Source organism: Candidatus Poribacteria bacterium (genome assembly GCA_009839745.1).
Classification (GTDB): domain Bacteria; phylum Poribacteria; class WGA-4E; order WGA-4E; family WGA-3G; genus WGA-3G.
The window spans coordinates 57,672-114,620 of sequence record VXPE01000108.1 but is presented as its reverse complement, the minus strand read 5'-3'; the positions used below and the strand labels follow the sequence as shown (position 1 = coordinate 114,620).

The 56,949-nt window shown below is 47.5% G+C and carries 55 protein-coding genes (1 of these 55 cut by a window edge); 30 read left to right on the top strand and 25 right to left on the bottom strand.

What is annotated here, in order from left to right; translation table 11 throughout:
- The 8 genes from F4X88_16555 to F4X88_16520 all read left to right on the top strand — a co-directional run.
- Positions 1 to 523, top strand: a 523-nt coding sequence (locus F4X88_16555; GenBank protein ID MYA57894.1) for a hypothetical protein, incomplete at its 5' end; no start/stop codon positions are given.
- Positions 524 to 722: 199 nt separating this feature from the next.
- Complete coding sequence (locus tag F4X88_16550) at positions 723 to 902, top strand: hypothetical protein (GenBank protein ID MYA57893.1); 180 nt, start codon at positions 723 to 725, stop codon at positions 900 to 902.
- Positions 895 to 1,884 carry a S49 family peptidase gene (locus tag F4X88_16545; protein MYA57892.1) on the top strand — a complete coding sequence of 330 codons (990 nt, stop codon included), beginning with the start codon at positions 895 to 897 and terminating at the stop codon, positions 1,882 to 1,884. Before F4X88_16550 ends, F4X88_16545 begins: the two co-directional genes overlap by 8 nt.
- A 500-nt stretch (positions 1,885 to 2,384) precedes the next feature.
- A complete protein-coding gene (locus F4X88_16540; GenBank protein MYA57891.1) occupies positions 2,385 to 5,156 on the top strand; it encodes a DUF1156 domain-containing protein in 2,772 nt (923 codons plus the stop codon).
- Positions 5,157 to 5,359: 203 nt separating this feature from the next.
- Positions 5,360 to 8,173 carry an ATP-binding protein gene (locus F4X88_16535; GenBank protein ID MYA57890.1) on the top strand — a complete coding sequence of 938 codons (2,814 nt, stop codon included), beginning with the start codon at positions 5,360 to 5,362 and terminating at the stop codon, positions 8,171 to 8,173.
- 302 nt (positions 8,174 to 8,475) lie between these two features.
- Positions 8,476 to 9,039, top strand: a complete 564-nt coding sequence (locus tag F4X88_16530; GenBank protein ID MYA57889.1) for a hypothetical protein — start codon at positions 8,476 to 8,478, stop codon at positions 9,037 to 9,039.
- 172 nt (positions 9,040 to 9,211) lie between these two features.
- A complete protein-coding gene (locus tag F4X88_16525) occupies positions 9,212 to 10,489 on the top strand; it encodes a hypothetical protein (protein ID MYA57888.1) in 1,278 nt (425 codons plus the stop codon).
- A 30-nt stretch (positions 10,490 to 10,519) separates the two neighbouring features.
- Positions 10,520 to 12,874 carry an AAA family ATPase gene (locus F4X88_16520; protein ID MYA57887.1) on the top strand — a complete coding sequence of 785 codons (2,355 nt, stop codon included), beginning with the start codon at positions 10,520 to 10,522 and terminating at the stop codon, positions 12,872 to 12,874.
- Between the two features lie 183 nt (positions 12,875 to 13,057).
- On the opposite strand, the gene F4X88_16515 is transcribed toward F4X88_16520, so the two are convergent.
- Complete coding sequence (locus F4X88_16515) at positions 13,058 to 13,891, bottom strand: ABC transporter permease (GenBank protein ID MYA57886.1); 834 nt, start codon at positions 13,889 to 13,891, stop codon at positions 13,058 to 13,060.
- A 143-nt stretch (positions 13,892 to 14,034) separates the two neighbouring features.
- A complete protein-coding gene (locus tag F4X88_16510; GenBank protein MYA57885.1) occupies positions 14,035 to 15,123 on the bottom strand; it encodes an ABC transporter permease in 1,089 nt (362 codons plus the stop codon).
- A 267-nt stretch (positions 15,124 to 15,390) separates the two neighbouring features.
- Here F4X88_16510 and F4X88_16505 point away from each other — a divergent pair, with 267 nt between their 5' ends.
- The 4 genes from F4X88_16505 (at position 15,391) to F4X88_16490 (ending at position 20,771) form a co-directional block, all read left to right on the top strand.
- A complete protein-coding gene (locus tag F4X88_16505) occupies positions 15,391 to 16,857 on the top strand; it encodes a DegT/DnrJ/EryC1/StrS family aminotransferase (GenBank protein ID MYA57884.1) in 1,467 nt (488 codons plus the stop codon).
- Positions 16,858 to 16,961: 104 nt separating this feature from the next.
- Positions 16,962 to 18,476 carry a glycerol-3-phosphate dehydrogenase/oxidase gene (locus F4X88_16500; GenBank protein MYA57883.1) on the top strand — a complete coding sequence of 505 codons (1,515 nt, stop codon included), beginning with the start codon at positions 16,962 to 16,964 and terminating at the stop codon, positions 18,474 to 18,476.
- Positions 18,477 to 18,620: 144 nt separating this feature from the next.
- Entirely contained in the window at positions 18,621 to 19,613 is a 993-nt protein-coding gene (locus F4X88_16495; protein ID MYA57882.1) for a DUF91 domain-containing protein, read from the top strand.
- 126 nt (positions 19,614 to 19,739) lie between these two features.
- Positions 19,740 to 20,771 carry a VWA domain-containing protein gene (locus F4X88_16490; protein MYA57881.1) on the top strand — a complete coding sequence of 344 codons (1,032 nt, stop codon included), beginning with the start codon at positions 19,740 to 19,742 and terminating at the stop codon, positions 20,769 to 20,771.
- A 39-nt stretch (positions 20,772 to 20,810) separates the two neighbouring features.
- Here the strand turns inward: F4X88_16490 and F4X88_16485 are convergent, their stop codons facing one another.
- The 5 genes from F4X88_16485 to F4X88_16465 all read right to left on the bottom strand — a co-directional run bounded on the left by F4X88_16485 (position 20,811) and on the right by F4X88_16465 (position 25,523).
- Positions 20,811 to 21,809 carry a branched-chain amino acid ABC transporter permease gene (locus F4X88_16485; GenBank protein ID MYA57880.1) on the bottom strand — a complete coding sequence of 333 codons (999 nt, stop codon included), beginning with the start codon at positions 21,807 to 21,809 and terminating at the stop codon, positions 20,811 to 20,813.
- A gap of 1 nt (position 21,810) precedes the next feature.
- Positions 21,811 to 22,707, bottom strand: coding sequence for a branched-chain amino acid ABC transporter permease (locus F4X88_16480; GenBank protein ID MYA57879.1), 897 nt, complete (start codon positions 22,705 to 22,707; stop codon positions 21,811 to 21,813).
- Positions 22,708 to 22,793: 86 nt separating this feature from the next.
- Entirely contained in the window at positions 22,794 to 23,981 is a 1,188-nt protein-coding gene (locus tag F4X88_16475) for an ABC transporter substrate-binding protein (GenBank protein MYA57878.1), read from the bottom strand.
- A 58-nt stretch (positions 23,982 to 24,039) separates the two neighbouring features.
- A complete protein-coding gene (locus F4X88_16470; GenBank protein MYA57877.1) occupies positions 24,040 to 24,831 on the bottom strand; it encodes a hypothetical protein in 792 nt (263 codons plus the stop codon).
- Between the two features lie 263 nt (positions 24,832 to 25,094).
- On the bottom strand, positions 25,095 to 25,523 hold the full coding sequence (locus F4X88_16465) for a phosphatase PAP2 family protein (protein MYA57876.1): 429 nt from the start codon (positions 25,521 to 25,523) through the stop codon (positions 25,095 to 25,097).
- Between the two features lie 281 nt (positions 25,524 to 25,804).
- On the opposite strand from F4X88_16465, the gene F4X88_16460 reads away from it, so the two are divergent.
- Positions 25,805 to 26,095: a helix-turn-helix domain-containing protein gene (locus F4X88_16460; protein ID MYA57875.1), complete on the top strand. Its 291-nt coding sequence runs from the start codon at positions 25,805 to 25,807 to the stop codon at positions 26,093 to 26,095.
- Positions 26,096 to 26,228: 133 nt separating this feature from the next.
- On the opposite strand, the gene F4X88_16455 is transcribed toward F4X88_16460, so the two are convergent.
- The gene (locus F4X88_16455) at positions 26,229 to 27,092 is read right to left on the bottom strand and encodes a LamG domain-containing protein (protein ID MYA57874.1); all 864 of its coding nucleotides are present in this window, start codon (positions 27,090 to 27,092) and stop codon (positions 26,229 to 26,231) included.
- Positions 27,093 to 27,263: 171 nt separating this feature from the next.
- Between F4X88_16455 and kdsB the strand changes: the two genes are divergently transcribed.
- From kdsB to F4X88_16425, 6 genes are all read left to right on the top strand, one after another.
- On the top strand, positions 27,264 to 27,995 hold the full coding sequence (gene kdsB / locus F4X88_16450; protein MYA57873.1) for a 3-deoxy-manno-octulosonate cytidylyltransferase: 732 nt from the start codon (positions 27,264 to 27,266) through the stop codon (positions 27,993 to 27,995).
- A gap of 10 nt (positions 27,996 to 28,005) precedes the next feature.
- Positions 28,006 to 29,640 (top strand): CTP synthase, encoded by a 1,635-nt coding sequence (locus F4X88_16445; GenBank protein MYA57872.1) that lies wholly within the window; start codon positions 28,006 to 28,008, stop codon positions 29,638 to 29,640.
- Entirely contained in the window at positions 29,637 to 30,887 is a 1,251-nt protein-coding gene (locus tag F4X88_16440) for a DUF2088 domain-containing protein (protein MYA57871.1), read from the top strand. Before F4X88_16445 ends, F4X88_16440 begins: the two co-directional genes overlap by 4 nt.
- Before the next feature lie 117 nt (positions 30,888 to 31,004).
- Positions 31,005 to 32,297, top strand: a complete 1,293-nt coding sequence (locus F4X88_16435; protein MYA57870.1) for a DUF2088 domain-containing protein — start codon at positions 31,005 to 31,007, stop codon at positions 32,295 to 32,297.
- On the top strand, positions 32,287 to 32,814 hold the full coding sequence (locus F4X88_16430; protein ID MYA57869.1) for a TRAP transporter small permease: 528 nt from the start codon (positions 32,287 to 32,289) through the stop codon (positions 32,812 to 32,814). Before F4X88_16435 ends, F4X88_16430 begins: the two co-directional genes overlap by 11 nt.
- Positions 32,814 to 34,100 carry a TRAP transporter large permease gene (locus F4X88_16425; protein ID MYA57868.1) on the top strand — a complete coding sequence of 429 codons (1,287 nt, stop codon included), beginning with the start codon at positions 32,814 to 32,816 and terminating at the stop codon, positions 34,098 to 34,100. Before F4X88_16430 ends, F4X88_16425 begins: the two co-directional genes overlap by 1 nt.
- A 286-nt stretch (positions 34,101 to 34,386) precedes the next feature.
- Here F4X88_16425 and F4X88_16420 read toward each other — a convergent pair whose 3' ends face one another.
- The 12 genes from F4X88_16420 to F4X88_16365 all read right to left on the bottom strand — a co-directional run bounded on the left by F4X88_16420 (position 34,387) and on the right by F4X88_16365 (position 43,768).
- Positions 34,387 to 35,181, bottom strand: a complete 795-nt coding sequence (locus tag F4X88_16420) for a LamG domain-containing protein (protein MYA57867.1) — start codon at positions 35,179 to 35,181, stop codon at positions 34,387 to 34,389.
- Positions 35,182 to 35,241: 60 nt separating this feature from the next.
- Positions 35,242 to 35,499: a hypothetical protein gene (locus F4X88_16415; GenBank protein ID MYA57866.1), complete on the bottom strand. Its 258-nt coding sequence runs from the start codon at positions 35,497 to 35,499 to the stop codon at positions 35,242 to 35,244.
- A complete protein-coding gene (locus F4X88_16410; GenBank protein ID MYA57865.1) occupies positions 35,496 to 36,026 on the bottom strand; it encodes a hypothetical protein in 531 nt (176 codons plus the stop codon). The genes F4X88_16415 and F4X88_16410 overlap by 4 nt, the downstream gene beginning before the upstream one ends.
- A gap of 419 nt (positions 36,027 to 36,445) precedes the next feature.
- A complete protein-coding gene (locus tag F4X88_16405; GenBank protein ID MYA57864.1) occupies positions 36,446 to 37,588 on the bottom strand; it encodes a mandelate racemase/muconate lactonizing enzyme family protein in 1,143 nt (380 codons plus the stop codon).
- 16 nt (positions 37,589 to 37,604) lie between these two features.
- Positions 37,605 to 38,285 (bottom strand): alpha/beta hydrolase, encoded by a 681-nt coding sequence (locus F4X88_16400; protein MYA57863.1) that lies wholly within the window; start codon positions 38,283 to 38,285, stop codon positions 37,605 to 37,607.
- Positions 38,286 to 38,407: 122 nt separating this feature from the next.
- Complete coding sequence (locus F4X88_16395) at positions 38,408 to 38,854, bottom strand: four helix bundle protein (GenBank protein ID MYA57862.1); 447 nt, start codon at positions 38,852 to 38,854, stop codon at positions 38,408 to 38,410.
- A gap of 60 nt (positions 38,855 to 38,914) precedes the next feature.
- Positions 38,915 to 39,514: an HD domain-containing protein gene (locus tag F4X88_16390; protein MYA57861.1), complete on the bottom strand. Its 600-nt coding sequence runs from the start codon at positions 39,512 to 39,514 to the stop codon at positions 38,915 to 38,917.
- 25 nt (positions 39,515 to 39,539) lie between these two features.
- Positions 39,540 to 40,328, bottom strand: coding sequence for a phytanoyl-CoA dioxygenase family protein (locus tag F4X88_16385; GenBank protein MYA57860.1), 789 nt, complete (start codon positions 40,326 to 40,328; stop codon positions 39,540 to 39,542).
- Positions 40,329 to 40,537: 209 nt separating this feature from the next.
- Complete coding sequence (locus tag F4X88_16380) at positions 40,538 to 41,497, bottom strand: phytanoyl-CoA dioxygenase family protein (GenBank protein ID MYA57859.1); 960 nt, start codon at positions 41,495 to 41,497, stop codon at positions 40,538 to 40,540.
- On the bottom strand, positions 41,421 to 42,467 hold the full coding sequence (gene pelA, locus F4X88_16375; GenBank protein MYA57858.1) for a pectate lyase: 1,047 nt from the start codon (positions 42,465 to 42,467) through the stop codon (positions 41,421 to 41,423). Before pelA ends, F4X88_16380 begins: the two co-directional genes overlap by 77 nt.
- Before the next feature lie 31 nt (positions 42,468 to 42,498).
- Positions 42,499 to 43,347: a phytanoyl-CoA dioxygenase family protein gene (locus tag F4X88_16370; protein MYA57857.1), complete on the bottom strand. Its 849-nt coding sequence runs from the start codon at positions 43,345 to 43,347 to the stop codon at positions 42,499 to 42,501.
- Between the two features lie 202 nt (positions 43,348 to 43,549).
- Positions 43,550 to 43,768: a hypothetical protein gene (locus tag F4X88_16365; protein MYA57856.1), complete on the bottom strand. Its 219-nt coding sequence runs from the start codon at positions 43,766 to 43,768 to the stop codon at positions 43,550 to 43,552.
- A gap of 113 nt (positions 43,769 to 43,881) precedes the next feature.
- Here F4X88_16365 and F4X88_16360 point away from each other — a divergent pair, with 113 nt between their 5' ends.
- The gene (locus F4X88_16360; protein MYA57855.1) at positions 43,882 to 44,577 is read left to right on the top strand and encodes a discoidin domain-containing protein; all 696 of its coding nucleotides are present in this window, start codon (positions 43,882 to 43,884) and stop codon (positions 44,575 to 44,577) included.
- Between the two features lie 190 nt (positions 44,578 to 44,767).
- Here F4X88_16360 and F4X88_16355 read toward each other — a convergent pair whose 3' ends face one another.
- The 5 genes from F4X88_16355 to F4X88_16335 form a co-directional block, all read right to left on the bottom strand.
- Positions 44,768 to 45,421 carry a DUF1326 domain-containing protein gene (locus F4X88_16355; protein ID MYA57854.1) on the bottom strand — a complete coding sequence of 218 codons (654 nt, stop codon included), beginning with the start codon at positions 45,419 to 45,421 and terminating at the stop codon, positions 44,768 to 44,770.
- A 161-nt stretch (positions 45,422 to 45,582) separates the two neighbouring features.
- Complete coding sequence (locus F4X88_16350; GenBank protein ID MYA57853.1) at positions 45,583 to 46,431, bottom strand: amidohydrolase family protein; 849 nt, start codon at positions 46,429 to 46,431, stop codon at positions 45,583 to 45,585.
- Between the two features lie 25 nt (positions 46,432 to 46,456).
- Positions 46,457 to 46,897: a hypothetical protein gene (locus F4X88_16345; GenBank protein MYA57852.1), complete on the bottom strand. Its 441-nt coding sequence runs from the start codon at positions 46,895 to 46,897 to the stop codon at positions 46,457 to 46,459.
- 62 nt (positions 46,898 to 46,959) lie between these two features.
- Positions 46,960 to 48,489: an ABC transporter ATP-binding protein gene (locus F4X88_16340; GenBank protein MYA57851.1), complete on the bottom strand. Its 1,530-nt coding sequence runs from the start codon at positions 48,487 to 48,489 to the stop codon at positions 46,960 to 46,962.
- 2 nt (positions 48,490 to 48,491) lie between these two features.
- Complete coding sequence (locus F4X88_16335; protein ID MYA57850.1) at positions 48,492 to 49,472, bottom strand: BMP family ABC transporter substrate-binding protein; 981 nt, start codon at positions 49,470 to 49,472, stop codon at positions 48,492 to 48,494.
- Between the two features lie 179 nt (positions 49,473 to 49,651).
- On the opposite strand from F4X88_16335, the gene F4X88_16330 reads away from it, so the two are divergent.
- The 10 genes from F4X88_16330 to polA all read left to right on the top strand — a co-directional run.
- On the top strand, positions 49,652 to 50,398 hold the full coding sequence (locus tag F4X88_16330; GenBank protein MYA57849.1) for a LamG domain-containing protein: 747 nt from the start codon (positions 49,652 to 49,654) through the stop codon (positions 50,396 to 50,398).
- Positions 50,399 to 50,433: 35 nt separating this feature from the next.
- Entirely contained in the window at positions 50,434 to 51,981 is a 1,548-nt protein-coding gene (locus tag F4X88_16325; protein ID MYA57848.1) for a tetratricopeptide repeat protein, read from the top strand.
- Between the two features lie 78 nt (positions 51,982 to 52,059).
- Complete coding sequence (locus F4X88_16320; protein ID MYA57847.1) at positions 52,060 to 52,434, top strand: hypothetical protein; 375 nt, start codon at positions 52,060 to 52,062, stop codon at positions 52,432 to 52,434.
- A gap of 19 nt (positions 52,435 to 52,453) precedes the next feature.
- A complete protein-coding gene (locus tag F4X88_16315) occupies positions 52,454 to 52,771 on the top strand; it encodes a hypothetical protein (protein MYA57846.1) in 318 nt (105 codons plus the stop codon).
- Positions 52,772 to 52,791: 20 nt separating this feature from the next.
- Positions 52,792 to 54,237: a menaquinone biosynthesis decarboxylase gene (locus tag F4X88_16310; GenBank protein MYA57845.1), complete on the top strand. Its 1,446-nt coding sequence runs from the start codon at positions 52,792 to 52,794 to the stop codon at positions 54,235 to 54,237.
- On the top strand, positions 54,216 to 54,569 hold the full coding sequence (locus F4X88_16305) for an HNH endonuclease (protein MYA57844.1): 354 nt from the start codon (positions 54,216 to 54,218) through the stop codon (positions 54,567 to 54,569). The genes F4X88_16310 and F4X88_16305 overlap by 22 nt, the downstream gene beginning before the upstream one ends.
- Positions 54,570 to 54,594: 25 nt before the next feature.
- The gene (locus F4X88_16300) at positions 54,595 to 54,864 is read left to right on the top strand and encodes a hypothetical protein (GenBank protein MYA57843.1); all 270 of its coding nucleotides are present in this window, start codon (positions 54,595 to 54,597) and stop codon (positions 54,862 to 54,864) included.
- Position 54,865: 1 nt separating this feature from the next.
- Entirely contained in the window at positions 54,866 to 55,252 is a 387-nt protein-coding gene (locus tag F4X88_16295; GenBank protein ID MYA57842.1) for a hypothetical protein, read from the top strand.
- Positions 55,253 to 55,498: 246 nt separating this feature from the next.
- Positions 55,499 to 56,569 carry an NAD(P)/FAD-dependent oxidoreductase gene (locus F4X88_16290; GenBank protein MYA57841.1) on the top strand — a complete coding sequence of 357 codons (1,071 nt, stop codon included), beginning with the start codon at positions 55,499 to 55,501 and terminating at the stop codon, positions 56,567 to 56,569.
- Between the two features lie 18 nt (positions 56,570 to 56,587).
- Positions 56,588 to 56,949, top strand: the beginning of a protein-coding gene (gene polA / locus F4X88_16285; protein MYA57840.1) for a DNA polymerase I. Its footprint extends 2,533 nt past the window's final position; the window shows 362 of its 2,895 coding nt (coding positions 1-362); its start codon is at positions 56,588 to 56,590; its stop codon lies off the right edge, out of view.

The following is a 56,949-nucleotide window of genomic DNA, read 5'->3' as shown; positions in this document are numbered from 1 at the left end:
AAAGGGTTCTCTTTATTCAAAAAATTGGGAAATTAATTATCAAACTCACGTTAATGAAGCAATGTCACACTTTAACGAGACTTTAAAAATAAACCCTTACTTTGCTAGTGCTTATGTTAATCGATCCTCTGTTTACCTCAGTCTGGGGGATCGTGATCGCGCTATTAGAGATTTAGGGAATGCGATAGATGCCGATCCTTACAGAGCAGAAACCTATGCAACTCGTGGTTCCCTTTACTATACCAAAAATGAGAAAAAGGATGAGCTTGAGTACGTCATCCAAGACCTTAATAGAGCGATACAACTTCAACCTTATCCTAAGGTCTATTGCCTTCGCGCTTGGACATGGTTGCGCTTGGAAGAATGGGAGAAAGCCAAATCGGATTTTGCCGCTATGCAATCTTTGAACTACGATTTCATCCGCATGTTTTACGCCAAGTACAAAAGCGTTGAGGACTTTGAACAACGATATGATATTCAATTACCGGGAGACCTCAAAACGATACTAACTCGGTCTTCATAGAACTGAAGTATCAACTATGCGTCCGTTTGGGAGGCATTAGAAGATATATCACTTGCATCTGAACTGGACATCAGCATTTTGGGTGATTCACTCAAAGGAAAGACAGATGAAGCACTCTTCCTTTGTGAAAAGTTAACTTTAATTTGATTTTTTCTGATAAAAGTGGTATTATAAATCCACACAACCAAGGAGGATGCCCATGAAACAAGAGGAAAAACGCCAAAAAGAATTCGAGGAGCTTTACGAAGCCTTGAATCAAGTATCTGAAGAATACCAAGAATATTTTGAAACCTTGGCGGCTTTACCACCAATTGACCCACCTATTACCATAGAAACTGGAAACACAACAACTCCATATAGAGAATCTGAAGATGCCTGACTTGAATGAAATCCAACATGAGATCCACCGGACTGGAAGTACCTTCGACGTTATTCGGCGAAGTTATCTCCAAAAACTTCATCAACTAACGGGACGGAACATCGTCATATATTATTCAGGTTGGCTATATAAGTCAAACGTGGATACAAGATCAATATCAATAAATGATCAGGATATGAGCGGTTTTATGACCGTATCACGCGGGATTGACCGCTCTAATGGGCTAGATTTGATATTGCATACCCCTGGAGGTGAACAAGCTGCTACCGAACGTATCGTTGACTATCTCCGCTCAATGTACGGGACAGATATCCGGGCGTTTGTTCCACACTTAGCTGCGTCTGCCGGGACGATGATTGCTTGTGCTTGTAAAGAGATTTTTATGGGAAAACATTCGAGTCTTGGTCCAATTGACCCACAAGTGAATGGGGAACCCGCGCAGAGTGTCATAGATAGCTTTGATCAAGCTCACGAAGAGATAAAAAAGGATCAAAGCAGGATCGTTGTATGGTACCCAATTCTTAGCAAGTATAACCTCTCTCTCCGTGACCAATGTCAAAAAGCTATTCAATTAACAGAAAAGATGGTTACCGAATGGCTCAGCACAGGGATGTTTAGTGGTATGGACGAAAAGGACGCACAGTGCTTAATTGATACGATCGTAGGTACGCTTAAAAATTACGAGGTATTTAAATCCCATAATCGCCATTTGTCATCAGAGTACTGTAAAGATCTAGGATTAAAAGTATCTTTTCTTGAAGAAGAAGGAAACGCAGCTCTACAAGATGCTGTTCTCTCAGTTCATCACGCTTGCATACATACCTTCCTAAGTACTCACGCAATCAAAATTATTGAAAACCACAACGGAATTGCCTACATTCAACAGGTTCAACCGGTGAACCGCTTGGTAGTTAATCAGCAAGGAGATCCACCACAAGGAGGCCCACCACAGAAACGTACCCAACGAAAAAAAAGACGGTGAAATCAACAATCTCTAAACGCGGTGCAATGAAAGCAACGATACGCACAAATATCCTTTGCATCGCCTGATTCCAAAAAATCCTTTCATAGTTGCCCTCCCACGGCTTTCACAGATAATCTCAGTATCCGATACCCTCTAAAATATTATGTTAATTCCTCTAAAACGCCCACGAATCCAGTAAAACATCGGAGTTCAATCTTTGAATTTAACGTTTGAAAGATTGTGTTTCGGTCAAATAATAGGGAAAAAACACCACGACCGAAGAATTCATGATCGCCATTGCCGTAGCTGTAATCCCTAATTGCTATAAGGAAAGGGCACTTAGATATAGCGAAATTACCTCCATCGTTGATGTCTAAGTCTCAATATACAGAACTGTTAAAGGCACTTCAAAATGTTGGTTTTCCCTTTGATCCCAAAAATCCCAGGAAGGGAAAATGAATAGGATTTGCCCAATTTTCCCTTTTGTGTTATGATATAGTTCACTGAAAGGAGAACTTGTGACCTACCGCAAAAAACTTATTGAAGTCGCCTTACCGTTAGATGACATCAACCGCGAAGCCGCACGCGAAAAATCCATACGCCACGGACACCCATCTACACTGCATCTCTGGTGGGCACGGCGGCCCTTAGCTGTGTGTCGGGCAGTCCTATTCGCCTCACTCGTCGATGACCCTTCCAACCGTGAAGACCTATCCATAGCAGAACAGGACCGCGAACGCGAGGACCTTTTTGACCTTATTAGAGAATTGGTAAAGTGGGAAAATGTGAATAACGAGTATATCTTGGAAAAAGCACGTGCTGAAATCCTCAAATCAACAAATGGAAATCCGCCGCCGGTGCTTGACCCGTTTTGTGGTGGAGGTTCAATCCCGTTAGAGGCACAACGTCTTGGCTTAGAGGCACACGGCAGCGATCTCAATCCTGTCGCTGTTCTAATCACAAAAGCAATGATTGAGATTTTACCACGCTTTGCGGGACAGCCGCCTGTTAATCCTGACGCGCAAAATGCTTTGGGACAAAGCGAAACATGGAAAGGTGCCACGGGATTAGCAGAAGATGTCCGTTACTATGGAGAATGGATGCGGAATGAAGCCGAAAAGCGGATCGGACATCTTTATCCGAAAGTGAAACTACCACAGGAACAGGGCGGCGGTGAAGCGGCAGTTATCGCGTGGATTTGGGCACGGACAGTAAAATGTCCTAATCCTGCCTGTGGTGGAAGGATGCCGCTCGTTACCTCTTTTTGGCTATCAAAGAAAAGAGGTAAGAAAGCATGGATTGAGCCCATTGTTGATAGAGCAAAGAAGACAGTGCAGTTTGAGGTAAAAACAGGTAACGGTCTGGTTCCCGAACCTACGAAGATAGGGAGAGGTAGCCGTTTTCGTTGTCTTGTGTGTTGTCAAGACAGTCCTGAAGAACATATAAAAAATGAAAGTATGGAAGGGCGGATAGATGCACAACTGATGGCAATTGTCGCCGAAGGAGAACGTGAACGAATTTACCTTTCACCCTCGAAAGAACATGAGAAAATTGCAAAATCTGCTAAACCCGATTGGACCCCAGAAATAGAAATGAATCGTGACAACGCCAACTTAGTCAGTGGGCGTGGATATGGCTTTTTTATTTGGGCAGATCTTTTTACACAACGTCAATTGACAGCCTTAAGCACCTTCAGCAATTTAATAAGTGAAGTAAGAGAAAAAGTAGAAACAGAAACTACCAATGGAGTTTGTGAAGATCCTAAATCTTACGCCGATGCTGTGGTAACATATTTAGCATTTGCGCTCGATAAAGCGGTGGACTATTGGTCAAGCCTCTGTAGTTGGCACACTGGCGGTTTTATACGTAATACTTTCGCCCGTCAAGCGATTGTGATGATTTGGGATTACGCAGAGTGTAATCCTTTTAGCCAATCGGCCGGAAATTGGTCCGCCTGTGTTGAATGGGAATCTCGGTTCATCACTAAGCACTCAGAGATTCACATTCAAAAGGGCTGTGCCAACCAACTTAACGCTGCTGCTGCGTTGTCGGAGGTTGAGTCTCCTCTTATTTCAACAGATCCACCTTATTACGACAACATTGATTACGCAGACCTTTCAGATCTCTTCTATATTTGGCTCCGTCCAAATTTGCGACACATTTATCCTGATTTGTTTAAGTCAATGCTTGTTCCAAAAGCTGAAGAACTTGTAGCTGCCCGCTATCGCTTCGACGGAAATAGGTTAAAAGCAGAAGACCACTTTCTAACAGGTTTAGGTAAAGCCTTTCAGCTTATGGAAGCGCGCGCACATCCAGATTATCCTTTAACTGTCTACTACGCTTTTAAGCAGTCTGAAACGGATAGCAAGGATGGAGGTGTTTCCTCAACGGGATGGGAGACAATGCTTGAAGGACTGCTCAAAGCAGGTTTTCAAATTACAGGCACGCTGCCGATGCGAACAGAAATGGGAAATCGCCAAATAGCGATGGGAACCAATGCCCTTGCTTCCTCAATCGTCCTCGTCTGCCGCCCACGGTCCAGTGATGCAAGCATAGCAACTCGTCGAGATTTTATTGCTGCACTTCGTCGGGATCTGCCTGATGCCCTTCGTCATTTGCAGCAGAGTAACATTGCTCCCGTTGATCTGGCACAAGCAGCAATCGGTCCCGGCATGGCAGTTTTCTCAAGTGACAGTAGCGTCCTTGAACCCGATGGAAGTCCAATGCGTGTTCGTACTGCGCTGCAAATTATCAATGCTGAACTCGATGCCTACTTCACCGCGCAGGAAGGAGACCTTGATGTAGACACCCGCTTCTGTGTTTCGTGGTTTGAACAGTACGGGATGAAAGACGCATCCTTCGGCGAGGCTGAAGTCCTTGCCCTTGCCAGAAACACCAGTGTGGAGGGTATCGTCGAATCAGGCATTCTCCATGCACGTGCTGGAAGAGTCCGTCTACTCTCCCGTGAAGAATATCCTGACAAATGGGATCCAACTTCCGATAGACGTATAAATACATGGGAATGCACGCAATACCTTATCAAAGCACTTGATCGGGGTGGTGAAGCAGAAGTTGCCCAGCTTGCCAATCAGCTCAGGAGCGAACACGTCGAGAATGCTCGTGCGTTGGCGTATCGCCTTTTCGCTATCTGTGAACGCAAAGGGTGGGCACAAGAGGCGATTGCCTATAATACGCTCATCACCTCATGGACGCATATTCAGGAAGCACGGACGAGTTCAGAAGTGCAAGAGGCGCAGCAGGAATTCAATATTGAGGAGTCACGATCATGAATAAAACAATTTCATTAGACGACCTGAGAGGTTAAAGCATCTCAAAGCGAATTTCACTGCTGTGGGGTCACAGGAAACTAACGATCTCATACGCGACAGGGACACAGGCTAACAGCCTATGCTACAAAAGATAGCATCCACTCAGGAACCTTTGTCCCTCTTAAAATTGTCTGAACCTTAGTAAAGTTTATTGGAGAAAAACAGTGCCACTCACACCGTGGAGAGAGATTGTCACACCACATCCCGACATTGCGAGAGGGCGTTATCACCAAGCAGAATTCGCCGCACACCTCGGTGAAGTTATCGCAGGTAATGCAGATGCGGAATACCAAGATCCGATAGAATTTTTCGCTCGAACCTACCTCACAGCAGGTATGAGACGGCTTCTCGCTACCGCTGTTAAGCAGATAACAGGTAAAGACGGAGAACCGATCGTCCAACTGAAAACCGCATTCGGTGGTGGAAAAACGCACAGTATGTTGGCATTGTATCACCTTCTTGGCGGAACAGTAAGCGTTGATCAGATGGAAGGCGCGAGACATATTCTTAATGAGGCAGAAGTTAGCGAACTCCCAAAGGCTCGTTTCGCTGTAATCGTGGGAACAGCTCTCAATCCATCCCGCACGCAAAAAGTAAATGGCATTACAACCCGAACGCTTTGGGGAAACATTGCGGCACAACTCGGTGGACAAGAGGGATATACAATCGTAAAGGCGGCTGACAAAAAGAGTGTTGCCCCCGGTGCAAACGACCTCACTACGCTCCTCAACGAATTCGGGCCCGCCATCATCCTCATAGATGAATTAGTCGCGTATACCCGCAACATATACGGTGTTAACGGCTTACCCGCGGGTTCATTTGACGCGAACCTAACCTTTGTGCAGTCCTTGACAGAGGCAGTCAAAAATGCGGAACGGAGTCAACTTGTTGCTTCAATCCCTGAATCCGACATCGAAATCGGGGGTGAGGCAGGGAAAGCGGCGTTGGAGCGAATTCAGCACACCATCGGTAGACTTGAGGGTATTTGGAGACCTGTCGATGCAGATGAAGGATTTGAAATCGTGCGGCGGCGGTTATTCTCGCCCGTCAGAGATAAAACGGCTCATGATGCAGTCTGCCGAGCGTTCACGCAGTTATACGACGAAAATCCTTCAGACTTCCCAGTTGAATGCCGTGATGCCCTATATCTCGATCGGCTCCGGCGGGCGTATCCCATCCACCCTGAATTGTTTGACAGGCTCTATGAAGATTGGTCACCCCTTGATAACTTCCAGAAAACCCGCGGTGTGCTACGCTTCATGGCAGCCGTTATCCATCACCTATGGATAAACGAAGATCGCTCCCCACTCATTCTCCCTGGATCTATCCCGCTGGATTCACCGCGTGTGCGAGAGGAACTCCTTCGCTATCTACCGGAGAATTGGAACGCCGTTGTGGATAAAGACGTGGATGGCGATCGTTCCGAACCACGCGCGATTGACGAAGGAAATACACGTTTCGGTGAAATTTCGGCGGCGCGACGTGTGGCACGCACAATCTTCATGGGAAGCGCGCCACATGGGAGTGGACAAACCGTGCGTGGTCTTGAAGAAATGCGAATTCGCCTCGGAGTCGCGCAACCCGATGAGCATGTCTCCGTGTTCAATGATGCAACCAAACGTTTGACGGATCGATTGACGCACCTTTACACCCGCGCCCAACGCTACTGGTATGACACACACCCGAACCTCCGCAGAACAATGGAAGATCGAGCCGCTAAACAGGAACCAGAAGTTGTAGAGTCAGAGATTGTTCGCCGATTGCGGCAACAGACACAAAGGCGTGGGGATTTTAAAGCCGTCCATCCGTGTCCCGTGTCAGCAGATGTCCCAGACGAATCGACAGCGCGATTGGTAATCCTTTCACCCACAACTGGCCATCAAACAAGAGCGAAAAATTCAGCAGCACTTACAACCGCATCAGAGATTTTAGAAAAACGCGGCGACATCCCAAGAAAGTATTCCAATATGCTCATCTTCGTTGCACCTGACACTGGAGAATGGGATTCCCTTGAACGCGAAACCCGTTGTTATCTCGCCTGGGATTCAATTGTCCAAGAGGCTGAAGGATTGAACCTCGATGCCAACCAGCGACGTGAAGCGAGACGTGGTAAGGAACAGAGTAATGATACTGTCGGAATACGACTCAACGAGGCATATTCTTGGCTCCTCGTTCCCACACAAGAAGGAACAGAACCAATCGTGTGGGAAGAAACACGCATTCCCGGCTCACAGGAAACTGCTGTTGCAAAAGCCGTTGCGAAAGTCCGAGACGACGCGCAGCTTATCACGCAATGGTCGCCTGTCCTGTTAAAGATGGAACTGGACAATTGGCTCTGGAAAGAGGAACCTCATATTAGTCTCAAGCGCGTGTGGGAGTGCCTTGCGACTTATCTATATCTTTCCCGCTTGCGTGATTCCGATGTGCTGCTTGATACCGTTCGGGAAGGGATTAAAACACAGACGTTCGGATACGCAAATAGTGTTGACGATACTGGACAGTATAACGGGTTGCAATTCGGTAGTGCTGGCGGTTCACTCTATCTTGACGATGAAAGTGTGCTGGTAAAACCCGATGTGGCAGTGGCACAGCTTGAAGCGAATGCAGCGGCAAAACCAGATAGTGGACATCCACAACCCCCAGAATCGCCTTCAATTGGGCAAGGCGGCAGGGCACCTTATATCGCACCAGGGGGTCAAACAACAGCCCCGGGGACTGGAACGACTCCCCCACAAACAGCGAAACCCAAACGCTTCTACGGCACTGTTAATCTGGATCCAATACGAACAGGACCCGCTGCACAGCGGATTGTAGAGGAAGTCGTCCAGCACCTCGCCGGTCTACCGGGGGCAGATGTTGAAGTAACAATGGAGATCCAAGCTAAAGTTTCGGATGGCGTGCCTGACGACATTGTTCGCACGGTGACGGAGAATTGCCGAACCTTGCGGTTCACCACGCAAGAGTTTGAGGAGGAGTAGGGGCAAGATTGCCTCTATAGGTGCTTTTAGAAAATACCGCCCTTGCAATAATAGATGATACCATTTTAAATTCCTTCCTATTTAGCCTACCATTCCTTAAACAGATAGACCTATCCGTCAAAACCTGACAAAGCACTAAGCTGCGATCTTTGTAGCATAATCTGTTAGATTGTGCCGCCGAGGGCGCAAACTAAAAGTTTACGCTACGGGTCCTCCATAGAGACTGAACTATATTTTTTGAAGAAGACCTCATCACTTGGCAACTAAAGTGGAAACTAAAATAAAGAGGATATTTGATTATTATGTTCAGAGTTTTTGCAAAAGTCACCGGCGTACTCATCTTATTTTTAGTATGTTTTATGGGGTGTGGGAACGCTGACGATGTCCGCCAGGTTCTGCCTGAAGAACTCCTTCAAATCAATAAAGTCTTAGATCAATGGCGGCAAGGGTATGAGACGGAGGATGTCAACTCTTATATCAACACTTTCTGGGAAGAGGGTTTCCTCTATGTCTCCGATTGGGGGACAGATGGAGATAAAACGGACGATTTGGAATTTGATGATATTCGGCAGGAGCGGGACGCTGCCACTCGGGTTTTTGAGAAGTTTCAGGACATTGAGATAGAACTCTCTGTCCCACCAGAAATTACGATGAATGAGGATGGCAACCAAGCAGAAGTCAGGAATCACTATAGAATCCAACTCTTTATATCCGATGGGCACGCACTTGAAGGCGGATTTGGTGGTGTGTACGCCGAGGGGGATAACCTCTTTATCTTTGAAAAGAGAAATAATGAATGGCGTATCACTGAATGGCATGACGAAGCCTTTAACGCGGAAGAAATCCGTATTGCCAATAATCTATAGGTTTGAAAATGTGATTTCCCTTGCCTTTTGCGCGAATGTCTGTTAGAATATTCAACGATATAGAAATTAATACCGAGCAGCAGGCTGTAACAATACGCAGGCAACTCTACGGAAAGGCACGTCAAGTCTGCAACGGATCTCACCGAACCGCAAGGAAAAATTAAAAAATTTCATGAACATATCTGCTTTACGAAATCAGTTTTTGGGTGGCGTATGGAAGTTCCCAAAACTTTCCCTTAAAAGATTTATATTCCTTTTACTGAGTGTGTTACACCTGAGTTTTCCCGGACTCATTTCCGCAGCGGATTCCCCCACCGAAAATCCGACCATCGACACAGAGGTTACACCGCCAGAATCTACATCAAAGGCTCCACAACCTAAACTACAAGAACCACAGTCGGAATTATCTACATATAAATTGCAAATTGGCGACAGTTTCGTCGTCACTGTGGACGGCTATCCTGAATATAGCAAAGAGCGCGTGCCTGTTCCGGTTCAACAAGACGGTTATGTCTCCTATCCACTGATTGGGCTTATCAAGGCAGTGAATCTCACAGTTTCTGAACTGGAAGCGGAGATGCAGTCCGCTTTTTCCAAGCATCTCCCGACAGCACGTGTGTTTGTAACGCTCATGCGTCCAAAACGAACGATTCTTGTGTTCGGAGCAGTCCAACTTCGCGCCCGAGGGAATCTCCATGTCTTTGAAGTCGGACAGGTGTATCTCCTTCAAGCCCTCGCATCTGCTGGCATTAACTATGAAGCTGCGGATCTGACGGACATTTCTATCTGGCGGGCTGGAAAACTCCATAAGAAGGTTGATTACCTTCAGCTCATCAGTGCGGGGGGTCCCGATATTCCTTTGAAGGACCACGATACTATCTTCATTCCGTCGGTCTTTGAGCAACGACCGGTGCGTGTCATAGGTGCAGTGGTGGCTCCAGGTGTTTATCCTATAACGGCACCGCAGGTTCTGGCGAGTCAGGTGTTGAAAATCGCCGGAGGATCAAGGACTGATTTTGCGAACTTACACAAGTCAGAAATCATCACCAATAAAGAACGAATTTTAGTGGATCTCGCTGCAGAGAATGTTGAGGCAACGATGGGACCCGGAGATACGTTGTATGTCCCGTTGGCGGAAGCGAAAATTAGTGTTACGGGGGCTGTCGAGAAACCGGGACAATATGTGATTATTGAACCGGTGTCGCTCGGTCAAGCGATTGCGATGGCAGGTGGGTTCAACGAGGAACGGGCGAATCCGAAAAAATGCTTAATCACGCGGGGAGATGGGACAGAGGAAGAACTCGACTTCAACCAGATGCACTCGGATGTTTACTTGAACCCGCAGGATCAGCTGAGAGTCCGTGAAAGAACCCGTTTAGACTGGCGCGTCATCACCTTCGCGACATCTTTCGTGAACTTGCTCGTTACAGTTCTGCTGAGATACAATTAGGATAGCGGTCAGTCATTAAAGAGGTTAGAGATGCCAGAAACAAGCGATAGGCACTTTGAAGAAGTCAGAGAAATTCGATTATCAGACTATTTTTGGATCCTTTTTCGGCATAAATGGAGTGTCCTTCTCATTTTCTTGCTCTCCGTTTTTGGGGCGTTTCTCATAACCGACCTAACTTCCCCGGTTTATCAATCCGAAACAACGCTTCGCGTCTTAGACGGTCAACCCACCTCTCCGCTACTTTCACAATTGCCGATCTCTGGACTATTGGGCAGTCCATCTTTGGGGGCTTATGCAGCACAGATACAATCGCGAGACCTCGTGATTGCCCCGGCTATCCGTCAACTCAGAGAGGAGGGACTCCTGGACCCGTTGCCTGTTCATCGTGGACGGTTTGTCGTGTGGCTTGCGGATTTGTTGAATATTACACTTGATCAGGAGGCGACAGAACAAGGCGAACTCACCCTCACTGAGTGGGAAGACTTCTTCACCAAAACGCTTATTGACGAGGAGCTAAAGGTTGAAGAAACACCCGATGGAAGTGTCATCACTGTTACTGTGACGCAGCGAACACCGGAACGCGCACAGAATATAGCCAATAGAATTGCGGCTGTGTTCCAAGCAGTCGTTGAAGCAGAAGCGGTTGAAAGAATGCAGTGGTGGGAAAAACCGCTCCCACAGACGATGTTGAATCAGATGAAAGAGAGTCTGATAACAGCTGAAGAGGCGTTCTTTAAGTTTCAGCAGGAGTACCCGGAGATTACCTTGAATGCGGAGGGTGGAACACAAGCACAGATAATTTTAGCACTTCAAGTGAAAGAAAATGAATTGATAGATCTTTTGATAAGTGCCGAATTTAGACTGGGGACCTATCAGGCAGAGCTGGAGGAATTATCAGAGAATATCGTCTCAGAAACAATTGCGCGGAACCCTTCGCATTCCAAGTTACAAGATAGTTTAAACCAATATGAAATTGATCGGGCGGAACTGCTGGGGAAGTATGATGAAACGCATCCTGAAGTCATGGCGATCGATCAAAAAATAAGGGAGACGCGAACACGCCTTGATACAGAAGAAAAAGAGATAAAAAGTACAACTTCTGCTTACAATCCGCTCCATCAGGTACTCACAGAGAAGGTGAATGAGGCGGAAGCGGCTATTATAAGTCTCAAAAGACAGAAGGAAGAGGTCGCCGCCAAAATCGCCGCACACCTTGAGAAATTGGGGAGTTGGTCCCCGACGCAATTGCAGTTTTATCGCCTCAAGCGGGATATTGAAATTTATACGACACAAGCAACGACTTTAGAAGCGAAGTTGCGGGAGGCGGAAATTTTCGCACAGGCGCGTACAGAGAGTATCAAAACTTTAGATATGGGATGGGCACCCGAAGAACCGTTGAAGCCTCGCCTAAAACTGAACCTCGCTTTAGGGGCATTAGTAGGTATGCTGCTCGGCTTTACTTATGCTGTCGCGAAAAATTACTTCGACGATACATATCTCCGTTTAGAAGATGCCGTGCGTCAATTGGATGCCTTACCCGAATCACCAAGTTTCCTTGGGGTCCTTCCCTCCATCAAAAAGCGCAATACGTACCGACTTCCACTCATTGTTCACGATGCGCCGCAATCACGATCCGCTGAGGCGTTTCGGGTCCTACAAGCGAAGCTGCCGTTTCTGAACCCAGGGGCACCCGTGAGAACGATTCTTGTTACGAGTGCGACTCGGGGCGAAGGGAAAAGCACGATCTCCTCGAATCTGGCTGTCGCGCTTGCGCAAAGGGGAAATAAAGTTTTACTAATTGATGCGGACATGCGTCGTCCCTCTCAACATAACACTTTTCCAGGAGACCAACCTGCTCAGGCGGAAGAGGTGAGGGAGACATCTGACGCTGAATTTCCTATTGCGCGCGTTGATGCTCGTAAACCCGGATTGAGCGAAGTCCTTATCCATTTAAACTCAGAAAATCGGGACGATATCCTCCACACAACGGTCAAGCAAACCGATATTCCTAATTTGCATCTTGTGCCGAGTGGCACTGTGCCCCCAAATCCTATTGAACTTCTGAACTCGGAAATGATGACGGATTGGCTGGAGTTTGCAAAATCGGAGTACGATGTGATTGTCATCGACTCGCCACCAGTCCGTGCCGTCGCTGATCCGATGATTTTGGCAAGCATCGTTGATGCGATTGTCTATGTGTTTGACATCACGAAGACCCGACGCTTTGATATGCTTACTGGCGTCCGGCATTTGACAGAAGCCTTCCCAATGAAAGGCATCGGTGTACTTTGCAACATGATCAACCCGAAGCACGCCAAGTCCTATGGGTATTACAGCCGCCACGGCAGCTACCATGGGCTTGTGGATGAGGGAGACGAGACCTAATGTTTGGAACTATGGCTTCCTGAGCACCGTTCCATGTCATCATGGGAATGGTATATGGGCATTCGCGGGCGGGTCCTCAATTCCGTTCGGGCATCACCAAGAACCTGCTCGTAATGAAATTAGGTCCTCCTTAAATGGCATAATTTGTCTTAGCTTTACATTTGGAGAGCAGTCCAGGCGCAATTAATTAAAATTCATCTTTCCCAAACTCGCAGGCGGGCGTGATGTTCCTACCCATCCGGCAAGGACAACCATTGTTAGGATATATGGTAAACTGTTCAACAATTGTCCAGGGATGTTCCATCGGTTCGCGAGTTCTAAAGCGGTGGCGAATCCGAAGAGAAAGCACGCTGCGATGCCGCTCAAGGGTCGCCAATTTCCGAAAATGACGGCTGCGAGTGCGAGATAACCGCGTCCTGCCGTCATTCCTTTTGTGAAATAGTGTACCTCAGATGCCAAAAAACAGCCGCCGATTCCTGCGAAGACGCCGCTTAGGAGGACTCCAATATATTGCCATTTCGCTCGACTCAGACTGAGTGCGGCGAGTGCTTCTGTTGATTCACCGGCTGCGCGCAGTCGCAATCCCCATGGGGTTTTAAAAAGGAGGATGTGACTCGCCACCATCAACACCGGTAACAAGTAGACGACGAAACTGTATGTACCGATAAATGGCAATTTCCAGTGTGGAAGACCGCCTACCTGTTCAGTCGTCGGTAAGAGGTATTCTGTAATTCCTAACGCTAAGATATTGATACCGACACCTGTGACAATCTGATCTGCGTGAAAAGTAACCGTTGCGACAGCGTGTAGTAGTGCCAATGCTAACGCAAAACCTGTCCCTACAAGCAGTCCGATCCATACTGACCCTGAAGCCTGTGTTCCGATAACGTAACCGAACGCCCCGATGAGCATCATACCTTCAAGCGCGAGGTTGATGACTCCGGCGCGTTCCGAATAGATGCCGCCGAGGGCGGCGAATCCCAGGGGTGTTGCCAGTCGTAAAGTACTTGGAATCATTTTTTAATTTTTCCTTGCGGTTCGGTCAGGTAGGTTTGATAGATAAAGTGCCTCTCCGTAGATTCGCCCGCGTATTGTTGCAGGCTACAAGTTTGGTTTAAGGAAAGGACTGTCAACATTCTCAAATCTAATAAGAGAGTTTCCTAACGCGCTTTTTTTCGAGAAATACTTTCTATACTAACTAACCAGATAATTAGCATGCCTTGACCCGCCAGAAATAGACCGCGCGGGACTTCCAGCAAAATTTCAATATCTAAGGCAACCTTGTTCAGCGATCCGAACAGGATAGCGGCAGCCAAAATACCGAAAGGATTGTTTCTGCCTAACAGTGCGACTGCGATCCCAGTGAACCCCCACCCTGATGAGAAATTATCCAAAAATCGGTGGCGGTATCCCATGACTTCCGCTACACCTGCTAACCCCGCAATCGCACCACTCAACGCCATCACCCATATTGTCACAGTCCCGGGATTTATGCCGCCGTAAGCTGCAGCATCTTGGGCATTTCCTACCAAGCGAAGTTCGTATCCCCAGCGGGTATACGTTAAGAAGATATAACAACATACAGCACACCCACACGCGAGCCAGAAACTCACGTTTAGTGGATTGCTTTGTGGGAGAACGGGGAGGAAAGATGCCAACCGTGGGAGCCGTGCCGCCTCGTGAATCTGTTGTGTTTGTGGAATCATCTGACCCGGTTCTTGGTAGACGGAGGTAACAAGATAATTCATAAGGGCGAATGCAATGAAATTCATCATGATGGTGTTGATAACTTCATGCGCGCCGTATCTCGCCTTTAAGAGTCCCGGGATCGCACCCCATCCAGCACCGGCAATCATTGCGCCACCTATACAGAAAGGGATCAACAGAAAAGGCGGGAGGTTCAGGTGTATGCCTATCCATGCCGCAGCGAACGCTGCGATATAGAGTTGCCCCTCACAACCGATATTAAATAGACCACTTTTGTATCCGATAGCGACAGCGAGTCCTGTAAATATAAGTGGGGTTGCGTTAAACAGGACATAGCCGAAATCGTCAAAACTCGCGAACCCACTCACAAGGATAATACTATAGAATTCCAGCGGATCCTGCCCACGTATCTGAAGCACAAGCCCACATAAAAGAAAAAATCCAACAATCGCAAGGAGCGAGGGTATAAAACTAACGAACAGATGTTTGGCTTGGGATTCTCTGTTCCACAACAGGGAGGCGAACACTTTTTGGATATTCAAGGTTTTTAACTATGGGATTCTGGTCGCTATAGACACTGCTCTCCGCTGGAGGACTTCAAAAGGATTCCCTTTAAGCACCTCATCGGAGGGCAATGCTGTAGAGGAACACAAGTGTTAACAGTTCAAAAACTGCTGAAATTTGACAAAAGCCTAAAAAACGTGGTATTATACGTGATATTAGGTTTCCGAGCCATATACCTGTTAGCATAACACAGGTGTCGGATTAAAACAATGCATTGATGAGGAAAAAGGCAGGAATGATTCGCTATGGAGACAAACAGAGCAAAGTTATCTCGTCTTGAAAATGAGTCCACCGCCCCTGGTCTTCCTGCTGTTTTGGGTGGAACCCCAGTGTTTGAAAAAACGTCTGATGCGCCCTATCCGAAGTTGGAACAGTGGAGCCAGATCACAGAAGAAGAGGCGCGAGTCGTTTACGAGATGACGCTTCGGAATGAACTCTCCGGTATATCCCCGACTGTTCAAGAATTTGAGCGAACCTGGTGTGAACGCCACCAGACCCGATTTGCTGTGAGTCTCACCAATGGCACTGCGGCACTCCACAGCGCAATGTTTGGACTTGGGGTCGGCCCGGGTGATGAAGTTATCTGTCCGACCTATACATGGATGGGATCAATTACACCGGTGTTGACGTTGATGGCAAAGCCGGTTTTCTGTGAAGTGGATCCGAGGACGTTGTTAATTGATGTTGCTGATGTCCGACGGCGTATTACACCACGAACCAAGGCGATTGTGGCGGTGCATCTGTGGGGCAATGTGTGTGATATGGACGCGCTTATGGCACTCAGCGCAGAGACAGGGGTCCCGGTCATAGAGGATTGTTCGCACGCACATGGTGCCTCCTACAAAGGTGTGCCGTGTGGTAGCATTGGACAGGCGGGGGCGTGGAGTTTGCAAGGAAGTAAACCGATTAGCGGGGGCGAAGGTGGAATGCTTGCCACCGACGATGTCACGGTTTTTGAGAGGGCTTGTCTACTCGGACAAGTCAATCGTCCTGCTAATGTCGTTGGCGAGACGGTAGAAGAACTACGCTATACGCATCTCCCACCAATGGGGCTTGGTGTCAAATTTCGTGCACATCCACTCGCAATCGGTATTGCTTCCGTGCAGCTGCAGAAACTTGATAATCTCAATGCAAACCGCCGTGCCTATATTCAAAGAATCTCCGACGGGTTGCGAGAAATCCCGGGTGTTTCTCCTATTGAAACATATTCAGGTGCTGAACCAGCGGGATTCTTTGGATTTCCTATCCACTATCACGCAGAAGAGATGCATGGGCTCCCGGCACCCGTATTTGCCGAGGCGCTCCGAAAAGAGGGTGTTTTGGCAAACAATAACCCTTACCCGCTTGTCGTTGGCGACGGTGTACCTGTATTTTCGGGGAGCAGGTTTCCGACGAATAGTAATCCGTATCCGCTTCTGCATACCTTACCACTTTTCACACAAGGACTTGATATATACACGGAGGGTCGCGGCGCACTCTGCACCAACGATATGGGTGGGGAATTTGAAACATACACTCCAGGGGATTTACCTGTGACTGAAAAGACCTGTTCGCAGCTTATATTTTTACCGTTGTTGACAGAACCCGTGGCAGGTGCTGTGTCAGGCATTCTGGACGCTATTCGCAAAGTCTCTTTACACAGTCACTTGATAATAGGAGGTCGGCAATTAAAAATACGGAATTTTCAGCTCGGACGCGTATCCAGAATATAGAAATCTTCAAGACCGAACCGTTAGATGTTTTAGTCATCGGTGGTGGTATCGTCGGTGCGGGTTTAATCCGGGACCTTGCGCTCAACGGTGGTATCAAAGCAGGCTTGATTGAACAAGGCGATTTTGCGAACGGAACGAGTAGTGCTACGTCCCAACTCGTCCATGGCGGTTTTCGTTATCTGCTTAAGCGGGACATTGAACTCGTCAAAAATGCACGTCGGGAACGCGAAATCCTTCGCCGGATTGCGCCGAATCTTGTGAAGCCAATCCCGTTAGCACTTCTTTGCTACAAAGGTGATCCGTATCCGTTGACAGGCATGCAACTCGCTGCGCATTATTACAATTGCCTCTCTAAAACGGATGAAACGGAGAAATCAATAGCGATTCGCGATGTCCGAAAGATACGGCATCTTGTCGGACCTATTGCCACAAATTCCTTAAAGGGGTGTGTCCTGCTATGGGATAGTATGGTCAACGATGCTCGGTTGACCCTCGCGACCCTCAAGGATGCCCATCAACACGGGGCGATTGTCGCAAACTACGTCCGTTTTCTCGATTTTGTGAGAAAACCGGAGACTGCCAATTCCGCGAACGGGATTTACAGAATAGTTGCTGAAGATGTTATTTCTGGAAAACGTTTTGAGATTTCGGCACGAAAAATTGTATCGGCAACGGGTCCCTGGAGCGACCATATATGGCGTAAAGATCCGAGTTACGACGGCACCTCGCGCTTATTGACAGAAAACGCGAAAGGTATCCATCTCCTTTTGCCGCGCTATGGAAAAGAGGGCGACAATGCCTACGGTCTGATAACCTTCACGCAAGTGAACAAACAGCGGAGACGTAATCCGCGAGTGATTTTTATTCTGCCCGGTGCTCACAATACCTCCATTGTTGGCACGACTGAAACAACACCGGAAGAGGAATTAGCATCAGTCCGCCCATCAGCGAATGAGGTGACATATCTGCTCTCAGAAACACAGCGAATCTTTCCAGAAAAGAGGCTCAACAAGGATACTATTATTGCCGCTTATGCTGGTACTCGACCTCTCATCGCGGTGAACCAGCATTCGCACGGATTCGCAAAAACTGATTTTGTTTCAAGGGAGCATTTAATTACAGAGAGCCTAAGTGGGATTATGTATCTCTATGGTGGAAAACTCACTACACATCGTCAGATGGCGGAAGAGACCGTGAACCATCTTGCCGCATTTTTAAAGGTCCCACGCGCCTGTAAAACTGCCACTCAACCATTGCCGAATGCAATCGGGGAGGCATCAGGTGCGGATGCAGAGCGTCTTGTTAAGCGATATGGCGCAGGGTATCGCACGATTCAAAAATTTATCACTGAAGATGCGGGACTTGGGGAGTTAGTAACCTCCTCTCTTCCGTTCACGAAGGCTGAACTCCTCTATGCCTATTGGGGTGAAATGGCAATCACACTTGAAGATGTTCTGTGGCGACGGACACGGATCGGTTGGACGCCCGGCCAAGGTGTTGATATAGCTCCACAAATTGCGCAATTTTTGGGCGAGAAAAATAATTGGAATGATACCAGAATCGCAGCAGAGGTCGAGGCATATCGGGAACGTATCCGTTGGTTAAACTCTAATTTGTAGAATAACCGCGCATATCTTCATTTCCATGAAGAAGTCAAAACTGTGATTTCCCTAATTATTGGAGATTTCATCATCAGCGTAAATCACATAAATTACAATAGCGCAGATCTCCTATAGAGGAAACCTGCAGGACAATGGTCAAAAATGGAAGTTTATCGTTGGGAAGACCGGAAATTTGGGAAGCTGGAACCTTTGCGTTTTGGTGAGGAACGCGACTTCGAAGACCTGCTTGAAAAAGACGCAACGCTGGTCCTCGGTGAACCGCTTTGTGTTATCAGTAGGCAACCGCCATTAAGCACATCAAAACAGAAAATTGATCTGCTGGCACTCGATCGACAGGGTAATTGCGTGATTATTGAACTCAAGCGTGGAAAACCCTCTCGGACCGCAATTACACAAATTTTAGAGTATGCCGCCGGGGTTTCTCAACTCTCTTTTATAGCGTTGGAGACGCTCGCGTATCGCTGGTGCCAACAACAGGGTAAAGAATTCTCCTCGCTCACTGCCCTACATAGCGAATTTTTTGGCTATGAGCCGGGTGACATCCGGAAATCGGCATTCAATCAAAAACAGCGATTGGTGCTTGTTTCTGAGGGAGTAGACACACGCGTCTTAGAGGTTGCAGAATATCTACGGGCTCTGGGGCTTGATCTCACCTATATCTCCTATTTTTCCTACCATGCCCCTGACGAAATTTTAGTCGCAACTGAGACCGTTCTCGGTGGGACGCTCGTTAAGGAGGAAGAACGAAGTTATGGACCCACCACACAGCGATTTATGACACTCCCATTGTTTATTGAGATGCTACAGGAGAATGAGGAACTCTCGCAAATTGCCCATGAATTCGTGGAATATGTTGAGGCGTGTGGTGCAACACTTCGACCCCGGATCGCGAAACTTAGGATGACTTTCGGGGGACACTGGTGGCTTGACACGTATCCTTCAAGAAGGGCAACCCACTTCCGGGTCGATGTCCACGGAGACTTCACACCACTCCATATTGTCGAGTGCCGAGCCAATTTGCCCAATGTAACAGTCAAGAATTTCGGTATCTCTTTTAACATCGCTTCTAAAGCGCATCTCGATTATGCGATTGAGATTTTTGAACGCGTCCGTAACTCCATCCTCTCCTCTTAACTGACCACTGATGGCTATCTATCAATTTTACCCAAGATGGCGGCCTGCAACAACGGCACAAGCGGATTTGAGCAGGATTCTGTTATACACAAAACACCCGATTTAACGCCTTGCGAATAATTAAAAATGCGGTTTGGTCATCCTGAATTCCTCCATTTTTTATGGGCAGTGCCACCTTTGATCCTGTTGCTTTTTTTGGGATTACAACGGAAACGGAAAGCACTGCTGCGATTTTACAGGAATGTCGATCCGGCACACCTACATCGACACAAGGTTCAAGCGGGATTATTGTTGCTGAGTTCTTCGCTCCTAATATTTGCAAGCGCGCGTCCGCAGTGGGGTGCCAAACCCGAATCGGTTGCGGAACGATTGGATGTCATGCTCGCATTGGATATTTCGACCAGTATGCTTGCGGAGGATGAAGCATCCCTTCGGCGATTAACCCACGCGAAGGAGATTATGTTTTCACTATTAGAGGCACTTAAAGATGACCGGGTCGGCTTACTGTACTTTGCTGAAGCGAGTTTCGTGGTATGTCCTTTGACGAACGATAGTGCGACTCTCAGAGAATTCTTGGAGGCGATAACTGCCGAAACGCTTACCCACAGCGGAACCCGTATCGGCACTGCTATTGAAACAGCGACCCCTCGACTCAGATCAAATCGGAACGATACAACAGGGATAGATGCCGACTTTGGAGGGCAGAAGGTCCTGATTCTGTTTACAGATGGAGAGAACCACGGTGAAGAGGCGATTGCGGCAGCGAGGACGGCGACCCAAGAAGGGGTGCATATCTATTGTGTCGGTATTGGTAAGGCTGTCCGCCCAGTGCCGATTCCGCTTCCGCAAGGCACTGCTACGGCAACCACTCCTTACAAGCGCGATGCCAACGGACAACTCGTCCTAACAGCATTAGATGAAAATCAATTGCGGGAAATTGCTGAAGCCGGGAACGGTCGTTACTATCATGCAAATACAGGGGTTGCCCAGTTAACAGCAGACTTGGCGCGGCTCGAAAAACAGAAATTCAGGATCCGTTCGGATGGCGAATATCAGGAACGATTTCAATTATTTGTCTTTGGGGCGTTAATCCTGCTTATCTGTGAAAGATGGCTATCAGTCACAAGAGGGTCTGTTAAACGAAAACCTCTTAACTGACCCTTGAAAGGGGTGCGTAGCGACCCGATCTGATAACCCTTAAGCTTTTTTGAGCGTTAATCCCCCTGGACGGAAACGCATTAAGAGAATAAGGATGATCCCAAAGATAAGATAGCGGGCATTGCCAAATTGATATGGAATAATGAAGCCCGGTCTCAGAATCTCACCCAATGATCCAAGAATCGCTGCGCCTATCATTGCGCCCCTTATACTTCCCATCCCTCCGAGGACGACCATACAGAGAATGAAAATCGACTCCCAAAATTCAAAGAATGGCGCACTGATATTAACTTGGAATTGTGCGACGAATGCCCCACCTAAAGCACCGATCGCTGCACTCACTGTAAATGCCAATGCTTTATAACGACTCACATCAATTCCCATACTTTCTGCTGCTTGTTCATCTTCACGAATCGCGACCCATGCCCTTCCGACGCGAGAATGCTGGAGTCGATAGGTGATAAAGATGACCAGAGTCAACAGGATGAGAATATGGTAGTAATTGTGCCAATTCTGATTGAACACGACTCCAAAAATGGCAGGCGGCGGAATGTCCCGAACCAGTCCGTTCGGACCGCCAATGAGCCACTCTTCGTTTTTCACGACACGAAAAAGCAATTCAGCAAATCCGAAGGTGACGATTGCGAAATAATCACCAGTGAGCCGCAACGTGGGGGCTCCGCGCAACAATCCCCACAAAGCCCCATTGACTATAGCGAGGGGCAGTGCAATCCAGTAAGTCATCCCAAGTCGCGCCATTAAGAGGCCTGCTGTATAGCCACCGATCAGGTAAAATCCGACATAGCCGAGATCGAGTTGCCCTGTGAACCCACACACAATGTTTAATCCAATTGCAAGGAGCATGTAGAGATAGGCGCGGACAATAATCCGCAACATGTAATCTCCACTTGGCAAACCCAGGTAAATATCGTAACCTGACAAGAAAAGGGATATGGCATCTATACCATACATTAAGAGCGGTAGAAAACAGACGAATAAGCCAAAGATGATATTTTTCGGTGTCAGTTTATTTTTCATGCTACGCGCGTTTTCCTGTTGATTTTCCGAGTAAACCGGAAGGACGAACAACAATGACTGCAATCATGAGGATGTAAGCAATGGCTAATCGGTATCCTGAGGAAATGTATCCGGCCCCAAACACTTCGGCTACACCTATGATGAGTCCTCCGAGCATTGCTCCGGTGACATTCCCTATTCCACCGAGGACAGCCGCGGCAAACGCTGCGACCCCTTTATAGTATCCCATCGTCGGCGTAACACTTTCGCTGAGGCCTACCATTATACCCGCTACCGCTCCCAAAGCAGAACCGATAGCAAATGTTATAGCAATCACTCGATTGGTTTTAATTCCCATCAGATTTGCAGCAACCTGGTTTTGGGCACATGCTCGCATCGCTCTACCAATTTTGGTTAGGTGAATCAATCTATTCAGGGCAATCATTAAAATAAGTGCCAATAGGATGATAAACACGTCTCGATACGGTAGGGCTGCACCGCCGGGGAGTGAAATTGCATTTTGACCTTGGAAGATTGTTGGAAGAATTTCAGCGGGAAATTGACGAGGTCGAGCCGACCAGATCATCCGAGCAAGGTTTTGCAGGGCAAGGGACATCCCTATTGCTGTAATCAACGCTGATAGACGCGGGGCGTTCCGCAGGGGACGATAGGCTACCAAGTCCATCAGCACGCCTAATATTGCACAGAGAACCATACTCAGCGGCAACGCTATCCAAAACGGTATACCGAAGACTGTTATCAGCATGAGTGCGATGTAGGCACCGAACATGAAAATTTCGCCATGTGCGAAGTTTATCAGTTGAATAATGCCGTAAACCATCGTGTAGCCAACAGCGATGAGCGCATAGATGCCTCCGAGCACTAATCCGTTAATAATTTGTTCCAAAAATTGGGCCATATTTTTCTTCTTCCGGTATTGAGGCTATAGAAAGTCTCTGGTTTCTCTATCTGTATATTGCTGTAAGAAGAAAGTCCGTTTTAAAATCACTCTAATTCAAGGAGTTGTTGCTCGGCTGCAACAAATTGACCGTCTGTCACACTTTTCACGTAAGCTGGTTTATTAACCGTATCACCATTCCTATCAAAATAGGTTAACCCTGTAACACCTTTGTAGCCTTCTTCCGGGGTATCCAAGGATGCCAAATGGTCACGGATAGCCTTCCGGTTATCCGCAACGGATGCCTCTGGATTATAGGTTTTTGCCAAGGCATCTGCAATCATTCCAACAGCATCATACGTCAATGCCGCCCACGTATCGGGAGTCGCACCATGAAGTGCTTCAAAATTGGCTGCCATCTGTTGGGCATCCTCTCCCGCTGCACCGAAGGTAAAAGGCGTTGTTAGGTAAGTGCCTTCTGCAGCGGAACCTGCGATCGTGAGAAAATCGGGGGAATCCACACCATCCGCGCCGAAAAACTGTGCTGTGATTCCAGCTTCACGTCCCTGTTTGACGATCAAGCCAGCTTCTTGATAGAGGCCAGAGATAAAAATAGCATCGGGATTTTTGGCTTTGATACTGGTGAGTTGTGCTTTAAAGTTCGTGCTATCCCGCTCATACGCTTCATCGGCAACGAGGTTCAGCCCAACTTTTTCGGCTTCCGCGACGAATGCGTTTCTTAAACCTCGCCCATAGTCATCATTATCAAAAAAGACAGCAACAGATTGGAGGTCTGTCAGGACCTCGTCAATATATCGAGCAATGAATTTCCCTTGGAAATCGTCCCGATACAAGTTTCGGAATGTCCAATCGCTTCCTTCACAAACAGTCACATTCGTGGAACCGGGCGATAGTTCGACAATACCGGCGCGTTGGTAAATTGGTTTACCTGCCAATGAACAGGAACTGTTAAAGTGTCCAACGACTGCGAGGATTTGCAAATTACTGGCGATCCGTTCTGCTACAAGGCTTGCCTCGGCATCTTTACCGGCATCATCTTCAAAAATTAGTGTCAACTTCATGCCGTTGATCCCGCCGGCTTCATTGATCTCTTTTTCCCGGAGTTCAGCACCGCGTTTAATCATTTCGCCAAATGCTGCCGCGTTCCCTGTGAAGGGTGCTGCTACAGCGACTTTAAGCTCTTTCTGTTGGTCTTGGCACCCCGAAGCAGATATAAGCCCTACTATCAATAATATAATAAGCCAATTCTTCATTTTACTATGTACTCCCTTCATTAATAATAGCAAATCCTGCGTTGCTAACCTGTATTCAACCCTTAAGGTTATCGTTATTTTACGGCAGGACCTGCCTAAAGTCAATTTTAAATTCCAATTTATCCTCTTTACCGTCTGGATGGACAATCCGAACTTGAGGGACAACAATTCGAATATCTGTGGCGGCACTCTCAAGCCGATCGAAAATTAAGAAACCGCCCCGTTTCGCGCCAGAGAACAACTTCGCCCCTTCAAAGATGTGGTCCTCTATCACAATTCGTCCCAACTCCAGTGCCTCGGCATCTATGTAAGACCGATAGTACCCATAGTCAGGATAGTAGCCGTAGGTGCTGGGTAACCCAGCCCGTACAGGCATGTAAGGATAACCCGCTTCCCAAGTGTCATGCTGCGAAAGATCCACATTATCATAGAGTGCGTCGAAATAATCGTTGGATAGATTGGCGTATTGCCCGCCGTTTTCATCAATGAGGATGGCTGCGGCGTCAACCAGAACGCGTCGGTTTTCTCGATTATGGACTGTAATATCGAACACTGTGTAGATAGGCTCAACGGCACCGTTCTTCTGAACTAAGAGATACGGATTCACTCTCGAATCTTCGGTGAGTGCGAACAGTTCTACTTCATCAAACGGTTTAATCGTAACGGCAACCCCTTTTTTTTCCACAGTTGCCGCCCCTGTCTCCAGATTGATATGTGCGTTAAAGCGTCCGGCGATGGGTTCCATATAGACATCAACTGAGGGGTGCGGCGGGACAGCACATCCTACTAATAATGTTCCTATTAAGAGAAACATGCCGATTCCGCCTATACTCTGATACCGGAACTGGATGCGATCTTTCGGACGATTCATCAGTCTCACCCTCCTTTGTGATTATATTTTACGTCGCGTGTGTTTTCTTGTCAAACCTTTTAATTTTATCTTTTAATTTTACCTTGCGGTTAAACAACATAGGTGTTATCCTTCACGTGCCTTTCTCAAATCCGCCTGCGTGTCTTTGCTTGGGGTTTTTGATAGGGGTCTTTGCTTGGGCATTTCTGCGTATTTCTGCGTATTTCTGCGTATTGTTGCAGGCTACAGGTTTGGTATGATGTTTAAAAAAACAAATGGTTCTTCTAAAATTCCCATTGCAGTAGCGGGACGCGCTGATGCCAAACCAGCATTCCCATCGCTGTTCCAATTGCTGCCCCGGCTATCACATCTGACGTGTAATGTCGTCCGAGATAGATACGCGAAAAACCGACGAGTCCTGCTCCAACATAGAGCGGAATCCGCCATTTCGGATACCGACACCCTAAAATCGTTGCTGAACTGAACGCTAAGGATGTATGTCCAGACGGAAAAGCTGGATTCCCCAAGCTCTCATCAAGGGGACGTTTCCGACCAATCAACCTCTTCATACCAAACGTTACCAACCCAGTCCCGAGGAACGCGGAAGATAAAAGCCTGCCAGTTTCCTGATGTGCTTCATCACCGTATGCCATGAGGAGAACAGAAAGCCCCATAACTGCCCGATAATGCCCAAATTCTGTTATCCCTTCCATGAGTGTCCACGTCGGTTGCTGACGGGGTGGGGCATCATAGATACGATCAAAGAGGGTCTCATCCCATCTCGATAGAAAGTTCTCGGCATTTGCTTCGGATCCTGTTATAATAGTGCAGAGAACCAGTGCACAGAAAAGCCATGATTTCAGAGATTTGACTAAGATATAACTTGCACACCTATACTGCGTCATGAAACTGGATTCCGTCTATTTTGTTACATTCGTATAATTTTTAAGTGGCATGCGCGTTCGGGTTACAACACCAAAATGGAGATAAAAAGATGCGAATACGCAATGCCGTGGTTGAATATGACCTAGAAGAGGCGGCGGCACTGCTGGATATTTCACCCGCAGACCTGAAACAGGCGGCCAGTGCTGGACATCTCCAATATTACTACCGACTCGGTGAAGATGGCTATCGGTTCCATGAGGCGAGTCTCCGCGCCAATCAAGATTTGCTTTCGCAGGAAGACTATCTCGCTAAAGTGCTACGCACGTGTTCACCTTCAGAGACGAACACGGAGTCTGATGCATCGGAATCAGATCCCCCGTCCACGCCCTCCGATCCATAACCCGTTCCTGCATTTCCAATTTAATCGGTCAATTTTCCAAGGGTCCTTTGCGCTTCAAGGCTTGTGCAAATTGAGTAGACGCGCTGCGGAAGCGCGCCTGGGGGAAAAGTGATTTAAGCCCTTATCCGTTTTGTTAGTTTGCTTTAAGCCGTCCCCAAGTGGTTGCGAGTTTACCGCGCGCTTCCACAGCAAGAAACGCCTCAACACCGTCGTTCATAATGGCATTGACTTCTTCCTCTGTCAAACCCCGTTTCCAGACGTTGAAATCGTCCATCAGTCCGGCGAAGGGACGGTTGTTGTCAATGTTATAACCGACGCGTGCCCCGTTGTCCCAATCTCCTGCGATAGGCGTGCCGACGCGTGCTTTTTCTTCACCGACATTTCTTCCATTGATGTAAAGGATGGCTTTCCCATCGGCGCGACTGAACGTGCCAGCGTAATGCTGCCATTCATTCGCCTTGTTATCCCCGGCGCGAATGTCAAAGATAGTCGCTCCACCGGGACTCCGATTGAGCCAGCGAAATTTGCCGCTGCCGCGTGCCTCTGGATGGACGAGCCATGTATTATCACCTGCACGTGCGTTAAAAACCGCCATATCTGCGACGGCTTCGACGTTGATCCATGCCACAATACTCATACCTTCAGTCGGAATATCTTCAGGCTTGATATTGGGTCCATCTAAGTCGAGGAAACTTCCGGTTACGAAGTGGGCGGCTTTGCCGAATTTCCCGTCATTGGATTGTGTGACCTTTCCGTTAATTGCGCCATCGTAGCCACGACCAGATTTTTCAACGACGGTATCCCCTTTAAAGTCTTCATAATCGAAGTAAAGCACCAAATCCGGGTCTAAAACATCCGCTGCAAAAGCTGCCAAAGGGGTTACATAGAAAGTCGCTATCAGGAGTAGGCACACCAGATAAGGGATTAGTTTACAATCCATCATTGTAAATTTTAGGTTCTGTTTCATTTTTTTCAGGTCCTCCTTGAGATGAACCATTCTTTCACTTTTTTACAAACGAATCATTTACCTTAAAGTATACCACGTTTCCATTCGGGTCTGCAACCAAAACCAAAAAAATCTTGATTTTAACTTCGGTTTGCGTTAAACTGACTTGAGGAACAAATAGGAAAAAGTGTCAAAAATAAAATATTATGAGGGAACGTAAGGTTGCAAAGTGTAGGAATTATTCCAGCACGCTATGCCTCAAGCCGTTTTGAAGGCAAACCGTTGGCGGATCTGCTCGGGAAGCCGATGGTGCAGCATGTTTACGAAAGTGCGTGCCGCGCAAAAACGTTAGATGAAGTTATTGTCGCCACAGATGACCAACGGATTTATGATGCCGTGACCCACTTCGGCGGCAATGTGGAGATGACGGGGCAATGTGCAACGGGTACCGAACGCGTAGCTGTGGTTGCAGAACGTTTGACGTGTGATATTGTTGCCAATATCCAAGGAGATGAACCGTTGCTTGAACCTGCCCAGATAGACCTGATGCTGCAGCCTTTCATTGACAGACCGGAGATTCAAGTTTGCACGTTAAAACAGCGGGTTGAAACTGCTGTCGACTATCAAGACGTTAACGTTGTTAAAGTCGTTACGGATCTTCAGGGCGATGCGTTGTATTTTTCACGTGCGTCCGTGCCCGGTCAGGTCAATGAAACAGCGTTACATAAATCCCCAGTGTATCGACATGTAGGCTTGTACGCTTATCGTCGCGAGCAGCTTCTGGCGTTCACGAGGTGGAGCAGCACGCCTTACGAACTCGCGGAGGGATTAGAGCAATTGCGTTTTTTAGAGCACGGTGTCCCCATTCATGTTGTCGAAACGGATACGCCACTCATCGGAGTCGATGTTCCTGCCGACTTGGAGCGGGTGAAACAAATTTTGGAGGCTTTATAAGGAAATTTCCATGACAAAATATATTTTTGTAACGGGCGGAGTTATCTCAGGTATCGGTAAAGGGATCACAACCGCGTCTCTTGGCAGACTCCTCATCAACCGCGGGTTTAAGGTGATTGTCGTCAAGATTGATCCATATCTCAACGTAGATGCGGGGGTGATGAATCCGTTCCAACATGGCGAGGTTTTCGTTACCCACGATGGCGCAGAAACCGATCTGGACATAGGTAACTATGAGCGATTTCTCGGCATCGACTTGAATAAGTATTCCAACTTTACTACCGGTTCCGTCTATAGTGAAGTGATCGCAAAAGAACGGCGGGGGGACTACCTCGGTGAAACCGTGCAACTGATCCCACATATTACCGATGAAATCAAACGCCGTATCTATCAGATTGGGAAGGATAACGAAGCGGAAATCGTCATTACAGAGATAGGTGGAACGATTGGTGATTTTGAAATGCCGCCTTTTGTTGAAGCGATCCGTCAGATGGCAGTTGAGGTAGGACGTGAGAATACACTGTTTCTCCATGTCTCTCTCATCTATACCTTACCGAATGGCGAAAGCAAGAGCAAACCGACCCAGCACAGTATTCGCAAACTTCAAGAGTTGGGGGTCCAGCCGGATCTCTTGTTATGTCGGACCAGCCAGTCGCTGGATGAGGCATTTCGACAGAAAATTGCGCTCCTCTGTGGTATTAACGAAAACTATATTTTTGAAGGATTGGACACAAAATGTGTAGATGAAATCCCGCTCAATTTTGAACGACAAGGCATGGGACATCTCGTTTTGAAAAGACTTGGGCTCGAAGCACGCCCACCGATGGATGCTGAATGGGTCGCCATGGTTGAAAAACTCAAAAATCCGAATCAGAAAGCCCGAGTCGCCATTGTTGGAAAATACACAACCGGCAGCGATGCCTATATCAGTGTCCAAGAGGCACTCAAGCATGGTGGAATTGCTAACGAAGCCTCCGTTGAAATTGCGTGGATAGAAGCTGAATCGCTCACAGAACAGCCAGACCTTGATAGTGTTTTTCAGAACGCCGACGGGATCCTGGTTCCAGGCGGATTCGGCTATCGCGGGATTGAAGGGATGTTGGTAGCCGCAAGATACGCCCGTGAAAATAAGATACCATATTTGGGATTGTGCCTTGGCATGCAGTGTCTGGTGATTGAGTTTGCTCGACACGTTACGAAACTAAAAAACGCAAACAGCACGGAAGTAAATGAAGAAACGCCTTATCCGGTTATAGATTTAATGCATGACCAGCGCGCGGTTGCTGACCTCGGTGCAACAATGCGACTTGGACATTATCCGTGCGTCCTCAAAGAGAATACCAACAGTTATGCCGCTTATCAACAACCCATCATTGTAGAACGGCACCGTCATCGCTATGAATTGAACAACCAATACCGATCACAATTAGAATCCGCAGGGCTCTGTTTCAGCGGCCTGTCGCCGGATGAGAGCCTCGTCGAAATTGCTGAGGTGACCGAGCATCCATGGATGGTAGGTTCGCAGTTCCACCCCGAATTTCAATCGAAACCACTCGCGCCGCATCCACTCTTCCGAGATTTTATCGCGGCGGTACTCTTCCACCAATGCAACGCCAATCACGCTGACAAGGAACAGGAACGATGAAGAATACTGCGACAGTGCGCACCCGGGCTTGGTACGGAGATGCAGAACTAACGCTGAATTTTCCGACCGGTTGGGAAGTAGAGGTATTGGGTCCGAAAGATGCACCTGCGCTTTCTGATGCCCAAATTGAACGCGCATTCGCCGAACCAATCGGCACCCCTCGGATTTCGGCGTTGGCAAAAGGTAAGAAGAGTGCTGCTATTATTGTGGATGACCTGAGTCGTCCAACCCCGGCTGCACAAGTTATTCCATTTATTTTACGCGAGTTAACCGAGGCGGGTGTTCCGAAATCTGAAATTCGGTTTGTTGCTGGCATCGGTGCCCACCGACCTCTCACCGATGAAGATATAGTGAAAAAGGTTGGGGCAGATATTGCTGCTGCATACGAGGTAACCAATCATAACTTTATGAGTGGGGACCTCCGTGCATTTGGCAACCTTGAGAACGGCATGCCGGTGTATCTGAATCGGACCGTCGCGGACGCGGATTTTAAAATTTGTCTCGGTGGCATCTATCCCCACAGTTCCGTTGGCTTTAGCGGCGGCGCGAAACTCATTGTCCCCGGTATCGCAGGTTTTACCACAATGTTCTATTTCCATACTTTTCCACCGGGGCGCGGACCCGCTGTGATTGAGGGACAGAGTGATGAGCCGGATCGTCGCGACAGTGCCGAACTGGCAGCAGGTGTTCTCGGTCTTGATATGATCGCCAACGTTGTGCTTAATAGCCGTCGTGAAATCTGTGGACTGTTTGTCGGTGATTTTATTAAGGCGCATCGTAAAGGTGCGCATTTCGCGATGGATACCTATGAGACAGTCATACCAGAAACAACTCGAAAAGAAACAGATCTGGTGGTGATTAATTGCTATCCCCTCGATGCTGATGCGATTCAACTTGATAAGGCATTGGCGGCTTTAAGCTATTTTGAAAACGCTTACACGATAGCACTCTATCCCGCGAGCGATAGCAGCTGCTACCACGGGTTGTTCGACCGAATCGATTACGCACGCTATCTGCGACAACGAGCGGCACAGACGCCACCGGAAGCCCCTCCGCAGCCGATCGGACGGCGTGGGCAACTCCATGTTTGGTCTGAGCATTTTTTGGCGGACGACTTCTACAAAGAGTATCCAGCATCCCTTCTTTTCCGGGATATTGAAGGACTGATTCAATTGTTCGCGGAGAAACTTCCGACACACGCCAGAGTTGCTATTTTATCTGTAGGCGGAATACAGGTCCTCACGTAAACGCTCCGCGGTAAAGTCCTTGGCTTATTATCTGTTCGGCTATGAGAGATAGCGATATTAAACCCCTTGTAACAGCACGAATGTTCCTGTAACTGGACAGGATACATCTTCTCTTTTATGCATTTTGTGATCCACAAATGGAGGGCAACTATGAACAACACTGCTACAGTATACTCCCGTGCTTGGTACGGAGACGAGGAACTGACGCTGAATTTTCCGACCGGCTGGGAAGTAGAAACGTTGGGTCCGAAAGATGCCCCTGCACTTTCTGATACCCAAATTGAACGTGCATTTGCCGAACCGATCGGCACCCCCCAAATTTCGGAATTGTCAAAAGGTAAGAAGAGTGCTGCTATTATCGTAGATGACTTGAGCCGTCCGACGCCTGCTGCGAGCGTTATTCCGTTTCTCCTACGTGAGTTAACTGCGGCAGGTGTCCCGAAATCTGAGATACGATTTGTTGTCGGTGGCGGTTCACACCGTCCACTCACTGATGAAGAGGTTGCAAAAAAGATCGGAGCGGATATTGCGGCTGAATATGAAGCGACAAGCCACGACTTTATGAGTGGGGATCTACGTGCCTTGGGAAACCTTGATAACGGTATGCCGATCTATCTGAATCGTGTTGTTGCAGATGCGGATTTCAAGATTTGTTTGGGCGGCATCTATCCACACGGTTCCGTCGGTTTCGGCGGTGGTGCGAAGTTAGTTGTCCCGGGGATTGCTGGTTTCGCGACGATGTTCTATTTCCATACCTTTTCGCCGGGACGTGGGCACGCTGTGATTGAAAGAAGAGGGAGCGAGCCGGATCATCGCGATTTCTCCGAAGCCGTGGCGGGTGTTCTCGGTCTTGACGTTATCGCTAACGTTGTGCTCAATAGCCGTCGGGAAATTTGTGGGCTGTTCGTGGGTGATTTTGTGCAGGCACACCGCAAGGGAGCATACTTCGCTTTGGACACCTACGGCACAGAGATACCGGAGGCAAGCCGAAAAGAGACCGATCTGGTCGTGCTTAACTGCTATCCGCTTGACAGCGACCCGATTCAAACGGGTAAGGCGATGTGGGCACTCTCGCATTTTGAGAAGGCACACAGCATGGCACTCAATCCGGCGAGTGATGGCATCTGTTACCACGGTTTATTTGAACAGATTGATTATACCCGCTTCCTACAGCAGCAGGCGGAACGGGCAGCGTCTGAACTACCAGCCCCACAACTCGGCACTCAAGAGCAGCTACACGTCTGGTCGGAACACTTCTTGGTAGACGATTTTTACAAGAAGCATCCGGGCGCGCTCCTTTTCCGAGATCTGGAGCAGTTGATTGCTTTGTTTGCAGAAAGACTCCCCGCACAAGCGAAGGTTGCTGTCCTGCCAGCCGCTGGCATCCAAGTACTCGCAAATGAATCATAAATTAAAATCCTCCCTCCAGAATATTAATACGTTCTTGGGTAAAATTGAAACCGGTTTGCTGTGTCTTATTATCGCGATGATGTTAGGACTCGCGATTCTCAAAATCGTCATGCGTTACGTGTTCAGTGCAAGTCTATTGTGGAGCGATATAATGCTTCAGCATTTAACGCTTTGGCTATGCCTTTTAGGGGCTGCCCTGGCTACTTGCGAAAGAAGGCACATCAGCATTGATGTCCTCAGTCGGATACTCCCCGAAAGAATCACGCGCTGGAGCAATTTTATTATCGATTGCCTCGCTTTGATTGTCGTTGGAATTCTGGCATATTACGGCTTTAGCTTTTTACATGATGAGCAATTGAGCGAGGCTGTATTAATTGGAAGTGTTCCGTTGTGGTGGGCGAAAGCTATTATTCCGTATGGTTTTGTCCTCATCGGCATCCATCTCTTCCTCCAAATTGGCATCCACTTAATGGGTGATGAACGGACACCAAACCCTGTCGAAGGAGAATCGGATTAATGGGATTAATAATCGGCATTGGATTGGTTGGGTTCGCGCTTTTCGGGGGTGCACTTTTTGTGTTACTGGGTGGTGCTTCGATTATCGGATACGCGACAGCAGGCGAACCGATTTCAACAATTCTGATCGATTTCAACCGGCTCACACGGAATTCAACGATACTCATTATCCCGCTCTTCACTTTCGCGGGATATATAGTCGCTGAAGGGAAGGCACCCCAAAGATTGGTTGCGTTTGCGCGCGCGAGTGTGGGTTGGTTACCGGGTGGTATTGCTGTCGTCGTGCTCTTTACCTGTGCGTTCTTTACAACTTTCACCGGGGCATCGGGCATAACGATTATTGCCCTGGGTGGATTGCTCTATCCGATTCTACGACAGACGTATAATGAAAGATTTTCACTGGGCTTGGTGACGGCTTCTGGGAGTATCGGGTTATTGTTCCCTCCGAGTGTCCCCCTTATCCTGTACGCGATTATCGCCCAAGTGCGTATCGACAGGATGTTCCTTGCAGGTATCCTTCCCGGGATTCTGATTCTCGCCATACTGAGCTTCTATAGTTGCGGGTGGAGTCTCTTCAAACGGACAGAGACAACTCCGTTTGATTGGCGAGTTTTCCTGCGAACGCTCTGGGAAGCGAAGTGGGAGATGCTGCTGCCGTTTATTGTGTTAGGAGGCATCCTATCCGGTATCGTTACACTGGACGAAGCGGCGGCATTAACAGCCCTCTATGCCTGTATCGTAGAGATTGGTATCCACCGTTCTATTTCGTTGCGAGTGTTGCCACGTATCGTCAAGGAAAGCACAGTGCTTGTAGGCGCGATCCTCATTATTCTCGGTGTCGCTTTAGGGTTGACAAACTACCTGATCACGCTTGATGTGCCTATGACTGTCCTTGATTGGATTCAGTCAACAACGGAAAGCCGTGTCATCACGCTGATTGGGCTGAATATATTCCTACTGATTGTTGGGTGTCTGATGGACATCTTTTCAGCGGTGATTATCGTTGTGCCGTTGCTGCTCCCTATCGCTGAGGAATTTGGAATTGATAAGGCGCATCTCGGTATTATTGTCTTAACGAACCTTGAAATCGGTTATTTGACCCCGCCGGTAGGAATGAATCTGTTCATCTCAAGCATGAAGTTTGATCGATCCGTCTTGCTGCTGTATCGCTCTGTGCTATTGTTTATTGCGTTGTTGATGATAGCACTTGTGTTGGTGACGTATGTCCCGGAGTTGAGCCTCTGGCTACCGCGGGCGCTTGGAAAAACACCGCAACCACTTTTCTGAGTCCAATAGCGTCTTGTCTTAAAATAACGCGAGTTGCTGTCTATCTATAGACGTAGCACCCCTACAGGTGCGATCACTCAAATACATCGCTTTCTATAGACATAGCACCCCTACGGGGTGGGGAAAGAGACTAAAAAACCCTTCTGGAAGGCACAACATCTGTTAGGAATAACTTGGGTTAAAATAAATAAGTCTAGCGATAGAATCACCAGACTTATCTATATATGCTTTGATGACATAGGCATGAACATGAATATTCAAGCGTAGGGCTGATTCAGCTGCACTATTATTGTCTTGTTTTCAGTTCACCCCATGTAACAGCGAGTTTTCCCGCCGCTTCAACGTCCAGACTGACCTCCATCATTTCTTGTATCTCTGCTTCCTCAAGGGCGCGCTGCCAAAAAGAGATTTCATCAATGACCCCTTCTGCGCCGTTTTTGAAAGGGATATACGGAATTGTTTCCCACCCGAATCTCGGTTTTTCGTGAAGTGCGGGGAAACCGCCAGTGATTTTCTTGCCACTGGTTGCGGCTTCTTTACCGTCAATGTATAGGAACGGGTTTCCACCATCGAAATCCCACGTCGCGGCGACATGAAACCATTTATCTTTTGTTATGATTCCTGCCGGATCAAATTCAACATCCTGCCAATCGGCATCGTCCGCTGCCTCAAAATAGAAACCGAAGTCTTCGGGGTTGATGTCGGCGTGATTCGCACCCTTGGAGACGAAGAAGTAGATGGGACCCAAACTGGCATCAAAAATCCGGTAATCGTCGCCATCCTTGCCGTTCCAATCGGGTTTGAACCAGAACAGCAGACTGCCCGCCTCAGCGATAACGTCGGGAACTTCCATGTAAGTTTCTGCGCCTTTGAGGGAGATTCCGGCTTGGTATTTTCCGTCGCCAACCCATTTGGCATTCCCATGGAAAGTGCCGTCATTCCCGTTTCCGGTGCCGTCAACTGCTTTGTTTCCACTGCCCTCGCCGATCCACATAAGTAAATCTTTATCGTCAGGGATTCCAGCAAACACAGACCCCACGACAAATACACTCATAAGCAAAAATAGGTAAACCAGTCTCACAACTCTTAACCTCCCATTATTTTAATATTGAGAGGATTTTAGCAGAAATTATAAATTAAGTCAACCCCTTTTCTGCGTCGGCATGGTTTCTTTTTTCGCAGATGCCTCTGGCGCGGCCTTCCGCGTTGCTTTCACAGTCGATGCCGCGTTTAGGAGCCGTTTCGGAACGGATTGGGGTTGTGGTGATGCTGGACTCACTTTCGGACGGGGCCGAAACTGTGGCATCGGTCCCGGTGGTTCGTAACTGGTGTGTATTGGGCGTTGCCCTATTGAATGCCCAATGACATGTTCCCTGGTTTCAATAGGTTGTTCTTTCATACAATCATATCTCCCATCTGTTGGTTTAACTTTTCCTGAACCTTCTGGCGGTGTCTACGCGTTAAAAGAAAATCGTCCTTTAGCATTTGCGAGCCCACCAATAACCATTCTCGATACTGTTCAAATGTGACTTTAAACTGCTCTAACGGGAAGTCAGGATTGGCTTCCATTTCATAGATAAACCGTTCCATATTGAGGCGCAAACTTTTGAAATACTGTTCATTGTGACTCAAATCTGCGACGCGGTCCGAAATCTTAAGAATGACATGCAGCAGTGCTAAAAATGCGGCACAGCCTGCGATGGGTAGCCATGTTATTTTTCCTGCTGGTGTGCCCCATGCCATCCATCCGACCATGACTGAGGCGATAGTGGCGATCGTCACGATGCTTTTGATGACTCCATCTACGGGTTTCCACCTTTGAAGTGCGGAGGTCATAAGGCTTTCGGCGTAAGCGACGCGGTAGAAGGTTTCAAGTGCTGTCTGCCAGAGAAGGTCTTTCTGATAATCCACAGCTGTTCTATCCATTATATGGATCTCCTTTTGGGAATGCATTCCGTTACAAGTAAGTAGTAGGTACCTTCGTGTGTAATCACACAGATTTAATCTGTTCAGGACTTACACAAATTGCATAAAAAAGCGATATATTTCACTCAAAAAGGCGTTATTTCAGTGATTTAACCCCCTGAATCCCCCTTATCAGGGGGACTTTAAGAGGGAATGCGTAAGTCCTACTGTTATTAGGTAACGAAAGAATCAGGAATTCAGTAACAGACTTTTTAATTTCCTTGGGATGAAATGAAGTGAACCAGCATACTAACACGCTTCGCTATAGAAGGGTAACAAGACCGCACAGGAGACCAAGGGTTTCCTATGCTACAATTCGGCTTTCCCGTTAGAATCCTATTGAAAAGTTTTCAAGGAAAAATGGCATAAGCAGAGAATGGTTAGATACGGTGATGCTTTAGCAATTCCCAGTTGGGAACGAAACCGATCCCGGGTCGAGTCGGAACTGTGACATGTCCATCGGATTCTAAAACCATCGTTGGGAGAAACATTTCACCACGTAATGGATCAACAGCGGGTGGGTAATACTCTAACATCAAACCGTTATCTCGGCTTGCAGCGATATGGATTTGCAATTCTTGTGCGCCGTGGGGGGCAATCAATTTTTCGGCTGTCAATGCTTCCTCGACTACTTGCAACGCTGGCTCATAGCCAGGAAGGATAGCGACATCCAGATTGAAAACGTCCGCGCCTTCATAATCAATAAGTGTTTGAAAATAGTGTAACCCATATCCGTTTTCTCCAGTGGCAATTTGTATCCCATACTCTTGTGCTATTTCGCGGAGTGCCCTATGTCCTCTGTAGTCATGGCTATGGATCGGTTCTTCAAACCAGAAAACGTTGTTTGCTTGAAGGATCGGAAGGCACTCGGATGCCTTTTCAACCGACCATGCACAATTTGCGTCTACCATTAGGGTTGTATCGGAACCGATGGTTTCGCGGACTGCCTCAATCCGTTTGATGTCTGTCTCAAGTCCAGCCGCTGGATCTCCAATCTTCATCTTGACTGCAGTGGCATTGAATTCGTTTATGTTGCGTGTCATTTCCTCACGAAGTTCATCAAACCCCTTATCCCTACCGTAATAGCCACCGGCAATGTAGGTGCGGATGCGTTCTTGGGTGCCACCCAGCAGGGCGTGAACGGATTTTCCCTCTATCTTCCCGCGGATATCCCAACATGCTTGGTTTATCGCTGCCAAAACCTGCGTATGATAGCCGCCGGGTCCATAGATTTTGTAGTTCTCGGCTAACCGAGAGACGTAAGCGGTATCCGTTACATCACGTCCGATCAAAGCGGGGCGGAACAGATCTACATACATTGGAAACAGGTGGAGGGGACGCGTCGCGGCGGTGCCACCATTGAAGCCGTATCCAACGAATGCGTCACTTCCATTTCGGGAGGTAACTTTAACGAGATGGAGTCTACCTTTATCGTAGACGTGCATGCCGTTCCAAATCGGTGGCTTATCCCATTCGTAAAGTTCGCTTTCAATGGCGACGATTTTGAAAGAATGTGAATTCATTTTTTTTACAAAGGTTTCAATCCAATGTCTCGACCCATTCACTGAGGACTCGCGCCATCTCTACAAAGACATCCTCATCAGATTTACGGGAGCGTTTAAGCACTTTGAACCCGTGATCTGCTGTGTCTAATAGATGCAAAGTCGCCTTGTCCCCAAGGTTTTCGCAAACCGGTTCTAATAGGTCGAGTACCGCCAACTTATCGCGGGTGCCAGATAAAAATAGCATTGGCACAGTAACATCAGCAAGGTGATCGGCACGTTCTGTTCCCTCACGTCCAGAAGGATGCAGTGGGAACGCGAAGAATACGAGACCGCGGACGTGTTCGATGGGGGCTTCTGCCGCTGTAAGTGACGACATACGTCCGCTATAAGAATGTCCTCCAACAAGAATTGAGACATCACCTGCCGCCGCGTATGCAGCTGCGACTGCAGACCGCACGGTTGCCAGAGCCACGGCTTGCGCTTCTCTCCCACCGCCGCCACGTTCCATATAAGGAAATTGATAACGGAATGTAGCGATGCCTATATCTGCCAACCTGTCGGCAATCGTCTGGAGCGTTGAGTGCCGCATGTTTGTGCCTGCGCCATGTCCCAGAACGAGCAACCATTTGGCGTTGTCCGGACGTATGAGTATTGAGGACACCTCGCCTTTTTCTGGCGTTGCGATAAATTTCGATTCGATTGCTTCGTAACTCATTTTTTACACCTCGAAAAAAGTTGCGAAGTGTACTAAAATCTGTAAAGTTGTAAAGTTGGCAAGAGTTATTTGGCTGTGTTAAAAATCCCTTGTAAACTTTAGCACACTTGCAAACCCGTTAGTTAGTGATTAAGCTTTGCATTCGCAGAGGTGAAAATACCCAGGATCTCGCTGCATTCTTCGTACATCGGTTTTACAACCTCCCACTCCAGCATTTTGGCATCGACAATAACTTCAAGCCAGTATTGTGTCTCGGAGCATTCTCCCTCACAAATGTGCATTTTATTGCGGAAATCCCGGAGACTTCTCGCGCGATTCGCTTCCCGATAATTGGCACCAATAGAAGTACCAGAACCTGTTAATTGATCTCTAATTCGTCGCCCTTCTGGTGTATGCGGAACTTTTTTAGAGAGAAGAACAATATTTGCAGCGAACTTTTGCGTCCGTTTCTCTAACTGTTTCGCAAATTCTTTGTTGTTCATAAAATAAAGTGTGTAACATGTTCTACTAAAATGTGCTGAGATTTCTAAAAAGTTGTAAAGTTGGTAGGAGCTACTTGATTGCATCAAAAATCCCTGGCAAACCTTAGCACACTTGCAAACTTTAGCACACTTGCAAACTTTTCTTAATTAACCGATTAAGCACTGCTGCACGATGTCTCGATAGGTTGCTAACGCAGCAGTCTCCAGCCCTTTCACCTTTGCGAGATCATCCCATCGCCGTAAAGTGAGTGCGTCCTGAAAATGAGGGATCTGTTCAAAAGCGTTTCGCTCCTCGTCCGACATAATACCGCCCTGAAGTCTGAAACTCCTTTTTGATGCCTCGGATAACCCGTCATGGTAAGAGGCATCAGTTGTGCAGAGATACCTTTTTGCGGGAACATGCAGTCGGATCGGAGTTGTAACGGCTTCCGGGAAAAAGGGTTCCATATACTGCGCGCCGACCTCTTCGTGTGTCAGGTCGGTATCAAGGAAGGCTCTATCGGCATTGTGTTCATCTAAAATGATATGTCCGACATCGTGGAGTAATGCGCCTGTAATCAGCGTAACACTTGCGCCATTCTGTTGCGCGAGGGCAGCACATTGGAGAGCGTGTTCCAGTTGCGTTACGACTTCATCGTAGAACGACTGCCCACGTTTTTCGATATAACGAAACAGCACGGCAACCTTTTGCTCCGCTGTGCCGCTTGTCATTTCCTGCGCCAGACTTGGATCAATGTACTTTTCAATATCGCCGGAAAGCTGAGATTTTTTATCAAAAGTCATGATTCACGGATCTCCCTTGAAAATGTGCGATTTTGCTAATCTGTTTGTCTCGGTTTGAGCCATCTTTTGCGTATTGCGAGAAAGCTTGCCGCTTGTCTGCGTAATACTGTTCACGCCAGTCGCCTTGGGAATTGGCATTATAGGTGAGATAGATAATGCGTCTGGGTCGATCTGAACGGTTACTCGGGCTTTTGTGCGGAATGTAAGAACCGAAGAGAAGAATGTCGCCTGGAGCTGTTGGCACCGCGACCCACTTCATCGTTGCAGCGGTTTCGGGGGCAACACATCCCTTTTCGTCCAGTGCGATGAATCCTTCCTTGTGCCTACCCGGTGCGACGTAAAGACAACCGCTTTCGGAGGTTGCTGGGTCCACTGAAATCAGACACGTGATATGGTAGTTAATAAATTCGTAAGCGGGTGCGTCCTGATGGGCAGCGTAACCACCGCCCCCGGGATACTTGTAGTTAATTTTCTCCTTGTAGAGGACTGCGGGTTCATCCATCAACTCGGAAACGACATCCAATACTTTACCACGTGTCACAGTGGTTTTCATACCGATGTGATACGGCACGAAATTTTCTGAACGAGAGAGCCGCGGTCCGGCTGGCGTGGATTCGTAGTGATGCATCCACTTGTCGGGTGTCGATTTCCAGCCTGAAATTTCAGAGACCCAGTCCTGTAGATCGTTCACCTCTTCGGCAGAGAAAAAGCCGGGGATCTTGAGGTAACCCTTGTTTTTCCAGTCTCTACGAAACTCTGGATTCATGTAAGACATAATCCTCTTCCTTGGCGATAATGCTCTTGACTACAAGTGTAACGTATGCCGAATTTTTTGTCAAGTTTAGGAACTTGGGAACGGAAATAGGTAAGCAAATGCCCAGGCTATTGGGCGGAGTGTGAAGTTTTACCCAATGCGATTTATACCGGCGATCTCCTACAACGAACCCTGTTTCCTATCAGCCGTGCCTAAACTTGCCATCGGTATTTTCAATCGGAGTCCGAAATGGGTAAAACGTCACGATAGACGGGTTCCATCTTTTCTGAGTATGTTTCCCCTGTAATCCACATGACAGGACGGATATTTTTGCCATCCTTTTTAGGTATACGTTCCGCATTTGCCCCGATATAATGGGCAACATTACACCGTCGAAAGCGCAGACTGTGGTTATCCGTGCTTTTATGCAGGAGTTGATTGTTGAACCAAACGACCGCTCCAAGTGGTACTTCAACGGCAACACCATCTTCGTCGTTGGCATCGCGCGCTATCTTAAACTCATTCTGTTGTGAACCTTCCAAGTCCTCATGTTTAAGAATGCCATATTTGTGGCTACCGGGGATAACATATAGGCAACCGTTGTCTTTATCTGCTGTATCAATCGCTGTCCATGTTCCGACTGTCATTTCAGTTCTATACTGGTGGTTAAAATACCATTTATCTTGATGCCACGGGAACCCTAAACCGATCTTGGGTGCTTTCCAGATATACAGATTGTTAAGACCGAGGAGATCCGGACCGAGTAAATCCACAATTGGATCCGTTAGACGCCAGTCACGCACACGTGCAAGGAATTCAGGACAATAACAGCTCACATGATGGATTTTGTGCATCGCGTGGATACCAGAGGCTTCAACTTTTTCGTCTCTGACCAATGCGTTTTGATCGATATTCCCCCTCGGGAAAGGTCGTTTTCCGACAGCAATGTCGTCCGCGATTTGACGTAGCACGTCGTTTTCCTCTTTGGTGAAAACGTTGAATCGGACAAAGTATCCGTTTTCGTTCCAAGAAGATCGTTCTTCAGGTGTCAGTCTAAACTTTCGTTCCTCAGATGCTGTTTTTGTGCCCATTAATTCTCCTATTGATATAGTTCGGTCATTCCTTTGGGAACTTGTGCTTTTCTCTCCACCGTGGGTACTCATTTGCGAGGAGCCTGGTGGCCCAACCACCATAGTAGTCGTATCCACCGCGGCGTTCCTGCCCAATCTCGGATAACGAGTAGCGGACCACGGAGTCGCGGTCAAGAAAGATTGGACGGTTACTGCCGATCTCGTAGAAACGCGCCCAGAGCGGTCCCGCGTCGGGATCCGCTACGACCCGCTTATCATCCTTCCCCGCTGCGTCGGTGAACTCGTCAAAACGCATGCCGTGGATAGCGACGCTCCTGAACCACTCAATGGATCCTTCGACAGCGGCGATGATCGCTGGCGTGGGTTCTTCGACTGACATCAGGAATCGCACGATGCCGACGCTTTCAGCACCTGAGAGCGATGGTGGCTCATAGGAACGTGCCCATGCAGGCTCAAGCGTTTTCACGTCATGCTGCGCGCACCAAACGGTGAGTTTGCCATTCTGCTTGATTTGGGTGCGCAGGATGCAGTCAATGCCCTTGGTTACAGCAGCTTCAGCCTTAGGGCGGTACTCCGTTTTCAGGAATCGATAGTCGGAAGATTCAGAGACATCTCGGAGAAGTTCAAGAATGCGGACCATAACATTGTCATTGAATGTGATGTGACGATGGTAACTTTTGCTTAGCGGATAAAACTGCGGCCACCCGCCATTTGGGTATTGCGCTTCAAGGATATGAGAAAGACCTTTGAGAAATGCTTGTTGGTAGCGTGGCTCGTTTGTCGCACGAAACGCACGGGCAAGAAACCGCAGTTCGTTAGTGGTCGCACCGTTGTCAAACGTTGCGTGCAGATCCTCACTCTTACCATCAAACGGTTCAGATGCGGTGTCTCTATTTTTGGGCCAACCGCCGTGCGGTGTCTGCCACGTGAGGACGTTGTCGGCAATACGGCGACCTTCCGCGCTCTGGAACCATTCAACGGATTGCTTGGTATATCGAGAAGGAACGGTTGCATCGGAAGATGACAGAACTAAAAGAAGCAAGACATAGATGGTAGTCAGTCGTAGTTTCATGATAGTACTCTTTCGTTAGTAATCAATCGGATTATAGAATTGATATAACGTTCCATTGAACTTCATCTGCCATACCGGGATAGGTTTCACCCCGAATCCACATGGGAGGTCGTTTTTTATTTACAGCCTCCGGACGTGTCCATTCTGCTTTGGCACTGATATAATGTGCGATGTTTGCGCGTCTGAAACGCTCACTGTGGTTATCCGTACTTTTATGGAGGACTTGGCTGTTAAAATAGATGACCGCTCCAGCAGGGACTTCTACCGCAACACCATCTTCATCACGAGCGCCTTGCGCTTGTTTAAACTCTCCCTGTTGTGAACCTTCAAGCTCAATGTGCTCACGAACTCCATACTTATGACTGCCGGGGATAACGTATAGACATCCGTTGTCTTTATCTGCGTCATCAATAGCAGTCCATGTGGCGACTGTCGTCCCAGTCTTATACTGATGGTTAAAATACCATTTATCTTGGTGCCACGGAAAACCGAGACCAATTTTTGGCGGTTTCCAAATGTAAAGATTATTGAGACCGAGGAGATCTGGACCGAGTATGTCAACAACGGGATCAGTGAGCCGCGGATCACGGGTGCGTGCGAGAAATTCTGAACAATTACAGCTCACATATTGGATATTGTGCATCGCGTAGATCCCTTGTGCTTCGATTTTACCGTCTCTGACTAAAGCGTTTTGAAAGATATGATAGTCGGGGAAGGAGCGTTTTCGGATAGCAATGTCATCCGCAATTTGCGCTAAAACGTCGTTTTCTTTTTTTGTAAAAACGTCGTAACGGACAAAGTATCCGTTTTCGTCCCAAGAGGATCGTTCTTCAGGCGTTAGTTTAAACTTCCGTTCCTCGGCTGTTATTTTTGTATCCATTCATTCTCCTTTTAATATTCGTGTTTTTTTATTTTCTCTTTTTTTGCCTATTCATTATATACGACATATACGACCACATGTCTGCAGTTTTCTTTTTTGTTGCTGAGTTGCATACTCCATAAACTCTACTACTTAAGTATACAATAGGATTCTCTATGATTCAAACAATTTCTTCTCTGGTAATGTCCCTACGTAGGTGGTGTCATGAACAGACTCTCACCTCTGCTCTTGGTTCATAGATTACGCTCAACTGTGCGGTTTCTGATCCTCCGTAAGTCCAATTAAATCTGTCGGGTGAATGGTTTTTGACGACTTGGGATCGGTCAGGTTTGAGTATAACGATACTCCGGTTCTCATCAATGATCAGCACGTTTCGACTGAACCGTGTTTGGTGTGTGATGCCTTGAAAGATTCTGTTCACTTCCCTTGAAAATGGGGGTGTGTATGTGTTATTCTATTAGTCTATTTTAGTTTTATATAAGAAGTGGAAACTCACGTAAAAATGAGATTCATTTCTCTGGGAGATTGAACGACATGAAAATTATGTTGGTATTAGCAGGATTTGTGTTGATGATAGCCTGTCTTGTTATCAGCACGAGCGACATGGCACAGGCGGAGGAAGTCTTGGGAACAGGGACGGACTCACTGCTCGGAGGAGACCTCACCGACCCAGAAGACGATGGCGAGCCTGAAGCAGATAAAGGTTACAACGCCACTTTCTCAGCCAATGATGAACCCGGATTCGCGGGCGGAGAATTTGCGTTTAACGTCTTCGATAACCGCCTTGGTCCCAGCAATGACAAATGGTGCTGCGGACGTGGGGGCGGTATTCCGAAAGAAGGTCTACACGTGACAGCTGAGTTTGAGGAGCAGTACGCATTGACACACTTCACCGTATCTTCAGCGAACGATGTTCCTCCGAGGGACCCTACAGTGTGGGAGGTTCAGGGGTCGAACGACGGCAAGAAGTTTACGACCATCTATGCTCACGACGGGAAGAGTTTTTGGGATCAGCGACTGCAAGTCGTCCTTTTTGAGGCAGGGGAAGATTACGACGTTCAAAAAACCGGGTATAGTTTTTTTCGGCATGTTACTTTTGACACCGCATCGAACCCGGCTGGGGCGTACTTTCAAATTGGCGAGATTGAGTTCTTCGGCGATGATAGTTTTCCCGTAGACCCCAGAGCCAAGCTCGCAACCACATGGGGCAGCATCAAAAACGCCCGATAAGGGCAACTATCAGACATTTTCTAAATCGGCTTGAATCCAGTAATACCTTGGTTTGAGCCGTTTTTCATATCCGCTTGAAATCGCATGGACTCTACTGCGGAGAACCTTTATAGTAAGTTAAAAATCACTATTCTGAGGCGTGTAAGAGGTGTCTGTAGCTACGCAGAGGTAACTACAGACATTCACTACCTTAAATCGAGAAGTCGCCGACAAAGACGTTGTTCTCTGTGCCGCTCTGCTGCCACGTCACCGGGAGGTGGGCATCCTTATAGCGATAAACTTCGGATTTACCGACAATGGCGTTCTGAATCGTTGTCAGTGGTTTGTACCAGATCTGATGGGGCTGTGTGCAATCGGCACACGGATAACGATTGGCGGAAAGTTTGAGAACTTCACCAACGCTTATATCATATTTGGTGCCTTCCTTCGTGAATTCAACGGAAGCGGTTTGGGTTGCGACGACTTCACCCAAAACACCAGCATATTTCGTCGTGAGTAGGTCGCTGAGTGCGGCGCGCTGTTCTGCGGTAGTACTCGGATCCATGTATAACACGCTCTTACGGGTCTTGGTCTCAATTGCCAAATTGTTTTTCGCACTAATAACAGCGACGACTGTTAGGTTCTCCAGTGAAACATCGTTCCACGTTCCACTCTGGATGTTCCAGACGGCGGTTGCCTCTCTGCCACCTTCCACGAATTCGGAACCATAGTGGCATGCTCCGACATAGACACTCGCTGAACGGGCTTCAATGTATTCGCCTTGCACAGTCGGTGATTCGCTGGCAAAAGCGAAACCTGCTATGAAGGTCAGCGCGAGGACCGTCAAAACAAAGATATTTCTCATCTTAATTTCTCCATTTTTTTGAGATTCACCTTACTAAACGCAATAGTAACACTATACCATTTTAACCTTAACTCTTATTATACCTTAAATCAATTTAAAAAGCAACCTTTTCTGCTTTTTCTGTTATCTACCGGCACGCCCGAGAATCAATAGAGGTCGTGCTATCTTCCTGCTTCCGCTAACAGGCGATGGAGCGTTCCGCCTAAAATCTCCGCTTTGTCTGCCTCTGGGATAAATGGACAGTGCGTTCGGAACGCCTCAAGGGCGTGCTGATAGGTCATAAAGTTGCGAACAACTGGATAGTCGGACCCCCAACAGAGACGATCAGGCCCGAAGTGTTCATAGAGGGCACGCACAATCCAATGGGTATCCGATTGTGGATAATCCCATGAGACCTGCGAGACATAAGCGAAACCTGACATCTTGATGTGAATGTTCGGCACGTCCCCTGATGCAAGCACCTGCTTGAGCTGCGGATACGGAGGTTCCTCACCGGCGCGCGCACCGCCCATGTGATGGCACAGAAATGGCACAGTCGGGAACTGCGCCGCGAGTTTTCGGAGTGCCTCGTGCTGATGGCTTCCCATGGCGATGCTGGCGATGAGTCCGAGGTCGGCTGTCGTCTGGAAGAAACGTTGTCCCTCCGCTGAAAAGAACCAACTCCCATCGTCATCCCCCCTGAGGTAGTGCGTATAGCCTTTGAGGGAATACACTTCCGCTGCAGTTTTCAACCGATCGGCGGCACCATCCGTGTGATACGTCTCTGTCCATGAGCAATCCACATCAGCAAACTGGATGAGTCGCTCAGGGTAACGTTTGACACACGCTGCGACGTAATCGTTGTTTTCGGGGTTTCGATCGATGCGTGCGCAGATAAGCACGGCTTTATCGACATCGTGCAGATCCATTTCGTGGAGGAGTTGTTCAACTTTACCGCGACTTTCGTCATCAGGAACAGGGGGTTGATAGGGCCACCGGGGCCATGCGTGGGTATGGGAATCAATTATCATTTTTCTGGAGTCCTCTGTTCGGATACTACGGACTTACAATGTGCCGTTGTTTCAGGGCTTCTATTTCTCGCGATAGTTTTTCGATTTTTTTGCCTTGTTCTCGCTCGTTTTTCCCCCGCCATGCTATGATAATTTGTGGAATGACTACAGTTACAACGATGAGAATTATGAGCGCGGATACGAAGCCTACGACCAAGGTAAGCCGTTGGTCAACCCCTTCAAATTTGGTGTTAACGCCCTCAAATTTGAGGTCAACATATCCTTTCATATTCGACTCGGATTTCTCGATTTCTGATCTGAGCCGCTTTTCAGACTCAGCGATTTCTGCTCTGAGCCGCTCCTCGGATTCAGAAACCTCTTCTTTGACAATCAGACGGATCTTGTCAAGATCTTGAGACGTTAATTCACTAAAGGTAGGCGATATAATTACAAAAAACGCAGCAAAGAAAAATAAAGTATATTTCATAGTGCCTTCCTCCATTGTATAGTATAGCGTGTCCTGCAGCATTTGTCAATCTAACCTGAGCACTACGTCAAACCGAGCATCAGGGCACCCAACTCCTGTTTATTTGTTTCTGCAGGCTTCACAATACCAACAATTTTGCCATCGTACATCACTGCGATCCTGTCGCTCAAATGAAGGAGTTCATCCAATTCAGAGGAGACGAGTAAAACGGCTTTGGCGCGGTTCCGAGCATGAATAAGTCGTGTATGGACAAATTCCGCGGCATGGATGTCTAAACCTCGCGTTGGATGTGCCGCAATGATAACTTCGGGATGTGCCTCTAACTCGCGTGCGACGACGACTTTCTGTTGATTCCCGCCAGAGAGGGTTCGTATCGGATCCGCTATATCTCCAACACGAATTTGGTATTTATCAAGGGCATTCAGCGCATACCGTTGAATTGATTTTCGCTGCAGTAGTTCGTATCGGCAGAACCGACTGTGTTTATGATGCCTGATGATAAAGTTATCGTCAATTCGGTCGTTCAGACTAATGCCGTGTCGGTGTCTATCGGCGGGGATGTGAGCGATTCGTTCTCCGTTTAGCGTGAGTGTCCCACTATCTATCTGCCGTAATCCTGTCAGGACCTGAACGAGTTCTGACTGTCCGTTCCCTTCGACCCCTGCTATACCGACGATTTCACCGGGGAAGACTTCAAGGTTCACTTCGTTGAGATACCGTTTGCTGGATGCTTTATTTGTCACCACCTTTTTCCATGTGTGTCTTCTGTGGGTGTCAGAATCTCCTGAGAGCGTGACGTTTTCCAAACGGAGCAGAGGTGTTGTGCCTGTCGTCTGTTCTCGCGTCACAGACGTAGGGATAACGGGTTCACCGAGAATCATTTCTGCCAACACTGCAGCATCGGTGTCGTCGATCAAACAAGAAGCGACGGCTCTCCCGCGTCGCATTACTGTGACACGATCGGCGATTGCCATGACTTCATCGAGTTTATGTGTAATGATTATGAGGCTTTTTCCCTCGCTTTTGAGGCTACGCATACAATTAAAGAGTCCTTCAACCTCTTGGGGTGCAAGCACGGCTGTCGGTTCATCCATGATAAGGATGTCTGCCCCGTGGTAGAGGACTTTCAGGATTTCGGTGTGTTGTTGTGCCCCAATTGGGAGGGATTCGACAGGGGTGTTCAGTGGGACATCGAAACCGAGTTGTGCTGCGAGAGCAGCAATCTGTTCTCCTGCCTGTTGATAATCGAGAAGTGCACCGAATTTGCGAGGCTCTTTGGCAAGGACGATGTTTTGAAGTGCCGTGAAGACGGGAATCAGCGTAAAGTGTTGCTGGACCATCCCCAAACCGAGCTGCATTGCGCGTCGTGGTGAAGAGATAGCCACAGCACGTCCATCGACGAAAATCTCGCCTGTATCGGGTTGATACAACCCGTAGAGAATTTTCATCAGTGTAGACTTGCCTGCCCCGTTTTCACCAACAATGGCGTGGATCTCACCCCGATGGAGCGTGAAATCTACTGCGTCGTTTGCCTGTACTTGCCCAAAACGCTTGTTGATGCCATGCATCTCAATGATTGATGTACGCGCCATCTTTACTGCCGTTTGTGCGGAACGACGATATCGCCCGCGATAATTTTCGTCTTAAATGCCTCGACCTGTTCCAGAATCTCGTCCGAGAGGAGCGCGCGATTGACATCATCAATAATGTACTCGACACCGCCCTCTTTAAGCCCGTACTCTTTCAAACCGCCAGAGAAATTTCCTTCTTGGACACTCTTTATTGTCTCATAAACCGATATTTCCACACCCTTGATAACACTTGTGAGTACTAAGCCGGGGGCGAGATTGTTACCATTGGAATCGACCCAGATGATTGATTTTTGTGTTGCTTTTGCGGCTTCAAGAACCCCCAAGCCGCTCGCACCGGCAGCGGCAAGGATAATATCTATGCCACGGTTGTATTGCGAAAGTGCGAGCTCCTTGGCTTTTGCCGGATCGTTGAATGCTTGCGGCGTAACACCTACGTAATCCGCCACCAGTTTAAGATCGGGGTTCGTTGCCACAATACCGGCTCGATAGCCGATTTCAAAAGCCTCAACCAGCGGCACCTTCATCCCTCCGATGAAACCTATCTGCTTTTCCTCGGTTTTCAACGCTGAAATGACCCCTGCAAGAAATGTGCCTTCGTGTGCTCGGTAGGTCAGCGAGGCGACGTTGGGGTGTTCTATGACTGCGTCAATGAGTGCGAACTTGACATCCGGGAAATCGCTTGCGACACGGTTCATCGGTTCTTGAAACAGGAAACCGACCCCGATGATGAGATCATATTTCAGTTTTGCGAGTCTGCGGAGCGTTAACTCGTTATCCGTGCTGAGGCTTGGCGTGACCTCTGTGAGTTTGAATCCCCATTCGTCTTTTGCTTTTTTCGCGCCTGCGTAGGCGGCATCGCAGAAGGAGAGATCACCGCGCCCGGTGATATCATAGATGAGACCGACTTTTAGTGCTGCGGGAGTTGCCTCTATTACAGCAAAGCAGGTGATTAAAAGTGTGATTAAAATCCTTATACGCAAAATATTTTCCTTTCTAAACTCTGTGTCATTTGAGAGATAAAGCCTAAGAGTGTCTGAATACCTTTAAGATACACGACAATAGGATTAGATGCAAGCCTTATTTTGGCTCTAAAGTCTCTGAAGTTAATGTTGACTTTATTCGCTTTTAAAGGTATTCTATTTATGTAGTTTCTACTATCGTTATGATGGCAGAAAATGTGTTGATGAGCCCTATATTGTATTGGGAGAAAATAGGAGGAGAAAGTATGAGAACGGCTATCGGATTCTCGAAGTTAGTTCCCCTGAGTCTTATTATGCTTTTGGGGGTCGCGTTTTCGCTACCAACTTTTGCAGGGACGCAATTGTGGGACTTTGAGGAAAAACACGATGACTGGAAAGTCGCGAACGGAAATTGGGAAATCAAAGGTGGTATCTACCAAGTCGAAAGAGGCGGGAAAGCTGAACATTCTCTCGTCGGTGAAGAGGACTGGGATGATTACACCGTTGAAGCAAAAATCCGAATAGATGAGCACAATTGGGCAGGTCTCGTTTTCCGGGCACAAAGCGAGCATGAGTACTATGTCTATTATCTCAACATTCCGAACAACAAGTCTGAACTCTGGAAGCATACCAAAGGGGCGTGGGATACGCGTCAAGCGATTAACAGTAATATTCCGGCCACTAAAAAAGTGAAGATAGAGCTCGAAGAATGGCTTGATGTTAAAGCTGTGATTGAAGGTGAGATATTTAAATTTTATATTAACGGCGAATTGCAGGGTGAACAGAAGGATAATGCCTACAAGACCGGCAAAATCGGTGTATGGGCATGGGAGACCGCAGCGAGTTTTGACGATGTCATGATTACCGGTGATAACGTTATAGATACCCTTGCCGTTGATGCGAATGATAAACTTGCCACGACATGGGGACGCCTCAAACAACGTTTTTAGGTGGTGTCTCCATCGCACCACTGGGATGGCAGTAAGTGGCCCGGAAACTTTCCTATTCCCCAGTTGTATTGATGGCACTCGTCGCGTGCCACCTTGCTTTCCATCACATCTCAGTCGGGTTCTGTCAAGAAACGACTGCTGCGGACATCACAGCACAGATTCGCGCTTACAAAGCAGAATTGGCGGTTGATGGCACACGGATTGAGACTCGATTGCAACTCGCGAAGGTTTACCTCCAAATTGAGGCTTACACGGAAGCAGTTGACGAGTATCGTCGAATAATTGGGTTGATGGAAGTGAATCCAGTTTCCAACAGCGCGAGGACTGGGCACAATGCGGATATTGCCACTGCTTACTATGGATTGGGATTGGGATACACCGGACTTGAGAAATTTGAAGATGCCGTCGCTGCATATCGGCGTGCGATTGCCTCCGTTCCCGATTGGGCATATACCCATGCGGCTCTGGCGAGTGCTTATGTGAACATGCACCGTTACACCGAAGCCCTCGATGCTTACAAAGTGGCAATTGCTTTGGATCCGAACGATGAAATGATTCATCATCAACTCGGGAATGTCTACAGCAAACGCGGTGAACGTTCCGCCGCGATGCAGCATCAACAACGCGCAATTGCCATCGCACCGGAATTCGCAGCAGCGCACTATCAGTTAGGACTGCTCTACGCCCAAGAAAAGCGGTGGACTGACGCAATCGCATCATACCAAACAGCGTATGCACACGACGAGATGTTAGTTGAGGCACTCTATAATCTCGCGCAGGCATCCCTTCGCGCTGGAAATCCGTCCGCAGCGCGTGAACAGATGGCACTGTTTGAAGAACGCAAAGCGACCCTGACCCCTCTACATCAGCTACGAGGCGCGTTGCAGCGGACACAAGGGACAGCGGAACGCGCCCAGATTCTCGCCAATATCGCGCGGCTCTACCTCAAAAACGGATTTTATGAGAAAGCGGTCTGGGAATATCAAAAAGCACTCGGAATGAACCCCGAACTTGTGCCAGCTCATAACGGTTTGGGTATTGCTTATACGATGCTTGGAAAACACTCGGGAGCCATTACTGCCCAGCGGAAAGCGTTGGCACTCCAACCGAATTTCGCCAAGGCACACGCGGGACTCGGTCTGGCATATTTCAGTCAGAATGAAATGGAATCCGCCCTGGAACATTATCGACGTGCAGCCGCGCTGGCACCCCAACTTTTAGAGGCACATCTAAAGATTGGAACAATCTTGTTGAAACAGAAGCGTTATGCGGAAGCGATTGATACATATAAGGCGAGCGCGGCATTAGCCCCTGACACTGCTGAGATACACCATAACTTGGGTATCTGTTATGCGCGTCAAGCGAAAACCGATTTAGAAGCGGCGCGGCGTTATGCTCAAGAAGCCATCCGCTTGGATCCGAACGTCGCGAGTTATTACAACACCCTCGCAATCATTGATTTTCGGCGCGGCGACTATCCACAAGCAGAGAAATCTATCCGAAAAGCACTAGAACTTGACCCAGAAAACCGGAACTATCAGCAGGGGTTAAAACAGATTTCTGGTAAATTGGCGGTAGAATAACTATCTCCTAAAATTGTGATACTCATAATTACCCACTTGGGACATTCGCTACAAAACGCTATTTCACAGGAGAAACTTATGGAAAACACGAGATTGGGTGAGGATATAACTGCGGGGCTTGGAAACTATCTAACTCAAAAAGAGCAACAGTATAGTAGAGAGTTATCTGAAGTAAGATCCCACTTAGAGGAACGTGTGAAAGAAGTTAAAACTGACCTTGAGAAAGACATTCGCGAAGTCAAGACTGACCTCAAGGATAACATCAAAGATGTTAAGGAAGATATCAAAGGCGATATACAGGGAGTTAAGACAGACCTAAAAGATGACATTCAGAAGGTTAGAGGTGACTTCAAGGATCAGTTATCAAGCTTAAAAACTTTCATAGGTATTCTTGTTCCTGCTGTCGTTTCTTTTGTAGGCATCATCGTTACCTTAATTGTCAAATTTCTATAGTTAGAAAAGGAGATTAACGATGTCTGAAAAAGCACCAGGATTTGAGGATTATACACCGTCACGTTTAGAGTGGCTGGTAGTAATGCTAAATTCACTTATCCAACACGTGAACTCAATGCATAGTGATAATGTTGATTATGCATACGTCCCTGGGGAAGATGGAAAAACTATTATATTACGCATTAGATATTATACCGATTTAAAACTGGAAGATGTGAAACCCCTTGAGGACGCTGCAAAAACGTTTGCTATGTCCATTGCACAAAACTATAAATGGGATTCGTGGGTTAAAATAAAAACACAATGGGATCCAATTGAGAGACATACAAAACAATAGTGTATCATGAAAGGATTCACATGGCATACAACAGTCTCGCAGAGTTCGTCAAAGCCTTGGATCGAGCAGGCGAACTCAAACGCATTAAAACAACTGTATCACCGGACTTGGAAATCGCTGAGATTACCGATCGGGTGAGTAAAGCAGGCGGTCCTGCGCTTCTCTTTGAAAAGGTAGAAGGCAGCCGGATGCCGCTCCTCATCAATACTTACGGCTCTTATCAACGGATGGCGATGGCACTTGGCGTTGACGATCTTGGGCAAATCGCGTCGGAAATTGAGAGTATGATTAAATTGGGACCCCCGGATTCCCTCCTCGATAAGATAAAAATTCTCCGACTGCTGTCGCAATTGACGAACTTTCCGCCGAAAACGGTGAAGAAAGGTGCATGTCAAGAAGTCGTCCGGACGGGTGAGGATGCCTCCTTAGATGTGTTGCCGCTCATAAAATGTTGGCCCCTTGATGCCGATAGATACATCACCTTGCCCCAGGTTTTCACGCATAGCCTTAAAACGGGTCAACGGAACGTTGGCACATATCGTTTACAGAAAATAACGTCGGACGCTTTAGCGATGCACTGGCAAATTCATCACGATGGTGCTGCGCATCATCGCGAGTATCAACAAGCAGAACGACAGATGCCTGTTGCAATTGCCCTCGGTGGGGATCCCGTGATGTCTTATATCGGCACGGCACCCCTTCCATCTGGGATTGATGAACTCCTCTTCGCGGGGTTTCTGCGAAAAGCGAATGTGGAGATGGTACCCGCCAAGACGATTGATATGCTCGTGCCTGCAGACGCGGACATCGTGATTGAAGGATACATTGCGCCAAATGAAACCTGTATAGAAGGTCCCTTCGGGGATCATACCGGGTTCTATTCCTTGGCAGATGAGTACCCGCTCCTTCATATCACAGCGATTACACATCGGAAAAATCCGATCTATCAGACGATCATCGTCGGTAAACCGCCGATGGAGGATTGCTACATGGGTAAGGCGACTGAGCGGATCTTTATGCCGTTGATTAAGACGCAGTTGCCAGAACTCGTCGATATGAATCTCCCCTTATTTGGTGTATTCCACAATTTTGCGCTGATCTCTATTGACAAACGCTACCCCTACCACGCAAAGAAGATTATGCACAGCTTGTGGGGACTCGGGCAGTTAATGTTCAGCAAAATTATCATCGTCGTTGATAAAGAGGTCGATGTCCAAAACCTTGAAGAGGTGCTATTCTATGTCGGCAGTAATGTCGATCCGAAAAGAGATGTGACGATTGTCGAAGGTCCTGTTGATGTGCTGGACCACGCGGCACCATTGATGGGTGCGGGATCGAAGATGGGTATCGATGCGACAACGAAATGGGCGGAGGAGGGGTATGAACGCGAGTGGCCCCAGGAGATCCAAATGTCTGACGAGGTGATAGCGTTAGTCGATGAAAAATGGAAAAAGTACGGGTTTTAATTTACTTGGTTGTTGAACGTATCGAAGCAGATCAGGGATTGTTTCAGGAAATTATTGCACGCACGGATATTCCGAAACGCACGGATTTGGGCGATATTCCGCGATACAATGCACCCGAAAACAAGAAAGAGTTATATGGAGAACAGGAGGGATATTGTAATGGGTGCGGTGAGCATTTTCAGATGCGACATTTGGAGGTTGACCATATCATTGCTGAAACCAGTGGCGGAACGGATCATATTGAAAACCTGCAACTGCTTTGTGGTCATTGTAACAGAGTTAAAGGCGACCGTGGACAAGAATATCTGATTTCAAGGCTCAATAAAATTTGAACTGTAAATGAGTGAGGACAAATAGATGACAACTTACATCATTACTTTCCATGTAAAAGATGATGATAAGAAAATTGCACTTAAGCATAAACTTGCAGCGTATAAGAATTACTGTCCTATTCACGAGAATTGCTGGGCAATTATCTCGGATGAAACACCTGCCAAGATACGAGATGATCTACATCAGGTGATCGATGATATAGATAGTATATTTGTTATACGTTCTGGAACCTATTCTGCGTGGCTAAACTCATACGGTGAAAAAAATAATGAATGGTTAAAGGAATATCTATAAGATGAATGATTTTCGATCACCAGCAAGCGATGAAAATATTAGGGTAAGAAGGGGCAAAGTTGATGCTGTTGTGTTATATGAAGTTAGAGAAGATGAACTGGAATCCCTCGAACGAGGCGGAATTTCAACCATACAGATTAGTTTGTCAAGTTCATTGATTACTTTAGGAGTGGCATTCACGATTGCTTTACTAACTTCTGATTTTAAGCCAGAATTAGAAATAGTAAAGTATTTATTTGGGATTGCAGCATTTTCAGGGTTTGTCTTAGGTGTATATTTTGGTGTTGTAGCATATCTCACTAAATCATCAGTAAAGAAGATAGGGGAAACTATAAGAGAAAGATTAAATGGAGAGAATCATGATGAGGAAAAAGGAGGGATTGATTAAGTCTTATTTCCTGATTTAAAATCACCCATTAAGCAAGTTTGAGTATTAACATTGAAGTTTTGCATTCTCAATTGTGTTGGAAGGTTGGAAGATAGCGGATACGGTGTTTCTTCCAGTCTTCCTGTGCTTCCACCCTTCCTCAAAATCTGAAACTTGTTGCTTAATATTGCTTATGAAATATTATGTGAAATGAAATTTAAGCGATCCCCAATCTACTAAATGCGAAATTAAAAAAGGAGAAAAACCGTGCAAGAAACAATTTACGACGTTGCAGTGATTGGCGCGGGACCTGCGGGCGCGCAAGCAGCGGTTTCAGCGAGCCATCAGATGCGGCACGTTTTAGTGCTGCATTCAGGAAAGGTGAGTTTTAGTCGGGGTCGCGCTTACTGGTCAAAGTCCGTAGAAATTGAAGATGCGCCGGTTTTTCCGGGTATCATTGGACCTCACTTTGCGAAAGAACTCATGAAATGGATGGAAAGCCGCCCCGTCGTCGATTTCATGCTGGGTTCAGAGAAACGCAAGACAGGTATTGATATACGCGACGGCATGGTTGCGAAACTCACACGGAACGGCGACCTATTTGAACTCGAAGCATCTACAAAAACACTGAAAAAAAATACATTCATGGAAATGGTATCTTTTAAATCTCGCACTATCGTCGTTGCCGCTGGGTTTGATGATAAGTGGCCCGATATTGAATTTGACCCCGATGCGGAGCGTTTATATAAGCAGTATGCGACGGTATTTCGCTATGCCGGCAATCGAAAAGGGTGGCATGTCTGCATCCGTTGTGATGGACATCTCCATGTCAACGAACATCTTGCACTCCTCGGCGTTGGCGACTATATCTACGAGGCAGCGATTGGGGCACAAGATTTTACGGATAAAATTACAATTCTCACAAACGGTAGACCCCACGGGATGTCTCCACCTGTGTTAGAGCAGGTGAAAGCCCGTAAAATTAATATCATTGAAACAAAGATTAAACGGCATATCGGTGAAAAAACCGACCTTTTAGGATTTGAGATGGTTGATGGGAGCGAATTATTTTTCCACGGTTTCCTCGTTGATGAAGGACTCATCCCGAATACGAAGTTTCTTGAGGGATGGGACTATCAAAAGGACGAAGAAGGGTTGATTATCGCAAACGAGGATATGCAAATGTTGGACAGCAGCGGAGAGACGATTCCCGGACTCTTCGCGGCGGGTGACATCATATCTGGTGAGCGAAATCTGATTGCGACTGCGTTCGCGCTCGGACAAGAGGCGGGTTTGTCAGCATCAGACTCCTTACGTCAATGGCATTTCCCCGATTAGGAGGCAGGTATAGGAATCATGCAAAACGAGCAAAAAGATACTGTCTATATTATCGACACGCACGCCGAAATATTTCGGGCTTATTATGCGATTCGTAGCGGATTGACGAGCAGCGTCACTGGCGAGGCGACCCATGCTGTGTTCGGGTTCGCTGGCACACTTATTCGGATCTTGACGCAACTTCAGGCAAAATATGTTGTCGCTGCGATTGATACACCAGGGAACACGTTTCGCAATGAACTTTATTCGGACTACAAGGCGAATCGCTCTCCGGCACCTGATGATCTGGTGACACAAATTCATCGGATCCTGGAGTTGCTTGAGGCATTTGGTATCTTGACACTCGGTAAACCTGAATTGGAGGCAGACGACATCATCGC

Bases quoted from the DNA above. Each gene is read 5' to 3' on its own strand.
- F4X88_16415 (MYA57866.1), bottom strand. From the start codon at position 35,499: ATGAAAGAACAACCTATTGAAACCAGGGAACATGTCATTGGGCATTCA.
- F4X88_16345 (MYA57852.1), bottom strand. From the start codon at position 46,897: ATGAAATATACTTTATTTTTCTTTGCTGCGTTTTTTGTAATTATATCG.
- F4X88_16295 (MYA57842.1), top strand. From the start codon at position 54,866: ATGAATGATTTTCGATCACCAGCAAGCGATGAAAATATTAGGGTAAGA.
- F4X88_16460 (MYA57875.1), top strand. From the start codon at position 25,805: ATGCGAATACGCAATGCCGTGGTTGAATATGACCTAGAAGAGGCGGCG.
- F4X88_16505 (MYA57884.1), top strand. From the start codon at position 15,391: ATGGAGACAAACAGAGCAAAGTTATCTCGTCTTGAAAATGAGTCCACC.
- F4X88_16370 (MYA57857.1), bottom strand. From the start codon at position 43,347: ATGGATACAAAAATAACAGCCGAGGAACGGAAGTTTAAACTAACGCCT.
- F4X88_16300 (MYA57843.1), top strand. From the start codon at position 54,595: ATGACAACTTACATCATTACTTTCCATGTAAAAGATGATGATAAGAAA.
- F4X88_16490 (MYA57881.1), top strand. From the start codon at position 19,740: ATGCGGTTTGGTCATCCTGAATTCCTCCATTTTTTATGGGCAGTGCCA.
- F4X88_16470 (MYA57877.1), bottom strand. From the start codon at position 24,831: ATGAATCGTCCGAAAGATCGCATCCAGTTCCGGTATCAGAGTATAGGC.
- F4X88_16480 (MYA57879.1), bottom strand. From the start codon at position 22,707: ATGGCCCAATTTTTGGAACAAATTATTAACGGATTAGTGCTCGGAGGC.
- F4X88_16485 (MYA57880.1), bottom strand. From the start codon at position 21,809: ATGAAAAATAAACTGACACCGAAAAATATCATCTTTGGCTTATTCGTC.
- F4X88_16435 (MYA57870.1), top strand. From the start codon at position 31,005: ATGCATTTTGTGATCCACAAATGGAGGGCAACTATGAACAACACTGCT.
- F4X88_16515 (MYA57886.1), bottom strand. From the start codon at position 13,891: ATGATTCCAAGTACTTTACGACTGGCAACACCCCTGGGATTCGCCGCC.
- F4X88_16405 (MYA57864.1), bottom strand. From the start codon at position 37,588: ATGAATTCACATTCTTTCAAAATCGTCGCCATTGAAAGCGAACTTTAC.
- F4X88_16530 (MYA57889.1), top strand. From the start codon at position 8,476: ATGTTCAGAGTTTTTGCAAAAGTCACCGGCGTACTCATCTTATTTTTA.
- F4X88_16425 (MYA57868.1), top strand. From the start codon at position 32,814: ATGGGATTAATAATCGGCATTGGATTGGTTGGGTTCGCGCTTTTCGGG.
- F4X88_16475 (MYA57878.1), bottom strand. From the start codon at position 23,981: ATGAAGGGAGTACATAGTAAAATGAAGAATTGGCTTATTATATTATTG.
- F4X88_16495 (MYA57882.1), top strand. From the start codon at position 18,621: ATGGAAGTTTATCGTTGGGAAGACCGGAAATTTGGGAAGCTGGAACCT.
- F4X88_16315 (MYA57846.1), top strand. From the start codon at position 52,454: ATGTCTGAAAAAGCACCAGGATTTGAGGATTATACACCGTCACGTTTA.
- F4X88_16320 (MYA57847.1), top strand. From the start codon at position 52,060: ATGGAAAACACGAGATTGGGTGAGGATATAACTGCGGGGCTTGGAAAC.
- F4X88_16410 (MYA57865.1), bottom strand. From the start codon at position 36,026: ATGGATAGAACAGCTGTGGATTATCAGAAAGACCTTCTCTGGCAGACA.
- F4X88_16350 (MYA57853.1), bottom strand. From the start codon at position 46,431: ATGATAATTGATTCCCATACCCACGCATGGCCCCGGTGGCCCTATCAA.
- F4X88_16550 (MYA57893.1), top strand. From the start codon at position 723: ATGAAACAAGAGGAAAAACGCCAAAAAGAATTCGAGGAGCTTTACGAA.
- F4X88_16330 (MYA57849.1), top strand. From the start codon at position 49,652: ATGATGGCAGAAAATGTGTTGATGAGCCCTATATTGTATTGGGAGAAA.
- pelA (MYA57858.1), bottom strand. From the start codon at position 42,467: ATGAAACTACGACTGACTACCATCTATGTCTTGCTTCTTTTAGTTCTG.
- F4X88_16355 (MYA57854.1), bottom strand. From the start codon at position 45,421: ATGAGAAATATCTTTGTTTTGACGGTCCTCGCGCTGACCTTCATAGCA.
- F4X88_16445 (MYA57872.1), top strand. From the start codon at position 28,006: ATGACAAAATATATTTTTGTAACGGGCGGAGTTATCTCAGGTATCGGT.
- F4X88_16465 (MYA57876.1), bottom strand. From the start codon at position 25,523: ATGGAAGGGATAACAGAATTTGGGCATTATCGGGCAGTTATGGGGCTT.
- F4X88_16440 (MYA57871.1), top strand. From the start codon at position 29,637: ATGAAGAATACTGCGACAGTGCGCACCCGGGCTTGGTACGGAGATGCA.
- F4X88_16400 (MYA57863.1), bottom strand. From the start codon at position 38,285: ATGAGTTACGAAGCAATCGAATCGAAATTTATCGCAACGCCAGAAAAA.
- F4X88_16430 (MYA57869.1), top strand. From the start codon at position 32,287: ATGAATCATAAATTAAAATCCTCCCTCCAGAATATTAATACGTTCTTG.
- F4X88_16525 (MYA57888.1), top strand. From the start codon at position 9,212: ATGAACATATCTGCTTTACGAAATCAGTTTTTGGGTGGCGTATGGAAG.
- F4X88_16340 (MYA57851.1), bottom strand. From the start codon at position 48,489: ATGGCGCGTACATCAATCATTGAGATGCATGGCATCAACAAGCGTTTT.
- F4X88_16455 (MYA57874.1), bottom strand. From the start codon at position 27,092: ATGGTTCATCTCAAGGAGGACCTGAAAAAAATGAAACAGAACCTAAAA.
- F4X88_16310 (MYA57845.1), top strand. From the start codon at position 52,792: ATGGCATACAACAGTCTCGCAGAGTTCGTCAAAGCCTTGGATCGAGCA.
- F4X88_16520 (MYA57887.1), top strand. From the start codon at position 10,520: ATGCCAGAAACAAGCGATAGGCACTTTGAAGAAGTCAGAGAAATTCGA.
- F4X88_16380 (MYA57859.1), bottom strand. From the start codon at position 41,497: ATGGTGGTTGGGCCACCAGGCTCCTCGCAAATGAGTACCCACGGTGGA.
- F4X88_16545 (MYA57892.1), top strand. From the start codon at position 895: ATGCCTGACTTGAATGAAATCCAACATGAGATCCACCGGACTGGAAGT.
- F4X88_16305 (MYA57844.1), top strand. From the start codon at position 54,216: ATGGAAAAAGTACGGGTTTTAATTTACTTGGTTGTTGAACGTATCGAA.
- F4X88_16360 (MYA57855.1), top strand. From the start codon at position 43,882: ATGAAAATTATGTTGGTATTAGCAGGATTTGTGTTGATGATAGCCTGT.